Origin of the sequence: Dorea sp. 210702-DFI.3.17, assembly GCF_020560825.1 — a bacterium.
Classification (GTDB): domain Bacteria; phylum Bacillota; class Clostridia; order Lachnospirales; family Lachnospiraceae; genus Dorea; species Dorea formicigenerans.
The window spans coordinates 1-57,671 of sequence record NZ_JAJCNB010000014.1; the positions used below are offsets into that span (position 1 = coordinate 1).

At 38.5% G+C, this 57,671-nt stretch carries 55 protein-coding genes and 1 pseudogene (1 of these 56 running past the window's edge); 25 read left to right on the forward strand and 31 right to left on the reverse strand.

The window, feature by feature from the left end:
* From LI149_RS08470 to dnaA, 18 genes are all read right to left on the reverse strand, one after another.
* Positions 1-1,598: hypothetical protein (locus LI149_RS08470; protein WP_227143207.1), on the reverse strand; the 1,598-nt coding region annotated here is incomplete at its 3' end.
* A 92-nt stretch (positions 1,599-1,690) separates the two neighbouring features.
* On the reverse strand, positions 1,691-5,602 hold the full coding sequence (locus tag LI149_RS08475; RefSeq protein ID WP_227143208.1) for a DUF11 domain-containing protein: 3,912 nt from the start codon (positions 5,600-5,602) through the stop codon (positions 1,691-1,693).
* Between the two features lie 17 nt (positions 5,603-5,619).
* Positions 5,620-6,210 (reverse strand): signal peptidase I, encoded by a 591-nt coding sequence (lepB, locus tag LI149_RS08480; RefSeq protein ID WP_227143209.1) that lies wholly within the window; start codon positions 6,208-6,210, stop codon positions 5,620-5,622.
* A gap of 8 nt (positions 6,211-6,218) precedes the next feature.
* Positions 6,219-6,659, reverse strand: coding sequence for a hypothetical protein (locus LI149_RS08485; RefSeq protein ID WP_227143210.1), 441 nt, complete (start codon positions 6,657-6,659; stop codon positions 6,219-6,221).
* Positions 6,660-6,775: 116 nt separating this feature from the next.
* A complete protein-coding gene (locus LI149_RS08490) occupies positions 6,776-9,628 on the reverse strand; it encodes a two-component regulator propeller domain-containing protein (protein WP_227143211.1) in 2,853 nt (950 codons plus the stop codon).
* Between the two features lie 3 nt (positions 9,629-9,631).
* On the reverse strand, positions 9,632-10,837 hold the full coding sequence (locus tag LI149_RS08495; protein ID WP_227143212.1) for an ATP-binding protein: 1,206 nt from the start codon (positions 10,835-10,837) through the stop codon (positions 9,632-9,634).
* Positions 10,838-10,896: 59 nt separating this feature from the next.
* The gene (locus LI149_RS08500) at positions 10,897-11,601 is read right to left on the reverse strand and encodes a LytTR family DNA-binding domain-containing protein (protein WP_227143213.1); all 705 of its coding nucleotides are present in this window, start codon (positions 11,599-11,601) and stop codon (positions 10,897-10,899) included.
* A 39-nt stretch (positions 11,602-11,640) separates the two neighbouring features.
* Positions 11,641-12,504: a sensor domain-containing diguanylate cyclase gene (locus LI149_RS08505; protein WP_227143214.1), complete on the reverse strand. Its 864-nt coding sequence runs from the start codon at positions 12,502-12,504 to the stop codon at positions 11,641-11,643.
* The gene (locus LI149_RS08510) at positions 12,495-13,364 is read right to left on the reverse strand and encodes a sensor domain-containing diguanylate cyclase (protein WP_227143215.1); all 870 of its coding nucleotides are present in this window, start codon (positions 13,362-13,364) and stop codon (positions 12,495-12,497) included. Before LI149_RS08510 ends, LI149_RS08505 begins: the two co-directional genes overlap by 10 nt.
* A gap of 352 nt (positions 13,365-13,716) precedes the next feature.
* Positions 13,717-14,430, reverse strand: coding sequence for a 1-acyl-sn-glycerol-3-phosphate acyltransferase (locus LI149_RS08515; protein WP_227143216.1), 714 nt, complete (start codon positions 14,428-14,430; stop codon positions 13,717-13,719).
* Entirely contained in the window at positions 14,427-14,978 is a 552-nt protein-coding gene (locus LI149_RS08520) for a Fe-S-containing hydro-lyase (protein WP_005334669.1), read from the reverse strand. The genes LI149_RS08515 and LI149_RS08520 overlap by 4 nt, the downstream gene beginning before the upstream one ends.
* A gap of 2 nt (positions 14,979-14,980) precedes the next feature.
* Complete coding sequence (locus LI149_RS08525) at positions 14,981-15,823, reverse strand: fumarate hydratase (RefSeq protein ID WP_147567886.1); 843 nt, start codon at positions 15,821-15,823, stop codon at positions 14,981-14,983.
* Between the two features lie 149 nt (positions 15,824-15,972).
* Positions 15,973-18,513 (reverse strand): DNA gyrase subunit A, encoded by a 2,541-nt coding sequence (gyrA, locus tag LI149_RS08530; RefSeq protein WP_005334671.1) that lies wholly within the window; start codon positions 18,511-18,513, stop codon positions 15,973-15,975.
* Between the two features lie 57 nt (positions 18,514-18,570).
* Entirely contained in the window at positions 18,571-20,502 is a 1,932-nt protein-coding gene (gene gyrB / locus LI149_RS08535; protein ID WP_227143217.1) for a DNA topoisomerase (ATP-hydrolyzing) subunit B, read from the reverse strand.
* Between the two features lie 10 nt (positions 20,503-20,512).
* Positions 20,513-21,598 carry a DNA replication/repair protein RecF gene (gene recF, locus LI149_RS08540; RefSeq protein WP_227143218.1) on the reverse strand — a complete coding sequence of 362 codons (1,086 nt, stop codon included), beginning with the start codon at positions 21,596-21,598 and terminating at the stop codon, positions 20,513-20,515.
* Positions 21,588-21,797 carry an RNA-binding S4 domain-containing protein gene (locus tag LI149_RS08545; protein WP_005334675.1) on the reverse strand — a complete coding sequence of 70 codons (210 nt, stop codon included), beginning with the start codon at positions 21,795-21,797 and terminating at the stop codon, positions 21,588-21,590. The genes recF and LI149_RS08545 overlap by 11 nt, the downstream gene beginning before the upstream one ends.
* Before the next feature lie 94 nt (positions 21,798-21,891).
* Positions 21,892-23,001, reverse strand: coding sequence for a DNA polymerase III subunit beta (gene dnaN, locus LI149_RS08550; RefSeq protein ID WP_022278627.1), 1,110 nt, complete (start codon positions 22,999-23,001; stop codon positions 21,892-21,894).
* Positions 23,002-23,341: 340 nt separating this feature from the next.
* Complete coding sequence (dnaA, locus tag LI149_RS08555) at positions 23,342-24,730, reverse strand: chromosomal replication initiator protein DnaA (protein ID WP_005334678.1); 1,389 nt, start codon at positions 24,728-24,730, stop codon at positions 23,342-23,344.
* Positions 24,731-24,922: 192 nt separating this feature from the next.
* Here dnaA and rpmH point away from each other — a divergent pair, with 192 nt between their 5' ends.
* From rpmH to LI149_RS08620, 13 genes are all read left to right on the forward strand, one after another.
* Positions 24,923-25,057: a 50S ribosomal protein L34 gene (gene rpmH, locus LI149_RS08560; RefSeq protein WP_005334681.1), complete on the forward strand. Its 135-nt coding sequence runs from the start codon at positions 24,923-24,925 to the stop codon at positions 25,055-25,057.
* 49 nt (positions 25,058-25,106) lie between these two features.
* Positions 25,107-25,445, forward strand: a complete 339-nt coding sequence (rnpA, locus tag LI149_RS08565) for a ribonuclease P protein component (RefSeq protein WP_227143219.1) — start codon at positions 25,107-25,109, stop codon at positions 25,443-25,445.
* 7 nt (positions 25,446-25,452) lie between these two features.
* Positions 25,453-25,665 carry a membrane protein insertion efficiency factor YidD gene (gene yidD / locus LI149_RS08570; protein ID WP_029731685.1) on the forward strand — a complete coding sequence of 71 codons (213 nt, stop codon included), beginning with the start codon at positions 25,453-25,455 and terminating at the stop codon, positions 25,663-25,665.
* Positions 25,666-25,698: 33 nt separating this feature from the next.
* Entirely contained in the window at positions 25,699-26,760 is a 1,062-nt protein-coding gene (locus tag LI149_RS08575; protein ID WP_227087068.1) for a YidC/Oxa1 family membrane protein insertase, read from the forward strand.
* Between the two features lie 14 nt (positions 26,761-26,774).
* On the forward strand, positions 26,775-27,656 hold the full coding sequence (jag, locus tag LI149_RS08580; protein WP_227143220.1) for an RNA-binding cell elongation regulator Jag/EloR: 882 nt from the start codon (positions 26,775-26,777) through the stop codon (positions 27,654-27,656).
* A gap of 317 nt (positions 27,657-27,973) precedes the next feature.
* A complete protein-coding gene (gene mnmE / locus LI149_RS08585; protein ID WP_117606958.1) occupies positions 27,974-29,386 on the forward strand; it encodes a tRNA uridine-5-carboxymethylaminomethyl(34) synthesis GTPase MnmE in 1,413 nt (470 codons plus the stop codon).
* The gene (gene mnmG / locus LI149_RS08590; RefSeq protein ID WP_227143221.1) at positions 29,352-31,274 is read left to right on the forward strand and encodes a tRNA uridine-5-carboxymethylaminomethyl(34) synthesis enzyme MnmG; all 1,923 of its coding nucleotides are present in this window, start codon (positions 29,352-29,354) and stop codon (positions 31,272-31,274) included. Before mnmE ends, mnmG begins: the two co-directional genes overlap by 35 nt.
* Positions 31,275-31,409: 135 nt before the next feature.
* On the forward strand, positions 31,410-32,129 hold the full coding sequence (rsmG, locus tag LI149_RS08595) for a 16S rRNA (guanine(527)-N(7))-methyltransferase RsmG (protein WP_227143222.1): 720 nt from the start codon (positions 31,410-31,412) through the stop codon (positions 32,127-32,129).
* A 937-nt stretch (positions 32,130-33,066) separates the two neighbouring features.
* Positions 33,067-33,831 carry a ParA family protein gene (locus LI149_RS08600; RefSeq protein ID WP_005334704.1) on the forward strand — a complete coding sequence of 255 codons (765 nt, stop codon included), beginning with the start codon at positions 33,067-33,069 and terminating at the stop codon, positions 33,829-33,831.
* A 17-nt stretch (positions 33,832-33,848) separates the two neighbouring features.
* Positions 33,849-34,757, forward strand: a complete 909-nt coding sequence (locus LI149_RS08605; RefSeq protein ID WP_029731690.1) for a ParB/RepB/Spo0J family partition protein — start codon at positions 33,849-33,851, stop codon at positions 34,755-34,757.
* Position 34,758: 1 nt separating this feature from the next.
* Entirely contained in the window at positions 34,759-35,298 is a 540-nt protein-coding gene (locus LI149_RS08610; RefSeq protein WP_005334708.1) for a DUF4446 family protein, read from the forward strand.
* A gap of 14 nt (positions 35,299-35,312) precedes the next feature.
* Complete coding sequence (serS, locus tag LI149_RS08615; RefSeq protein ID WP_005334710.1) at positions 35,313-36,599, forward strand: serine--tRNA ligase; 1,287 nt, start codon at positions 35,313-35,315, stop codon at positions 36,597-36,599.
* Between the two features lie 2 nt (positions 36,600-36,601).
* Positions 36,602-37,477 carry a DUF3881 family protein gene (locus tag LI149_RS08620; RefSeq protein WP_227143223.1) on the forward strand — a complete coding sequence of 292 codons (876 nt, stop codon included), beginning with the start codon at positions 36,602-36,604 and terminating at the stop codon, positions 37,475-37,477.
* A 1,325-nt stretch (positions 37,478-38,802) separates the two neighbouring features.
* Here LI149_RS08620 and LI149_RS08625 read toward each other — a convergent pair.
* Both LI149_RS08625 and LI149_RS08630 read right to left on the reverse strand, forming a co-directional pair.
* Positions 38,803-39,792, reverse strand: coding sequence for a serine/threonine-protein kinase (locus LI149_RS08625; RefSeq protein ID WP_227143224.1), 990 nt, complete (start codon positions 39,790-39,792; stop codon positions 38,803-38,805).
* Between the two features lie 249 nt (positions 39,793-40,041).
* On the reverse strand, positions 40,042-40,251 hold the full coding sequence (locus LI149_RS08630) for a hypothetical protein (protein WP_227143225.1): 210 nt from the start codon (positions 40,249-40,251) through the stop codon (positions 40,042-40,044).
* Between the two features lie 201 nt (positions 40,252-40,452).
* On the opposite strand from LI149_RS08630, the gene LI149_RS08635 reads away from it, so the two are divergent.
* From LI149_RS08635 to LI149_RS08660, 6 genes and pseudogenes are all read left to right on the forward strand, one after another.
* The gene (locus LI149_RS08635) at positions 40,453-41,451 is read left to right on the forward strand and encodes a serine/threonine-protein kinase (protein WP_227143226.1); all 999 of its coding nucleotides are present in this window, start codon (positions 40,453-40,455) and stop codon (positions 41,449-41,451) included.
* On the forward strand, positions 41,444-42,676 hold the full coding sequence (locus tag LI149_RS08640) for a hypothetical protein (protein ID WP_117606952.1): 1,233 nt from the start codon (positions 41,444-41,446) through the stop codon (positions 42,674-42,676). The genes LI149_RS08635 and LI149_RS08640 overlap by 8 nt, the downstream gene beginning before the upstream one ends.
* Positions 42,663-43,601: a PP2C family serine/threonine-protein phosphatase gene (locus LI149_RS08645; RefSeq protein ID WP_118427395.1), complete on the forward strand. Its 939-nt coding sequence runs from the start codon at positions 42,663-42,665 to the stop codon at positions 43,599-43,601. The genes LI149_RS08640 and LI149_RS08645 overlap by 14 nt, the downstream gene beginning before the upstream one ends.
* Before the next feature lie 145 nt (positions 43,602-43,746).
* On the forward strand, positions 43,747-44,025 hold the full coding sequence (locus LI149_RS08650) for a hypothetical protein (protein WP_227143227.1): 279 nt from the start codon (positions 43,747-43,749) through the stop codon (positions 44,023-44,025).
* A 190-nt stretch (positions 44,026-44,215) separates the two neighbouring features.
* Positions 44,216-44,545 (forward strand): annotated as a pseudogene (locus tag LI149_RS08655) (conjugal transfer protein); the annotation flags it as partial.
* Positions 44,523-45,233, forward strand: a complete 711-nt coding sequence (locus LI149_RS08660) for a DUF6040 family protein (protein ID WP_008369915.1) — start codon at positions 44,523-44,525, stop codon at positions 45,231-45,233. The pseudogene LI149_RS08655 and the gene LI149_RS08660, both read left to right, overlap by 23 nt.
* Positions 45,234-45,452: 219 nt before the next feature.
* Here the strand turns inward: LI149_RS08660 and LI149_RS08670 are convergent, their stop codons facing one another.
* The 8 genes from LI149_RS08670 to LI149_RS08705 form a co-directional block, all read right to left on the reverse strand.
* Positions 45,453-46,184 carry a hypothetical protein gene (locus tag LI149_RS08670; RefSeq protein WP_005334769.1) on the reverse strand — a complete coding sequence of 244 codons (732 nt, stop codon included), beginning with the start codon at positions 46,182-46,184 and terminating at the stop codon, positions 45,453-45,455.
* Positions 46,185-46,281: 97 nt separating this feature from the next.
* Positions 46,282-46,563, reverse strand: coding sequence for a hypothetical protein (locus LI149_RS08675; protein WP_055057068.1), 282 nt, complete (start codon positions 46,561-46,563; stop codon positions 46,282-46,284).
* A gap of 19 nt (positions 46,564-46,582) precedes the next feature.
* The gene (locus tag LI149_RS08680; protein WP_005334773.1) at positions 46,583-46,780 is read right to left on the reverse strand and encodes a hypothetical protein; all 198 of its coding nucleotides are present in this window, start codon (positions 46,778-46,780) and stop codon (positions 46,583-46,585) included.
* Positions 46,781-46,813: 33 nt separating this feature from the next.
* Positions 46,814-48,016: a hypothetical protein gene (locus LI149_RS08685; protein WP_227143228.1), complete on the reverse strand. Its 1,203-nt coding sequence runs from the start codon at positions 48,014-48,016 to the stop codon at positions 46,814-46,816.
* Positions 48,017-48,047: 31 nt separating this feature from the next.
* Entirely contained in the window at positions 48,048-48,296 is a 249-nt protein-coding gene (locus LI149_RS08690) for a hypothetical protein (protein ID WP_005334776.1), read from the reverse strand.
* Positions 48,297-48,411: 115 nt separating this feature from the next.
* Complete coding sequence (locus LI149_RS08695; protein WP_005334777.1) at positions 48,412-48,825, reverse strand: hypothetical protein; 414 nt, start codon at positions 48,823-48,825, stop codon at positions 48,412-48,414.
* 642 nt (positions 48,826-49,467) lie between these two features.
* On the reverse strand, positions 49,468-50,223 hold the full coding sequence (locus LI149_RS08700; protein ID WP_040015611.1) for a hypothetical protein: 756 nt from the start codon (positions 50,221-50,223) through the stop codon (positions 49,468-49,470).
* Between the two features lie 880 nt (positions 50,224-51,103).
* Positions 51,104-51,286 (reverse strand): DUF6061 family protein, encoded by a 183-nt coding sequence (locus tag LI149_RS08705; RefSeq protein WP_052302926.1) that lies wholly within the window; start codon positions 51,284-51,286, stop codon positions 51,104-51,106.
* A gap of 351 nt (positions 51,287-51,637) precedes the next feature.
* Between LI149_RS08705 and mobC the strand changes: the two genes are divergently transcribed.
* From mobC to LI149_RS08735, 6 genes are read left to right on the forward strand one after another with little or no spacing between them, the layout of a single operon-like run.
* Positions 51,638-52,024, forward strand: coding sequence for a plasmid mobilization relaxosome protein MobC (mobC, locus tag LI149_RS08710; RefSeq protein WP_029471621.1), 387 nt, complete (start codon positions 51,638-51,640; stop codon positions 52,022-52,024).
* Positions 52,002-53,555: a relaxase/mobilization nuclease domain-containing protein gene (locus tag LI149_RS08715; protein ID WP_227143229.1), complete on the forward strand. Its 1,554-nt coding sequence runs from the start codon at positions 52,002-52,004 to the stop codon at positions 53,553-53,555. Before mobC ends, LI149_RS08715 begins: the two co-directional genes overlap by 23 nt.
* A 29-nt stretch (positions 53,556-53,584) precedes the next feature.
* Positions 53,585-53,911, forward strand: coding sequence for a hypothetical protein (locus LI149_RS08720; protein ID WP_029471619.1), 327 nt, complete (start codon positions 53,585-53,587; stop codon positions 53,909-53,911).
* The gene (locus tag LI149_RS08725) at positions 53,898-54,677 is read left to right on the forward strand and encodes an FAD-dependent thymidylate synthase (RefSeq protein WP_101872518.1); all 780 of its coding nucleotides are present in this window, start codon (positions 53,898-53,900) and stop codon (positions 54,675-54,677) included. The genes LI149_RS08720 and LI149_RS08725 overlap by 14 nt, the downstream gene beginning before the upstream one ends.
* Positions 54,667-55,080 (forward strand): dUTP diphosphatase, encoded by a 414-nt coding sequence (locus tag LI149_RS08730; RefSeq protein WP_040015613.1) that lies wholly within the window; start codon positions 54,667-54,669, stop codon positions 55,078-55,080. Before LI149_RS08725 ends, LI149_RS08730 begins: the two co-directional genes overlap by 11 nt.
* A 4-nt stretch (positions 55,081-55,084) precedes the next feature.
* A complete protein-coding gene (locus tag LI149_RS08735; RefSeq protein WP_005334794.1) occupies positions 55,085-55,363 on the forward strand; it encodes a helix-turn-helix domain-containing protein in 279 nt (92 codons plus the stop codon).
* A 130-nt stretch (positions 55,364-55,493) separates the two neighbouring features.
* Here the strand turns inward: LI149_RS08735 and LI149_RS08740 are convergent, their stop codons facing one another.
* The 3 genes from LI149_RS08740 to LI149_RS08750 form a co-directional block, all read right to left on the reverse strand.
* The gene (locus tag LI149_RS08740) at positions 55,494-55,922 is read right to left on the reverse strand and encodes a hypothetical protein (protein WP_005334795.1); all 429 of its coding nucleotides are present in this window, start codon (positions 55,920-55,922) and stop codon (positions 55,494-55,496) included.
* Positions 55,923-56,037: 115 nt separating this feature from the next.
* Positions 56,038-56,352, reverse strand: coding sequence for a helix-turn-helix domain-containing protein (locus LI149_RS08745; RefSeq protein ID WP_005334796.1), 315 nt, complete (start codon positions 56,350-56,352; stop codon positions 56,038-56,040).
* A gap of 469 nt (positions 56,353-56,821) precedes the next feature.
* A protein-coding gene (locus tag LI149_RS08750; RefSeq protein ID WP_227143230.1) for an IS110 family transposase crosses the window boundary here: on the reverse strand, positions 56,822-57,671 show its 3' portion. 443 nt of this gene lie beyond the right edge of the window; 850 of the gene's 1,293 nt are visible here — the last part of the coding sequence; its start codon lies off the right edge, out of view; the stop codon is at positions 56,822-56,824.

Here is a 57,671-nt window from a genome sequence, read left to right on the forward strand (position 1 = left end):
AGTCTCAATACTGCTTTTTCGTTTGCACCACCTTCGATTCTTTCCTTAACGATTTCTTTGAGCAAATCGTTGCCATTCGTGCTGTCACCTGTATAAATGCTGACTTTGTACTTTTTGCTTGTATCAGCTTCAAGTCTGTTGCCATCATTATCTACAACAATTTTTTCAATGGTTGATTCTGGTTTTATCTTTGATCCTACTTTTGGCGGTTCAGGCATCAGATTTTTAGTATTTCCGTTGCTATCCTTCGCACTGTAACGATAACCAAAACTGTTCCATGCAATAGCGCCAGGATTTGCGTCTCCTTCAATCTGACCTTCATATTCAATTACAAGTGTGTGACCACTAGGAAGTACATAATCTTCACTCATCAATATTCTGAATGACCGGTCTCCCTCCTGCCACTCGGTATGCCAGTCATTGGATTCTCTGTTTACAAAATCTTCCTGCTCATTAAAGCTTGTCTTGGAAGAGAACTGAATCACATATTTATCCGATGTAAGTTCAACCTTCTCAGATGTCTGGTCTGTAACATCATAAAGCTTTAATCCACCTGCATAAGAAACGGTATACTGACTGTCTCTTTGCTGAGACTGGTTAATCACTCCTGTATCACCTACATGCGGCATAAGATCAACGACTGCTATGTTTTGGAAACTACCTGTACTTGTATTATCAATATTGTTTGTGTAAATGACTCGTTTTCCACTGCTATCTACTGTAATATAGTTCTGACCTTCCGAAGCCTTATATCCATATCCTGCATTATCTGGATTATCCTTTTCCTGTATGGTCTTCCAAGAATAAGAACCAAAGCTTCCCATAGCATACACGCTATCTTCTGCCTTGACACCACTCTTTCCATCGCTGTCTGTTATCAACTCACCATGTTTTACTTGGTTTGCATCAAAAGAATCATTTGGAACAAATGTAGCTGAATTCTTGTATATACTGTTTACAAATTCATTATTCTTTGTATAAATGATTACATCTGCATATCCGCCCGCCGGAATCTCACAGGTACCACTTGGAATAGATATTTCGAATGAATTGCTCTTTTTTGTTGTCTCAATATTATTCCAGATATCTTCGCTTATATTTTTTGATGTTGTTCCATCCCATTTTTGAGGATATACTTCCAAAGTAAATGGATTGGATTTTCCAATTGCGTTTGCTTCCTCTTGTGTGATGATATGGAAAGATTTCTCCACGGTATCACTGATCGTATATCCACTGATAGGTACTGTTCCGTCATTGTACAGGCGAACTCTCCATTTCACAGTAACATTCGGCTGGATATTATCTTTATCTTTAATCGGTACCTCCGTTGTTTCACCGGCCGGGATATAGGAGATTGCCTCTTTTGTAATTCCCGGAACAATGATATTCTGAGGTTTCACCGTTACGGATGATGATAAAATTCTGTTATTTCCTTCTTCTTTATCGGTTGTAGTTCCGAGATTTTGCTGCGTATCGTCCTTTGTCCCTTTCATCTTGATATCTTTGTATTTCTGATATTGGACATTTTTATCTACTGTCAAATCTGCTGTATTGGTAAGTGGCACATCCAGTTGTGCATCTTTATCTACCTTACACATGACAAAGAATGAAATTGCTTTTCCGGCTTCTAAGTTGTATCCTGTATCTCCTCCAATCTGATATTGAACATTTTTATTATCTCCACTAACTTTTACTTTTTTTTTTTTACTTGATTTTGTAATATCGAGCCAGACAAATCAACCCAACCTGGTACATTACTATTCGTTGTATATATTTCCTGATTATTTTTCCAGTTGTTTTCTATTACCGATTTATACAAACCATACGTTGTTTCTTTAAATCCATAATATGTCAGACCGTCTGTCATATAATCTGTCAGATCTTTGATATTAACTGTCGTGTCTCCTGTATTGATAACGCTGATATTATAAACAACATATAATCCATCCTTTTGTGCATCGCTTTGCTGGAAGATTGATTTACTGTTAAGGAAGTCCTGATTATTTGATCCGTCATAAATCGTCCATACGCTCTTCTTCAAATCAACTTTCGCTGATTTTGAATCATCCTTTCCGTAGATTGTTACTTCCTTGGTTCTACCATCCACGGAAACTTTATTGGTGTATCCCCCTTCAATCACTTTATCAAGTAATTTGACTTTATAGTTCTTTTCTACGGACTGTCCAGCCGGGATACTTCCAATGTTCCAGGTCAATGTAAATGTGTTGTATGCTTTTCCTCCATTATGTTGTCTCGTAACCTGAACGACATCTTCACCGATTTTGATATATCCAACGCCCTCATATCCTTCACCGATTCCACTTCCTGAATTGCCCCATGTTGTTGCAAGCTCTTCAAATGTTTTTCCTAACTCCTGGGTACAGTTTGCATCCTTATACAATGTATAGGACGGAACCATTCCTGCCGGAAGTGTATCTGTTATTTTTAAGTCGGTCTTGTTGCTGGCAGCACTTCCACTGGCATTTGTTACTTTGACCGAATACTCTATGTCCTCTCCTATGTTGTATGTACCATTTCCGTCTGTCCACTTATCGCCATCTTTGACTTTTTTATCAACATCTATCGGATAATCTACCTTAACATCTGAGGAAGGACTGCTCTTGTCTCCGTTACTTGCTATATTGGATAACTTTGTCAGAGAACCGTCAGCATTATCTGTATTTACCTTACATACATACGTTAAAGTAACTTTTTCATGCGCTTTCAACTTTCCTAAATTCCAGGTGAGTGTCTGTCCATTGACCGACCAGTTGGAAACGTCATGACTACCATTTTCATTTGTTGATTTTACCTGATAACTATTATTAGCTGTTACCTCTTTTCCATCCTTATCCAAAACTTTCTCAAATACTAATCCTGCCGGTAACTGGTCTGTAATAATCTGTTCAATTGATTCTGTATCTTCTTTGTTTTCAATCGTAACTGTATATGTAATCTCGTCACCATTCTTAACTGTTCCATTAGTATCATTGCTCTTTTCGATTTCAATATTCGGAGCTTTGTATTTGATAGTATTTGACGCATCCTTGTCGTAATAGTGTGCCGTGTTCGTTATACTTGATACCCCTTTCAGGCTCTCAGCATCCTTGGCTTTCACTTCTACATTTAAAGTCTGTTCTTCCCCTGCTTTTAATGCTCCCGGTTTCCAGGTAATGGTTCTTGTCGACTCGTCATAAGTCGGATTACCATTCCATTTTTCAAGCTGTTCCTTTGTAATCTCTACGTATGGTGGTAATATATCTGTCACAACATTTTTAGGATCATCTGCTTTAACATTGATGCTTCCGGTATTCTTTACATTGATTTTGTATGTGAATTTTTCTCCGGCTTTTATCTCTGATATCTCGTTACCCTTCTCATCAACTGCCGTTTTTGTTATATCTGTTTTCTGTTCAGCTGATGGAGTAATTACTTTTTCTGCTTCTGATTTTGAGTGGTTATAATCCTTACATGGTATTGATTCAAAATCAACATGATTAGTAATTTTATCATTTTCGAATGTTGTTGCACCAGAAGCTGCATAATTATCCGCAAGTACTAGTTGGGATACATCTAATTTGGCTTTTACATAAAGACTATCCTGTTCTCCAGTCAACACACCATCTTTTTTATTTTTATTTGGAACTACTACTTCACAATCTACGGAATTACTTGTTAAATTCGTGAATTTTACCGTTCCGCCTTGTGAATCTGTAAATTCAAAAATAGTTTTCCCGTTATATACTACTTTCGTTCCATCATCACTTATCTTTGCACCCTCAGGAAATTTGATTCCATTCGGCAATGTCAGCTTATCATTTAACTTGACTTCCTCTGTCCATATCTTTCCTGTAGAATCTCTATTCAGAGGTTCTGCCTGAATTGTATAAGTAACATCTCCAATTAGAGTATTGCTATTCTCATCAACTGCAACCTTGTCCCTATCAGCATTCTTTCTTACATCCGTCCATCCATGTTCTCCTTTCCATTTTATATCTATCGGATCACTTTCCTGATCATTCTCACTTTTATTCACAATTGATGGTGTGATGGTCACTGTATTTTCCTTACTCATAGTTCCATTCTTCGAATTGAACTGAATGTCAAAGTTGGAAGTTGCACCATGTGGTAGATTCAATTCTATATAATATTTCTTTGTCTTCTCGTTATAAGTTAAGGTTGCTTCTCTGGTGGCGCCTTTATTGTCCTTCGTTGTTATCTGAACAGACATTTTTCCGTTTTCAAATCCGGCAATTGTCACACCTTCCGGTAATTCACTGATTTCCAATTTGACCTGTGCATCGCCTTGTTCATTTGGACTTGAATCTGTGACCTGGACTGTTACATACTGTATTTCACCATTCCTTGCAGGTTGATCGACTTTCGGTGCAACACTTACAGTTGTGCCCTGATCAATGCTTTTACTTTCTGCACCATTCACATCATCATTGTAGAATACGGCCTGCGTATTTTCTGCATTCTCAGCACTCTGTACCTGTGCTTCCTGCTGTGTGTCTGCATCCGCTGTTGCTGTATCTTCGCTCGCATTTTCATCATCCTGGGTCATCTGTGCAGCTTTGTATTTCATCTGTGCTTTGCAGATAAGACCGTATCCGAGAATGTTCTCATCATCGGATGTGTATTCATTTTTCTTGACTTGGTTCTCACAGTTTCCTTCGATGACGCTGATGTATGTCTTACCGTTCTTTTCTTCGACTTTTTCGATAATTCCAATCTGCTTTTCAGTCTCCTGATTTTTCTTCTGGAAGAAAATCAGATCACCGGCCTGATAATCTTCAGAATTTTTATCGACATACAGGTCATTGTCCTGAAGAGATTTAATCCACTGGTCAATATCAGCATTCATCGGGAATGCGGTATCCGGAATCTGTGCGTAGTGGATACAGAATTCTGCGAATGTGGTGTCCCAGTTGCCATAAATGTTGGTACCGCCGGCCCAGTTGCCGTAACGGGTGTAACCTTTATGCTCATTGTTCTCTACAACATTGTAGTTCTTCTCGCTTTCGTGATATCCGACCTGGGTCTTTGCGATTGCTGCTACATTATCGCCCCAGTCATCGCCAAGTTTTACATTTGCAAAGGTACGCTTCCATGTATCTTCGTACTCTACATCTGCTGTCGGGTCACTGTAACATGCATCGGTATGTGTATGTTCTTCTTTTCCACATGTCAGCTGTTTTGTGTAGCAGGCACTGCTGTGATGGTGTGCTGCCTTTTCCTGCTGGCCGCATACAAGTACTTTCTGTTCTGTATAGCAGGCGTCTGTATGCTGATGTGTCGCGCTTTCTTCCTGGCCGCAACTTAAAACGCGCTCGGTCTTATAACAGGCATCGGTATGCTGATGTCCGCCAGTCTCTTCTTTACCACATGTCAGCTGATTTGTATAACAGGCATCGGTATGTGTATGTTCTTCTTTTCCGCAATGTGGCGTATTCTGCATTGCGATACCCGGAAGTATCATCTGCCACATCACGACTCCGGCAACTGCCAGAGCACCGATTGCCGTCACAGCTTTTACGGTCCTTCTCCTCTTCTTTTTATTTATTTTTTCTTCCTCGTAATTCTTAAATATATCTCGCATAATTCTCCCTCTTTTCACTACTTAAGGAATCCTATACTTTTTAACGGCCAAAGTCGGAATACGACTCTGCCGACTACTTGCTCATCTGATACGCAGCCAACTAATTTGCTTCGGCTGTCAATGGATTTTGAACGATGATCCCCCATGACAAATATCTTGCCATCCGGAACCTGATATGGAAGATTGATATCACATTCTCCCAGTGCCTGATCTTTCAGATAAGGCTCGTCCAGCTTTTCATCATTGACATAGACATTCCCGTCTGCATCAATGTCTATATAATCTCCGGCCTGTCCGATGACTCTCTTTAACAGAATCTTATTCTGATAATAGAATCCGATCAGATCTCCGGTTTTAAACTTTCCTGATTTTTCAAGTACAATGACCTGTCCGTCCTCAAGCGTCGGCTCCATACTGACTCCCGATACCCGAAGGATTGGAAAGAACACAGTTGCCAGTAATACAGATACTGCCGCAGCCACAAGAAGTACTCCGAGGACATGCTTGATTGTCCGGCGATATTCTTTTTGGTATTTTAACTTTTCCCTTTCCCGCTTTACCTGCTCGAGAGATGGAATTGCAACTTCTTTGTGCTGTCCGATTGACATGGTACCTGTTATTCTCCTTCTGTCTTCACTTCCGCATCTTCCTGTGCGGTCTCTTCTATCTTAACTTCTGCCTTTGCTTCTTCTGTAATCTTAGCTGCCTCAGCTTTCGCCTCTTCTGTAATCTTAGCTGCTTCGGCTTTCGCCTCTTCTGTAATCTTGGCCGCCTCGGCTTTTGCTTCTTCTGTAATCTTGGCTGCCTCGGCTTTCGCTTCTGCTTTTGCCTCCTCCGCACTGTTCTTTACAGATTCCACATACTGATCTGCGGTCTGTTGTGCGGTCTCCATCAGTTGATTGACTGCCACTGCGGCATCTGCAATAGATCCCGCAGCTGCTATCTTAATGTTTCTGTCTTCTAATTGCTTTTTTGTCTCTTCTAATTCAGTCTGAAGCTGATAGATAATCTCAATTAAATCTGCTCTTTTTAATCTCTTAAATTCCCGATCTGTCATAATGATCACCTTTTATCATTCTTTTCATTTATTACGACGGTATGATACACCAAAAAGGCTCACTTTTTTCCAAAAATATTCTAAAAATGGTCATGTTTTTAATAAAATACAATTTTTTACAACATTTTCACCTTTCCTTCGATGAATTTCGCCTCCGCATTCTTCTCATCCAGCAGACGCATCTTGCCGCATCGGTCAATCAGCTCGTCGATATTCTCTTTTCCAATTGTGTTATTGTAAATTGCACCGATGGAAAATGAAAACGGCATGCCTTCTTCTTCACCTTTTTTCTGGAACGACTCTTTCATCTCCTGTATGTAAGTTTCCAGTTGTACCGGTTTCTTAATCCAGTAATAAAAGATATTTTCCGATACACGGAAGATTTTTATATCTTCTTTTGTGCACTGCTGCATAACTTCTACACCCTTTCGGAAAATGTTTTCTGTAAAGAAGATTCCATATTTGCTTTTAAAATAGACCATATGATTGATGCTGACAGACAAAACAGCGTAAACTTCTGTCACATCTAATTTTTCTTTTTCCATCTCAAAGAAATTGCGGTTATAAACTCCCGTTACAAGATCCCTGTATGCAAGCTTCGAAATCTCATCTTCTTTTTCTTTCAGATATTTGATCTGATAATGTCTGTCCATTCGTTTTTCTCTCAGACCAAGCAGCAGTATAAATAATAATACAAATACACCAAAGCCCAGCAGATATCCAAGTGCCCTTGCTCTTGGTTCCTCCCAGAATCTGTAATTTTTTCGAATCGGTACCGATAATTTCACAAGACATTTATCCGTCTCACCGTCATAAACTTTATAATGATAAGTATAATGTCCGCCTTCCAGATTCGTGTAACTGATATCGGTCATATCCTCATTCTTCTGAAATGTCTCTTCTTTATCCATACCTTTCAGAAAATATCCGGCGTACACATTCTGATGGACAAAATTAATCATTTTCACATCAATATTGACTCTGTGGGCACCTGATGATAACACAACTTCGTTTCCGTTACAGGAAATGTCCTTTCCATCTTCAACGACTCCGTTAATATATAATTTTATCGGTTTTTCCGTATGTTCCTCATTCAGATTAATGCTGACAGCTCCTGTTGTACCACACATGTAGAGAATTCCATTCTGAATTGTGTTTCTTGCATTTGCAGTAAAATCTACCGGCAGGCCATCTTTTTTATCATAGTGGATATAAGAAATGTTTTCTTTTTTCAGTAAATCTTTTTCATTCAGCTGAAAATATCCGTTTCCTGCCAGAATCACTGCTGTGCCGTCATCATTCAAAAGCATATCCAGACTGTTCGCAACAGGAATGCCTGTTACTTTCTGTACCTTTTCATTTTCATCTATGAAACAGATTCCTTCTCCTGTAACTGCCCAGATTCCATTTCGTTTTTCTGATGGAACAAGCTTCATTACGACATTGGATAACAGACCGTCCTGCTTTGAATATACTTTTTTTACATTGCCATCTTCTATCTCATAGATTCCATATCCATCTGTTGCAACATAAATTTTTCCGGCATTGTCTTCTTTGATCGCAAGAATACGTTTTGTACTTAAAATGTTGTCATCTGTAAGCAGTTTTATCTGATGATCACGGTCTATGATATAGGCTCCGTCTTCTGTTCCTACCAGAAATTCCTGATTACTGTTTTCCCAGATGCATCGGATCTTGTCTGTTCCAAGTCCGCTGTTCTCTGTATTGTAACTGACTATTTTGCCATCTTGTGTCATCTCTTTGATGCCATCTTCAAACGTGGAGACCCAGAGATTATTTTCCCGGTCCAGATAAATCTGACGGATTCTTGCCCCGCCGCATGCTTCTACCAGATTGTCAGTCACCTGATTTTTTCCTTCATAGCAAAACAATCCTTCATCATATCCCACATAGATTTTATCTCCATATGGCTGGATGGAATTAGCGGTACGCCTTTTTCCGCCCCAGTAGGATTCCAGATCAGAAAAATGATTCTCATATAACTGTAAAATTCCTTCTCTAGAAGATACGAACCAGTAATTTCCCTGATAATCTTCGCAGCTTTCCTCTACGGAATCGTCGAATGGAAAATCCATCTTTTCAATCTTGTCATCTTTTAAAATTCCGATTCCGTTATCACTGCATACCCATTTCTGATTCTCATCTAATTGCCGGATTTCATTGAATGATGAAAGTCCGTTTCCATCTATTTTTTCTAATACTTCCCCCGTATTTGACATCTTCAATATCAGATTTCTGGTTGTTCCAATGTAAAATGTATCTCCGTTATCTGTACTGCAGCATCTTGGTATTCCTTCTCCTTCCAGCCCGGAGATGGAAATCTCACGGACATTTTCATCATCTATACAAAAAACACGTCCTGTTTTTTCCAGGACAATGGTATCTCCTGTACCAATTTCGCTGATATCCTGAATCAGCATTTCTGAAAATTCATCATATTTTTTTACTGTCTTTTCTTCTGTTCGCGTATCAATGGAAAATAACCCTGCTTTTGTTCCGATCCAGACAATTCCTTCGGAATCTTTATATAATTTGTTGATTACAGAAGAACCACGTTCATCATGATCCAGCTTATATTCTTTAAAGTTTTCGCCGTCAAAGCTGTAAATACCTTCGCCATTCGTTCCAATCCAGAGAGTTCCATTCTCATCCTGTACAATATCATTAACAGGAATGGCTCTGTCATCCATCAGATATTTTTTGAATTCTGTCCCGTCATATCTGTAAAGTCCGGTATAGCCGCCCAGCCACAAAAATCCATCCTTAGCCGGGCAGATGCAGTTGGCAGTCGTTCCTTCCAGCCCATTTTCTGAATTATAGACTTTGGACAGGTAATCTCTTTCATAATTCTGATTTGTATTCGTCTCGGCGAAAACATTCACATCGTTTACGTGAATGAAAAAAAACATCGTCGAAAGCACAAATAATATTTTTATGTACTTTCTCATTCTTTACTCCTTACCAAATAATATTGCCAGTTGGAATGTTGAATCTTCTTCAATGATAGAGACATAACCATGATATTTTTCTGCACATTCCTGTATGCTTGTTAATCCTATTCCATGTAACTTTTTGTTTTTCTTATTGGTACTAAGAGAACCTTTTTTTCTCTCCTGACAGGCTGTATTCTTAAAATAAATCAATGTATCTTCTGCATTTTTTCCAGCCTTAATTTTAATCTCTTTCGGTCCGTCTGTAATCTTTTCACAAGCCTCTATGGCATTGATGATTGCATTACTGAAAATTACGTTGACATCTGTCTCATCCATAAAGGAAAGGCATCCTTCAGAAATAACCGCTTCAAAGTTAATATTTCTTGCCTCCGACTTTGTCTTCCCGTCAAACAGCAGAATGTCCAGTGACGGGATTCCGGTATGATAAAATTTATTTAGTTCATCCAGCTTTTTCTGCATTGCCTTTTCATGATTTAATTCTGTTTTCTCACCTTTTTCTTCCATGATCATGAGCTGATTCTTCATCTCGTGATACATTTTCCGGATCTGACGGTGTTCCTCCTCCATGTTCAGATAATATTCATAAGTGTTGACATTAATATCTGCACGTTTCTCTCTTACCGTGTGTTCATCAATCTTAAGAACCATAATCAGCAGAGCACAATAATTAATCAATATCTCCGCAATGAATAGAAAAGGTATCATGACATGGCTGTTCTTGAATTCGGCACTTGCAATACAGATGTACAGCCAGACAATATCTGTCACCGCTTTTAGCTCCAGTGTAAATACTAATCCCTTTCGGAATCCTGAACTTATCCTAAGAATTTCTCTTCCAATAAAGACCAGATACTGGATCATTGCCATTCCAAGATAGCAGGCAATCTGTATCTCATGATTAATTCTTCCGGTCCTCTGGATATTTTCAATATCTTTGTGATAATAAAGATAGATAATTGTAAGTTCTACAACAATCATCAGTATAATACTTATAATTCCCCGGATTCCTGCCTGCAGATGACTTTTTTTCTTCACCCCATACCAGGTCAGCACACAAAAATATTCAAAGATCAGGAAGTAGATTAGATAAACTCCCAGACGCACAATGCATTCTGTTGTCGCAATAATTGCCAGTACCGAAAATATCTTTGCCTTGTTATTCATATGACCGAGAATATCTGTGACTTTCTCAGTATTGCTCATTACAAAAAGCAAACTGTATACATTAAATGTGCATGTAATAAACACCAATATGTCAAAGATCATAGTATCTTACTCCAGTATTTTATATATTCTTCTTTGAAATCATCCAACCGGTATTTACTGATTGGAACTTTATAACCAGATTCCATTACAACGGTCTGTGAATTATACTTTTGAATTTTGTTCATGTTGATGATATAGCTTCTGTGGACCTGGAAAAATCCTTTTTCCTGCAGCATCTCATTCAGACTCTTCAAGGTTCCCCGCCATCGGTAGGTCGTATCTTTGCAGTAGATCCAGATTTTATCCCGCATTCCCTCAATGTAGATAATATCGGAGTAACGGATGCTGTACCTCTCGTTCTGGAACTGAAAGCTCAGATTTTCTTCCGGTGCACATAGCTTTTCCCGGATAGCATCCAGTGTCTCTGTCAGTTCCTGGTTCGGAACCGGTTTCACAAGATAGCGGAACGCATCGACCTTAAAACTCTCAAATACGAACTCGCTGTAAGCAGTCAGGAATATGATGAGCATATCCCGGTTCAGCTTTCTGATTTCCTTGGCAGTTTCAAGTTCGTCAATTCCGGGCATGTCCACGTCCAGAAATAATACATCAAATGTCTGAAAATCATCCTTTAACAATTCTTCGCCATTTTCAAATGTCTGAAGATTTAGTTCTATATTGTTCGTAAAACAATATCTGCTTATTTTGTCCTTTAGTAACTCCCGTATCTGTGTCTCATCGTCACAAATAGCAATCCTCATAGTTTCTTACCCTCACGCTGTGTTTTTCCCGACAAAGTCTTACGAAATTTTATTAAAGCTTTTCTTTTGCAAGGCTTTATCAGCATACATTCTCTCATCTGCCAGTTTTAAGATTTCAGTCTCGGACTGTTGTTGTGATGTTCTGACTGCTCCCCCCACTGCAAGACCAATATAAGGATTATTTCCCATATATTTTTCCTGAGTTCTTCTGATTGCATCTATCAGTTTCCGATGTGCGATTTCACTGCATCCCGGGGTAACAACTACAAATTCATCTCCGCCCCAGCGAATCACGACCGAATTCTCATAGGCGGCCTCTTTTAACATGCTGGCAACCTTGCACAGATGCTGGTCTCCTGCTGTATGTCCGAACTGGTCATTGATCATCTTAAGTCCATTGCAGTCACAGACGATGTAGCTGCACGGCATACTTGTCTCATTTTCAAAATTAAATTTCACAATATAATTTCTGTTATACAGTCCGGTCAGTGAATCATACAGACTCAGCTGTTCATATTTTTCCCGCATGATCACGAGTTCTGTCACATCATTACAGATACCGATAATTCCAATAATATCCTTGTCATCATTGTAGATCGGATTCTTCATGACTTCGATGTAGTGTTTCTCGCCCTGCACATCAACCATGTCAATCGTGTGCGTGGAAATTCCTGTCTTTAGGATTTCCTGGTCTTCCTCTTCGTAGCGTTTACCAAGTGTCTTATCGTACTGAATGTCGCTGTCCTTTTTCCCGATCAGCGTTCCGTCCGGTCCCCCATTAACAAGTTCACATATTTTACTTGCAAATGCGTACTTTCCTTCCGCGTCCTTCAGAAAGAATGTCTGTGGCAATGCCTGGAAAATATCTTTCATATATGGCATATATTCTTTTTTTACTTCCACTCCATCGCCTTCTTTCTCTTTTTATCTTCGTACATGTTCTGATCGGCAGCTTTGATGACTTCATCTTCGTCCTGATGCAGCGACTTTCGTACCTGACAGCCAATTGCAATCTCCATATAAGGAATTTCTTTTCTCTTTATCTTCTGCTGTTCTTCCATCTCTTCTACCAGCTTTTTACAGGCATCTTCATCACAGTCCGGCAGGATCAGCAGAAATTCATCTCCGCCCCATCTTACACAGATTCCATTTTCCGGCAGAACATTTTTTATCATCTCAGCAGTCGCTTTGATATATGTATCACCGGCACTGTGTCCAAGATGATCATTTACACCTTTCAGGTCATTGCAGTCACACATAATATAACTGCACGGCAGACAGCTTAGTTTATTAAAATCATATTTTAGAAAATAATTTCTGTTGTACATCCCTGTCAAAGTATCAAAAAAAGTTAATGATTCGAATTTCTTCTTCAGACTCATTAACTCTGTTACATCACTGACAACTCCACATACTCCTATCAGTTCTCCATTACTGTAAACAGGGTTCTTCGCTATCTCTCTATATACTTTTTTTCCATTGTCATTGAACTCACAATAACAGTAAAGTGTTTTCCCGGTCCGCATGATTTCCCGGTCCTGTTCAAAAAAGGTCTTGCCAAGCTCCGGATCCTGCTGGATCTGCATATCTGTCTTTCCTATGATTGAGTTTTCTTCTCCTCCGTCAATTACATTTTCTATCTCAGATGTGTACACATAACGGCATTCTGTATCTTTCGCAAATAAAATTTCCGGTATCTGGTTATGCTTGTACGCAAACTGAAGTAATTCTTCGGCAGAATATTCTTTTTTTTCGTGTCCCATTGTTTTCATCCTCTCATTCAGGAATGCTTCGGCATTTCTGCCGGAGGCAATATCAGATTTATCTAATAGTAAGACTCACTTAGAGCGCACATCAGATGGGAGAATGACCCATCTGATAAATTAATGCATATTATCAATATTTATTAAATTTATAATAACAAACAATTCCTGCCCACGCTAAAAAGCAAGCTAAATGGACATCCTGACAAGCTAAATAGAAAAATTTGTAATAAAAAAGCTACTACACCTATACCCCCCCCCCCGAAAAATATCGTTACGAGTATAAGAATGCAATAGCTATATATCCAAAAGATGTCATATTTAGGGAAAAGCGGATCTTAATCAGCTTTCTTTATTCTGTTGCAGCCTTTATCGTCTCCTGAATCTGACTTCTTACAAGTTCCGCGATATCATTCGTCTTCATGTCTTTATAATCATCATAGTACAGCGGTTTTAAAAAATGTACCTGCACTGTGACTGGTGCGATGCTGTTAGTGTCAAATGGCTTGAAAGAATCGATCAGTGCAACCGGCACGATCGGACATTTTGCTTTCGTTGCTGCTTTAAAGCTTCCGCCTTTAAACTCCAGCATCTCATTTCCCATCTTAGATCTTGTTCCTTCCGGGAAAATGAGATAATTTCTTCCGTTCTTTACCTCATTTGTCACATTTACAATGACCTGCAGTGACTGACGGATATCATTACGATCCATCATATATGCTTTCATACATTTGAAAACTTGTTTTAAAAATGGCACATTTTCCACTTCTTTTTTTGCAACTACGGAAAATGGCTTCGGGCAGACATCTACAAGTGCCAGTACATCGTAAAGTCCCTGATGATTTGGGAAGAACATAAAGCCGTTTTCTTCTGGGATATTCTCAAGCCCGTGGGCATCTATGGTCACATTTCCACCTTTATTAGCGCGGTGTGTGATGAACCGGAGCATCCGGTAATGTTCTTCTTCTGTGTATTTGTCTACGTGAGATGCATGATAACATAATTTTGCCCACATCCACGGAACAAGTAAAATGTTCCGAAGAACCATCATTATGATTCGTTTCATATCTTCTTGTACTCCTTTATGGCACTTTCGTACAGATAACCGCCCTCGCAATCAGCGACTACGATTACCGGGAAATCTTCCACGTAAAGCTTGCGGATAGCTTCCGTTCCAAGATCATCATAAGCTACGACCTCAGAAGTCTTAATACATTTTGAAAGAAGCGCTCCTGCTCCTCCCACTGCCGCAAAGTAAACACTTCCGTTTCTTTTGACAGCGTCCAGTACTTCCTTACTTCTCTTACCTTTTCCAATCATGGCTGTGAGACCAAGATCCAGAAGCTTCGGCGCATAACGGTCCATACGGCTCGCAGTTGTCGGACCTGCAGAACCAATCGGACGCCCTTCTCTCGCCGGAGATGGTCCCATATAATAAATCGTCTGTCCAACCATATCTACCGGAAGATTTTCTCCATTTTTAAGAGCATCATCCATTCTCTTGTGAGCGGCATCTCTCGCCGTGTAGATAGTTCCTGTAATGTATACATAATCTCCTGCTCTAAGCTTACGGGATACTTCTTTACTGATTGGTGCTTTTATATGCTTCTCCATGACTATACCTCCCTCACAATGTGTCTGTTGACGTGACAGCAAATATTGATTCCTACTGGAAGTCCCGCAATGTGAGTCGGGTATGTATTAACATTTACCGCAAGAGCTGTTGTTGTTCCTCCAAGACCTCCAGGTCCGATACCAAGCTTGTTGATCGTCTCAAGCATCTCCTCTTCCAGATCCTTGACCCACTGGATGTCTGAGTGTGTGCCAACTTCACGTGTCAGGGCATCCTTTGCCATAAGAGCACATTTTTCAAAGGTACCACCAATTCCGACACCGACTACCATCGGCGGACAGGCATTCGGTCCCGCATCCTGAACAGCTGTCAGAATTGCATTCTTCACACCTTCAATCCCATCGGCAGGCTTCAGCATAAAGACACGGCTCATATTCTCGCTTCCAAATCCCTTCGGAGCAACTTTAATCTTTACTTTATCCCCCGGCACAATGTTATAGTGAATAACTGCCGGCGTGTTATCTTTCGTATTCTCACGGATGATCGGGTCACCTACAACAGACTTTCTAAGATATCCTTCCACATATCCCTGGCGCACACCCTCATTGATGGCATCCGTAAGACTTCCACCTTCAAAGTGTACCTCCTGACCAACTTCTATGAACACGACCGCCATACCAGTATCCTGACAGATTGGGATCATATCCTCTCCTGCAATCTTTAAATTCTCCTGAAGCTGTGTCAGAATCTGCTTTCCAAGCGGTGCTTTCTCCGTCTCCACCGCATTTTTCATTGCTATATCCATATCCTCAGACAGAAAATGATTCGCCTGAATACACATTTCTTTAATATTTCTCGTAACTATACTTACATCGACTGAACGCATAATGATCTCCTTTCATCTCTTTTTTCATTTTACCCTGTCCCTTAGTGATATACAAGACAAAAAAATCTGCAGCCTCGTATTTTCATGTCCTGCAGCTGCAGATTTTTTTATAGTCTTATTAAATTTTCTTTTCTCAGATAGAATTATTTTTATTCTTCGTCACTTTCTAACGCCAGTGATTCTACATCAATCTGGTCTACTTCAACCCCATCTTCGCCGAAGATTTCTTTCTTTTTGGCTTCTTCTTTTTCTTCGTCTCTGACTTTTGCGATACTTGCTACGGTCTCTTTATCTTTCAGGTTGATAAGTTTGACTCCGGATGTGATTCTTCCGAGTACGGAGATTCCTGAACACAGCATACGGATGATGATTCCGTCTGTGTTTATGATCATAATCTCATCGTCTTCGTCAACTGCCTTGATTCCGATGACATTTCCTGTCTTTTCAGTGATCTTGTAACACTTCACTCCTTTGCCGCCACGGTTCTGTGCTGTAAATTCATGGATGTCTGTACGTTTACCCATACCTTTTTCAGATACAATCAAAAGGTCATGTCCCTGGGTCACAAGCTGCATTCCAATCACTTCGTCTCGGTCTGCAAGGTTGATTCCGCGTACTCCCATGGAGTTACGTCCTGTTGCTCTTACGTCGGTCTCATTAAAGCGGATACACTGACCATACTTCGTTGCAAGAATGATTTCCTGATTGTTGTCTGTGAATTTTACTTCGATCAGTTCATCCTCATCACGCAGTGTAATTGCGGCAAGTCCTGTCTTTCTTACATTCATGTACTCGCGAAGGGAAGTCTTCTTCACAAGACCTTTCTTCGTTGCCATGATCAGATAATCCTGATCGCGGTAGTAATCAATCGGGATTACTGCGGTAATCTTCTCGCCCGGCATTAACTGGAGCAGGTTGATGATCGCAGTTCCTCTTGATGTGCGGCTTGCCTCCGGAATCTCGTAACCTTTCAGTCTGTAGACACGTCCGGTGTTCGTAAAGAACATAATGTAGTGGTGCGTATTCGTCATGAATAGCTCTTCCACATAGTCTTCATCCAGAGTCTGCATACCTTTAATTCCCTTACCGCCACGATTCTGTGCCTTAAATGTATCATCAGACATACGCTTGATGTAACCAAGTTTTGTCATGGTAATTACAATATTCTCCTTCGGAATCAGATCCTCCATGGAAATGTCATACTCGTCAAATCCGATGGATGTTCTTCTGTCATCACCATATTTATCCTTAATGACAAGGATTTCTTCACGAATCACTCCAAGAAGTAATTTTTCGTCTGCCAGAATTGCCTCCAGTCTCTCAATCTGAGCCATAAGTTCTGCATATTCTTTCTCAAGCTTCTCTCTTTCCAATCCTGTCAGAGCACGCAGACGCATATCTACGATAGCCTGAGCCTGAACATCATCCAGTTCGAATTTCTCCATGAGTTCTGCTTTTGCAGCCTGTACCGTACTGGAACCACGGATGATCCGGATAACTTCGTCAATATTATCAAGCGCGATCAATAATCCTTTTAAGATATGCGCTCTTTCTTTTGCTTTGTTCAGTTCGTACTTTGTACGACGTGTCACAACATCTTCCTGATGCTTCAGGTAATATCCAAGAAGCTCTAAAATATTCATGACTTTTGGCTGTTTGCCGACCAGTGCCAGCATAATCACGCCAAATGTATCCTGAAGCTGTGTATGTTTGTAAAGCTGGTTCAGCAATACATTTGCATTGACATCTTTACGAAGTTCAATGACAATACGCATACCTTCACGGCTGGACTGATCACTTAAGTCTGTGATTCCATCCACCTTCTTGTCACGTACCAGCTCTGCGATTTTCTCGATCAGACGTGCCTTATTGACCATGTACGGAAGCTCTGTAACAATGATGCGGCTCTTTCCATTCGGCATCGTCTCAATGTTCGTTACGGCACGTACACGAATCTTACCACGTCCTGTTCGATATGCTTCCTCGATTCCTCTTGTACCAAGAATCTCTCCACCGGTCGGGAAGTCTGGTCCCTTGATGATCTCAAGGATTTCTTCCATTGTTGTCTCGTCTTTATCTGCAATCTTGTTATCGATAATTCTGACTACTGCGTCAATGACCTCACGAAGATTGTGCGGCGGGATATTCGTTGCCATACCTACGGCGATACCGGATGTACCGTTCACCAGAAGGTTCGGGAATCTTGCCGGAAGTACAACCGGTTCTTTCTCCGTCTCATCGAAGTTTGGCATGAAGTCTACCGTATCTTTGTTGATATCAGCAGTCAGTTCCATGGAAATCTTACTCAATCTTGCCTCTGTGTAACGCATAGCCGCTGCTCCGTCACCGTCCACAGAACCGAAGTTTCCATGCCCGTCAACGAGCGGATATCTGGTAGACCATTCCTGAGCCATATTAACCAATGCTCCGTAAATGGAACTGTCACCGTGCGGATGATATTTACCCATTGTATCACCGACGATACGGGCTGATTTTCTGTGCGGTTTATCCGGTCCATTGTTCAGCTCGATCATGGAGTAAAGAATTCTTCTCTGTACAGGTTTCAATCCGTCTCTTACATCTGGAAGCGCACGGGAAGCAATAACACTCATGGCATAATCGATATAGGAGGTCTCCATCGTTTTCTTTAGGTCGACCTCATGGACTTTATCAAAAATATTGTCTTCCATTTATCTATTTTCCTTTCTGCAAAGCGAAAACATTTCGCTGATATTTAAATGTCAGGTTTAAATGTCAAGATTCTGTACATACTGTGCATTTTCTTCGATGAACTCACGTCTTGGCTCTACCTTATCTCCCATCAGTGTTGTAAATGTGAGATCCAGCTCGCTTGCTGTCTCATCATCCATTGTGACACGAAGGAGTACGCGGTGCTCCGGATCCATAGTGGTATCCCAAAGCTGCTCTGCATCCATCTCTCCAAGACCTTTGTAACGCTGAATTTTATTATTGTTATCACGCCCAACTTCCTGCAAAATGCTGTCAAGTTCTTCGTCGCTGTATGCATACCAAACTTTTTTATTTCTTTCGAGCTTATAAAGTGGCGGCTGTGCCAGATACACGTATCCTTCTTTGATCAGATCTGGCATAAATCTGTACATAAATGTCAGAAGCAGTGTACTGATATGTGCTCCATCCACGTCGGCATCGGTCATGATGATGATCTTGTGATAACGTAATTTGCTGATATCAAAGTCTTCATGGATTCCGGTTCCAAATGCCGTGATCATGGCTTTGATCTCCGCATTTCCATAAATTCGATCTAGTCTTGCCTTCTCAACATTGAGGATCTTACCACGAAGTGGAAGGATGGCCTGTGTTGCACGGTCTCTGGCTGTCTTTGCGGAACCACCGGCGGAGTCTCCCTCTACGATGTAGATTTCGCATTTTTCCGGATTCTTGTCAGAACAGTCTGCAAGCTTACCAGGAAGTGACATACCATCAAGGGCTGATTTCCTTCTTGTCAGATCTCTCGCTTTTCTTGCAGCCTCTCTCGCACGCTGTGCCATCACAGACTTCTCAACTGTTACTTTAGCGACCTGAGGATTCTGTTCCAGGAAAATCTGAAGCTGTTCACTGACAACATTATCAACTGCTCCTCTTGCCTCACTGTTTCCAAGTTTCTGCTTTGTCTGACCTTCGAATTGAGGATCCTCGATCTTGACACTGATAATTGCAGTCAGTCCCTCACGGATATCCTCACCTGTCAGGTTCGGCTCATTATCTTTTAAAAGTTTATTCTTTCTTGCGTAATCATTAAATGTCTTTGTTAACGCATTTCTAAATCCGACAATATGAGTTCCGCCTTCCGGAGTCGTAATATTATTTACAAATCCGTAGCTGTTCTCATTGTAGGAATCATTGTGCTGCATTGCAACTTCAACAGATACATTGTTGACGATTCCCTCACAGTAAATGATCTGCTCGTAAAGCGGAGTCGTACTGCGGTTCAGATACTCAACAAATTCTTTGATTCCACCTTCGTAGTGGAAAGTCTTCTCAATCGGCTCTTGTGGTCTGTCATCGCGAAGTACGATCTTCAGTCCTTTTGTCAGGAATGCCATCTCACGGAATCTCTGCTGTAAAATATTATATTCAAATACCGTTGTCTCAAAAATCTCTCCATCCGGAAGGAATGTAACTTTTGTTCCGGTCTTGCCCGGCTCACAGTCTCCGATCACTTCCAGTTTCTGAACAACTTTGCCTCGCTCATAACGTTGTTTGTATACTTTTCCTTCGTGGCAGATCTCAACTTCCAGCCATACAGAAAGTGCATTTACAACAGATGCACCTACTCCGTGAAGTCCTCCGGATACTTTGTATCCTCCACCACCGAATTTACCACCGGCATGAAGCACCGTAAATACGACTTCTACTGCAGGAAGTCCGGATTTATGGTTGATTCCGACCGGAATTCCACGTCCATTATCTGTGACAGTTACGGAATTATCCGGATTGATCGTTACGTGAATGGTATCACAGAATCCTGCCAACGCCTCATCAACCGCATTATCAACAATCTCATATACCAGATGATGAAGACCTCTTGATGAGGTACTTCCAATATACATTCCCGGACGCTTTCTTACAGCTTCCAGTCCTTCCAGTATCTGAATTTCGTCTGCGCCATATTCGTGCTGTACCTTTTCTGTAGCCATGCTAATCCTCCTAGTTTTCCTTTATCACTTGTCCGTTCTGGACATGAAATACTTTATTGACTTCAAATCTATGATTTACAAATTCATCCACTCCTGTACAGGTAATGAGTGTCTGTATATCATGAATACTGTCTAATAAATAGTTTTGCCTGTGTTTGTCAAGTTCAGACAACACATCGTCAAGTAACAGAACCGGTGTGTCTCCGATCACTCTTTTCACCAGCTCGATTTCTGCCAGTTTCAATGACAATGCTGCGGTCCTTTGCTGTCCCTGGGATCCGAATCTCCGGATGTCCAGATTCCCGACCATAAAACAGACGTCGTCTCGATGAGGCCCTACCGAAGTACTCTTCATCCTGATATCTCGCTGTCTGTTCATCTCAAGAGCCTGCTCAAGAGACATGTTTTTCGTACTCGGTTCGTAAATCAGACGGATTTCTTCCTTACCGCCAGTCAGTTTCTTATGTATTCCGGAAACAATTTTGTTCATTTCGTCAACAAATTGTTTCCTCCTCGCAATGATCGCATTGCCATACTGAACAAGCTGGAGATCCCAGATGTCCAGAGTCTCCATTGCATCTTGCCGGTATGCACTGTCTTTTAGTAAATGATTTCTCTGATTTACGATCCGACTGTAATTGGATAAATGATTAAAATATACTTTATCAAGCTGTGACAGCTCTAAATCTATGAACTTTCTTCTTCCCGCCGGACCATTTTTTATAATGTTCAGATCTTCCGGTGAAAAAAATACGAGATTTACAATGCCAAATAATTCTCCGGCTTTGCGTATCGGAATCTTATTAATAGCAACACCTTTCGGCCGGTTCTTCTTCAGATGCATGTCAATCTGATCCTGAATCCCGCGTTTTTCAACAATTACTTCAATGTGTGATTCCTCTGCCCCGAACCGGATCATATCCCGGTCTTTGCTCCCTCTGTGGGACTTCGTCGTCCCGGACAGATAGACAGCCTCCAGAATATTCGTCTTTCCCTGGGCATTATCCCCGTAGAAAATGTTGGTGCTGCCATCAAATTCCAGATTCAAAAGTTCGTAGTTTCTAAAATTTTTCAGTTTCAAAGATTTAATCTTCAATTTTGATTTCTTCTCCGCCAAATGATACAACATCCCCGCCGTATAATTTTCTTCCACGGCGAGTATCAATTTCTCCATTTACAGACACCTGTCCGTCCTGGATGACTTCTTTTGCCTCAACGCCCGATTCAACAAGACCGGCTGCTTTTAATGCCTGCCCAAGCTTTATAAATTCATCACGCAATTTGATTGTTTCCATAGTCGCTCCTTTATATTTTAAAAAATGAATAAATGTATAATTATCCATGCATTTTTATGAATAATATTAGTATTTTCGTATAATTATGCACTCGTTATACATTTGCATTAAAGTTTACAGGAAGGATAAGATAAATATAGCTTTCTGTCTCATCCTTGATGAAGCAAGGTGCTTTTGCATTCATCAGATAAAGTGTAACCTCTTCATCATCAATAACACGCAGTGCATCAATCAGGAATTTCGGATTGAATCCGATCAGAAGATCTTTTCCATCCTTGGAAATCATAATCTCTTCATTCATGGATCCAATCTGAGATTTGATTTTTAACTCCATCATTTCATCCTGGATGTCAATGATGATCGGTTTTTTATCTCCTTCTTTGATGAGAAGTGTTGCGCGGTCGATACAATTTAAGAATTCTTTTTTGTTAATTCTTACTTTTGTATCGTAATCACTGGACAGCATCTGATCAATTTTAAAATAATCGCCTTCAATAAGTCTGGAAACAACGATTGTATTGTCAAATTCAAACACAATATGGTTATTTGTATAAGAAATTTCAACCATACTCTCAGCTTCTCCGGATAAAATTTTGCTAATTTCAATTAAAGTTTTACCAGGTACAACCATCTTATAATCACTTACTGGATTTTTCAATTCAATTTTACGGATAGAAATTCGATGTCCATCCAAAGATGCAACTCTTAAAACATTATCTTTTATTTCAAATAATTCTCCGGTCATTAATTTGTTGCTTTCTGTATCAGCAATAGAAAAGATAGTCTGGCGAATTACTTCTTTCAAAGTAAACTGTGAAATTGCTATAGAATCATCTTTCTCAATAATTGGAAGATAAGCAAATTCATTGCCAGGTTTTCCGGAAATATCAAATTTTGCTTTTTCACACACAATAGTTGTCTGAAGTCTGTCATCAGTTTCTATAGAAACTTCATTATCCGGAAGTTTTCTAACAATTTCAGAAAAAATCTTTGCGTCAATGGCAATCATACCACGATCAATGATCTCACCTGCAATTTCTGTCTGGATGCCAAGTTCCATATCGTTGGCAGTCAACTTAATAATGTCAGTAGTTGCATCAATTAAGATACATTCCAATATTGGCATTGTTGTTTTTCCAGGAACAGCTTTAGAAACAATATTAACTCCTTTTACAAGGTCTGATTTGTTACATACGATTTTCATATGTGTAAAACTCCTTTCCCACGTTACGCATATATAGAAATAAATAAATTTTTTCCGCCTTATTCGCCTTAGGGGCTGTGGATAAGAGGAAAACCCCTGCGCGCCCAGTAAACTCAGGCGTTTCGCGCTTTGATAAGTCTGTGAAATTAAACTGGAAAATGTGTGGAACTGCTTTGGAAAACATTTTTGTTGCTTTTTGGAAAAATAGACAAAAAATCACTTCTCCACACCATATCCAAATAAATCGGAGGATTTTCCACGCACTGTCCACATAATATCCACACAAGTATCCAAAAATGTGGATAATGTGGATAAATTGTGGGTAACTATATGGAAAATCCTAAGCCGGGTTGATTTTCTTCTTTATTATATTGATTGTATTCGCCATCATCTCATCTGATTCGATATCCTTGGCGATCTTTTCTACTCCATATTTGACAGTAGAGTGGTCTTTACCTCCAAGAACTGCACCAATTCCTTTCAGGGCAGTATCAGTCATAGTACGCATCAGATACATACAGATCTGACGTGGAACGGCAATCTCCGAATCACGTTTTTTGCTTTTAAGGTCAGCAACGGTGATACCAAAATGATCCGCAACGATATCAAGTATCAGTTCCGGAGTAACTTCTCTTCTATTATCAGAAGAAATAATATCTTTTAATGCTTCTGCTGCAAGAGCAATATCAATCGGATTATTATTGTTGTTGAGCTTATAGAGGGCAATGAGTTTATTCAGAGAACCTTCCAGCTCACGGATGTTAGATTTGACGTTGGCTGCAATATAGTCCAGTACATCATTCTTAATGTTATATTTTTCCAGATGATCCAGTTCAATCTTCTTCTGGAGAATTGCCATACGTGTCTCATAATCCGGAGATGAGATATCAGCAATGAGACCCCACTCAAAACGTGTGCGGAGTCTGGATTCCAGTGTCTCGATATCTTTCGGAGGTTTATCACTGGAGATTATGATCTGTTTTCCAAGTGTATGAAGGTGATTGAAAGTATGGAAGAACTCTTCCTGAGTACTTTCTTTACCTATTATAAACTGGATATCGTCAATCAACAGAACATCAATGTTCCTGTATTTATCACGGAAGTTCAGCATGGCAGATTCATTACCGGCTGTTTTACCATTCCTCAGGGCATCAATCAGTTCGTTGGTGAACGTCTCACTGGTTACATATAATACTTTTTTCTTCGGATTCTTGTCCAAAATGAAGTGTGCAATGGAATGCATCAAATGGGTTTTTCCAAGTCCAACACCTCCATATAAAAAGAGAGGGTTGTACACTTCACCGGGAGATTCGGCAACGGCCAGTGAAGCTGCATGAGCGAAGTTGTTATTTCCGCCTACAACAAAAGTATCAAAAGTATATTTTGGATTCAGCCCTGCTTTCTCTGCTAAGGACTTCGTCTTTTTCTTTTGACCGTTATCAATAGATGCATTATGAATTTCATTCAGTTTATCGTCATCTTCCGATACAAACTGTATCTCGTACTCTTTGCCTGTAATCTCAGCAATACATACCATGAGTGGGAGACGGTACTTCTTATCGATGTATTCAACACTGGAATCCTTGTTCACAAGAATATAAGCAGTGTCATCAATGACATCGTAAACTTTCAGCGGCTTTATCCACGTATTAAAGGATACATTCAGCAGCTCGTGTTCCACTCGTAAATGTTCGATGATCTCAGGCCATTTTTCTTTCACTTCGTTCATTTTAAACAAACTCCTACTTCCCAAGTCTACTCTTTATCTATTTTACATCAAAATATGTATTTAAGCAATTAAAAAGTAAAGAAAATCATCGGTAATGCTTGACGTATCAAGATTTTTTTTATATAATCAAAGCTGATGTCTTAAGAAAAAATATGGGGCAACCCTTGGAAAAATATAAGGAGGTGGATATCTATGAAAATGACATTCCAGCCAAAAAAGAGACAAAGATCTAAAGTACATGGTTTCAGATCAAGAATGAGTACTGCAGGCGGAAGAAAAGTACTTGCAGCAAGAAGAGCAAAAGGAAGAAAAAAATTATCAGCGTAGGCCGCATATATGTGGCCTTTTCTTCTTTCAAAAAATAGGAGATTAAAGCATGAAATATTCCGAATCATTGAAAAAACATAAGGATTTTCAACATGTATATAAAAAAGGAAGTTCTTATGCGAACAAGTATCTTGTCATGTATGTACTGGAGAATCAGACGGAAGGTAATCGATTGGGAATATCTGTAAGTAAAAAAGTGGGAAACAGTATCGTAAGACACCGATTAACTAGGTTGATCCGAGAGAGTTACCGGCTACAAGAAGACATGTTCAGCAGTGGGCGCGATATCATAGTTATCGCAAGAGGTGCAGCTAAGGGTAAGAATTACCGCGACATAGAGAGCGCACTGATCCACCTGGCACGTCTTCATAATATATATAAGGGGTAATTGCGTGATGAAAAAGATTCTGCTTGGTATCATCAGATTCTATCAAAAGTATTTATCAGGAGCAAAGGGATATTCTTCCTGTAAGTATTATCCGACCTGTTCCAGATATGCGATAGAAGCAATTGAAAAGTACGGGGCCTTTAAGGGAGGTCTTCTTGCTGCCTGGAGAATCTTGCGTTGCAATCCTTTTTCAAAAGGAGGATATGACCCTGTTCCTTAAAAAGAATTACAAAATCCGATGGAGGAAAAAGAGATGGTAGGAAGTTTACTAAGTGCAGCAAATTGGCCGATTGTCGGACAGATCTGCTGGGTATTAGGTAAAGTCATGAATTTTATCTATACGATGTTAGATAGCGCACTTCCAAGTGACACCGGTCTGGTTGGTATATCTATTATCCTGTATACGATTCTTGTATATACCCTGATGCTGCCGATGACAATTAATCAGCAGAGATCATCTAAGATGCAGGCCGTTGTACAGCCGGAAGTCATGGCTATCCAGAAGAAGTACAAGAACAAAAAAGATCAGGCTTCAATGCTGAAACAGCAGGAAGAGATACAGCAGGTGTATGACAAGTATGGCGTATCCATGATGGGAGGATGCCTTCCGTTACTGATCCAGATGCCGTTTTTGTTCGCATTGTATCCGGTCATTTACAGAATTTCTGATTACGTACCAAATATTACAGCTCAGGCAAATAAGTTTCTCACAATTCCGGATATGACAATCACTCCGGGTAACATGCTTAGCATGGCAAAAAGCGGAGAGACAATGGGATATTCAGCGGCAGCGCTGGTTATCACAGCAATTTTACTTCCGGTATTATCTGCATTTACACAGTATCTGAATATGAAACTGTCTATGGCAGTAAATGGTTCTAACAGACCGGCAGATAAAGATGACCCGACAGCAGCAACAATGAGAACTATGAATATGACAATGCCTCTGTTCTCACTGGTTATGGTATTTACATTACCGACTGGTATCGGTATCTACTGGATCGTCAGTGCAATCGTACGTATGGTTCAGCAGGTATTTATCAACAAACATCTCAGTAAGATATCAGTGGATGACATGATCGAGAAGAATAAAGAAAAAGCGCAGAAGAAGAAAGAAAAACGTGGCGAAAAAGCAGAGAAGATCAACGCTATGGCTCAGACAAATACAAAGAGCATCAAATCTTCTGCAACAAAGAGTTCTTCTATGTCTGATATAGAAAGAGAAGAAAAGCTCGAAAAAGCAAGAGCAAATGCGAAACCGGGAAGTCTTGCTTCAAAAGCCAACATGGTTAAGAATTTTAATGAGAATAAGTAAGGGGGCATATATTCATGGATTACATTACTGTAACAGCAAAGAATCTTGATGATGCGATTACAGAAGCGTTAGTTCAGTTAGAAGTAACAAGTGATCGTCTTGATTATGAAGTTATCGAAAAAGGAAGCGATGGTTTCCTTGGATTCGGTAGAAAACAGGCCGTTATCAAAGCCCGCAGAAAAGAAGAGCCTGTAGTCGAAGTAAAAGCTGAGAAAAAAGAAGAGAAACCTGTAGAGGTCGAGAAGGCAGCAAAAGTTGAGAAGACAGAGCATGCAGAGAAAAAAGAACCAGTAAAAACTGAGACTAAGAATGAATTTAAGAAAGAGCATAAGAAAGAGAAAGATTTCAAAAAAGCTCCGAAAAAAGAAGTAAGAGAAGAGACAGAACTTGCAAAAGTTGAGCCGGCTACAATTGAAGCTTGTGAGAAATTTGTAGAAGATGTTCTGAATGCCATGAATATGGAAGAGGTAAAGGTTACTTCTACAGTTGATGAGGAAGGTGCACTGAGCATCACTATGGAAGGTAAGAACATGGGTATCCTGATCGGTAAGAGAGGACAGACACTGGATTCTCTTCAGTATCTTACCAATCGTGTAGCTAACAAGATGCAGGATGGATACGTTCGTGTAAAACTTGACACAGAGGATTATAGAAGAAGAAGAAAAGAGACTCTTGAGAATCTTGCAAAGAACATTGCAAGCAAGGTAAAGAGAACAAGAAGAACAGTTGCACTTGAGCCAATGAATCCATATGAGAGAAGAATCATTCACTCAGCACTGCAGTCTGATCCGGCTGTATCTACACACAGTGAAGGTGAAGAGCCATACAGAAAAGTCGTTGTAACACTGGCAAGAAGATCCGGTGGCTCTCATAATTACGAGAAATACGACAAATAGAAGATAAAATTACAAAGCAGGGGTTTAAAAAACCTCTGCTTTTTTGTACAATAAAATAATGATGCCAGGATAATTCTACGATATAGCCTCCGGCAGGGCGCACATTGTCCGGTGGACAATGGTTTTGCGCCGACCGAAACGGAGTGTAGACTTGCAGAGGTGCGCAGTAGAAGTATGTCATGCAATTGCATGAAGCACACCTCGCAGCAAGAATGCCGAGGCATTCTTTAATGAGGTAAAGAAGTGCGAGAGTGCACAGCACGAAGCAGTTCGTAAGGCATCATGTGTACAGGTGAAAATAACAGGGAGGATATAGAATGAGAAATGAGTCTGGCACAATCGCAGCCATATCTACCGCCATGAGTAATTCCGGAATTGGAATTGTCAGAATGAGTGGAGAAGAAGCTGTCGAGATTGCAGAGCGCATATATAAAGGGAAAAATGAAAAAAAGCTGTCAAAACAGCCTACGCATACCATTCACTACGGGTATATTGTAGACGGAGAAGATACGATTGATGAAGTGCTTGTGATGCTGATGCGTGGACCGCACAGCTATACAGGAGAAGATACTGTGGAAATCAATTGCCATGGTGGTGTGTATGTTGTGCGAAGAATTTTGGAGACGGTGATAAAATATGGCGCAAGACCTGCAGATCCAGGCGAATTTACAAAGCGCGCATTTTTAAATGGAAAGATGGATCTGTCCCAGGCAGAGGCGGTAGGAGATCTCATTTCTTCAAAAAATGAGTATGCACTTCGAAGTTCCGTCAGCCAGTTGAAGGGGAATATTAAAAAAGAGATCCAAAAAATACGTGAAGAAATTCTGTATCATACAGCATTTATCGAGACAGCACTAGACGATCCGGAACACATCAGTGTGGACGGTTATGGCGAGAAGCTTGAAGTTGTCGTGGAAGATCATATGAAGAGCTTGAAACATTTATTATCCACTTGTGATGATGGAAGAATGATCAAAGAAGGAATTAAGACAGTCATCGTAGGAAAGCCAAATGCCGGAAAATCTTCCCTGTTAAATGTGTTATTAGGTGAAGAGCGTGCAATTGTAACTGAGATTGCCGGAACAACGAGAGATGTACTGGAAGAGCATATGAATCTGCAGGGAATCTCATTAAATATCGTAGACACAGCAGGAATCCGTGATACCGAGGATGTGGTAGAGAAGATTGGTGTAGACCGTGCAAAGGAAAATGCAAAGGATGCCGACCTTATCATGTATGTCATTGATGCTTCAGCGCCACTGGATGAGAATGACGATGATATTATGCGTATGATCTATGGCAGAAAAGCTATTATTCTGTTAAATAAAGCGGATCTTAATACAATTCTTGGAAAAGACGAGATAAAGAAGAAATATTCCGAGATTAATCAGTTAGAAAGTTGTGATATTTTTCCTGCAATTATAGAGATATCTGCGAAAAACGGGCAGGGAATCGGTGAATTGGAACAGACATTGAAAGAGATGTTTTTTGAAGGAAAAATATCTTTTAACGATGAAATTTATATTACAAATGTGCGACATAAAACAGCATTGAACAATGCTTATGAGGCATTAAAAAAGGTAAAAGAAAGCATAGATATGGGTATGCCGGAAGATTTTTATTCTATTGATCTGATGGATGCCTACGAAGAACTTGGAAGTATAACCGGAGAGACGATAGGAGAAGATTTGGTCAATGAAATATTCAGCAAATTCTGTATGGGAAAATAAAGACGAATATGATATTGCAGTAATTGGAGCAGGACATGCAGGCTGTGAGGCAGCTCTGGCGGCTGCAAGAATGGGATTTAAGACAGTAGTATTTACCGTCAGCGTGGAGAGTATTGCCATGATGCCTTGTAATCCGAATATTGGAGGAAGTTCAAAAGGACATCTTGTCAAAGAAGTTGACGCTCTTGGCGGTGAGATGGGCAAGGTCATTGATAAGACATTTATTCAGTCAAAGATGTTGAATCAATCAAAAGGACCGGCAGTACATTCACTGCGTGCCCAGGCAGATAAGGAACAGTACAGCAGAACAATGAGGAGAGTGCTGGAAAACCAGGAAAATCTGGATGTCAGACAGACGGAAGTGGTAAATATCCTGACTGAAGAAGTCTGTGAAAGTGGGAAGAAAAAAGTAATTGGTGTTCAGATACTCTCTGGGGGTATATATCGAGTAAAAGCAGTCGTATTGTGTACCGGAACATATCTCCGTGCGAGATGTGTATATGGTGAGGTCAGTAATGCAACCGGTCCGAATGGTTTGCAGGCTGCAAATCATCTGACAGAATGTTTGAAGAATCTTGGAATTAACATGTACCGTTTTAAGACGGGAACTCCGGCAAGAATCGATAAAAGATCTATAGATTTCAGTAAAATGGAAGCGCAGTATGGTGATGAAAGAATCACACCATTTTCATTTACCACTAATCCGGATGATATTCAGATTGACCAGGTGCCATGCTGGTTAACCTACACTAACGAAAAGACACATGAGATTATCCGTAATAATCTGGATCGTTCTCCATTATATTCCGGAATGATAGAAGGAACAGGACCGAGATATTGTCCATCTATTGAGGATAAAGTAGTAAGATTTGCGGACAAGAACAGACATCAGGTATTTATAGAGCCTGAGGGAATTGATACAAATGAAATGTACATCGGAGGGATGTCCAGTTCTTTACCGGAGGATGTCCAGTATGATATGTATAGATCTGTTGCAGGTCTGGAACATGCCAAGATTGTAAGAAATGCATATGCAATTGAGTACGATTGTATAGATGCAAGACAGTTAAAGCCATCACTGGAATTCAGAGAGATTGAAGGGTTATTTAGCGGAGGACAGTTCAATGGAAGTTCCGGTTATGAAGAAGCTGCATGCCAGGGATTGATTGCAGGTATCAATGCAGCAAGAAAGCTTCAGAAAAAAGAAGCAGTTGTACTGGATCGATCTCAGGCATATATTGGCGTTTTGATTGATGATCTGGTGACAAAAGAAAGTCATGAACCATATCGTATGATGACATCCAGAGCAGAATACCGGTTACTTCTAAGACAAGATAATGCAGATCAAAGACTGACGGAGATAGGATACGAGATCGGATTAATTTCACAGGATAGATATGACCGGTTAAAATTAAAAGAAAAACTGATTGAAGAAGAAGTATCACGTGTGGAGCATGTGCATGTAGGAACAAGTGAAAAGGTTCAGAATTTACTTGCGCAGTACCAAAGCACACCGTTAAATTCCGGAATTTCACTGGCAGAACTTATCAGAAGACCGGAATTAACTTATCAGGTACTTGCTACAATCGATGAGGCAAGACCGGAATTTCCAAAAGATTTGTCAGAAGAAGTCTCTGAGCAGGTAAATATATCAATTAAATATGATGGATATATTAAACGCCAGAAAAAACAGGTAGAACAGTTCAAAAAACTTGAAAATAAGAAAATACCAGAAAATATAGATTATGATCAGGTGAAGAGTCTTAGAATCGAAGCAGTTCAAAAATTAAAAGAATTCCGTCCGGTTTCTATTGGACAAGCTTCTAGAATTTCCGGAGTATCACCTGCAGATATATCTGTATTACTTGTATATCTAGGCGGCAGGTAAAATAATTCGAGATCAGTATATTGTGCGTATTTTGCAAAAAGAATGCCGAGAATATTTTTAAATTAATATATGAAGAACTGAATTAATATGGATAAATAGAAGAATATAGAAGAATGAAAATAGTTAGGAACAGATATGAAAAATAAAGAACAGAGATTAATCGAAAATATGAAAATGATATCTGTAGAACTTACAAATAAACAGGTATCTCAGTTCATCAAATTCTATGAAATGCTTGTAGAATGGAATAAGGTTATGAACCTCACAGGAATTACAGAATATGATGAGGTAGTTATGAAACATTTTGTGGATAGCTTGTCTATTGTGAAAGTAAATGGATTTGATAATGTAACGTCTATTATTGACGTAGGAACTGGAGCAGGATTTCCTGGTATTCCACTAAAAATAGTATTTCCAGAGATAAAAATCACATTATTAGATTCATTGAACAAGCGAATTAAGTTCTTAAATGCTGTTATAGATGAACTTGAGCTGGAAAATATAGAAACAATACACGGAAGAGCAGAGGACTTTTCGAAGAAAGATGATTACCGTGAACAATATGATCTGTGTGTTTCCCGTGCAGTAGCAAATCTGGCGACTTTATCAGAATATTGTCTTCCTTATGTAAAAGTAGGTGGATGTTTTATACCTTATAAATCCGGAGAAATTGATGAAGAGTTAAACAACTCAAAAAAAGCAGTACAGATATTAGGCGGAAAAATCGAAGAAGTGGTAAAATTCCAGTTGCCAGATACAGATATCGGAAGATCATTTGTAAAAATAAAGAAGAACAAGAATACTGCAAAGAAATATCCACGAAAAGCAGGCTTGCCGGCGAAAGAACCATTATAAGATTGAGATGTTTCACGTGAAACATTATATAAAAGTATAATAGTAATAGTAAATAGAAAAAGGACTTTCTCAAACAGGTCATTTCAATTCATTGCTGCGTCGTATATTATTATATCAAAAATTAAACTCGTCTCAAAGAGACTCAGACAATAATTTTTGATATAAAACTATACTCGCAATGAATTGAAAAACAACCTATGTTTGAAAAAGTCCTTTTTCTCTTATATATTGTAGTCACTACTTATATATAAGAATGTTTCACGTGAAACATGAAAAGAAGTGAAGATAAGAACGTCCATCTTAATTCATTAGTGCGTTGTATAAATTATATCAAAATTAAATTCGTCTCAAAGAGACTCAGACGATAATTTTTGATATAACACTATACTTGTATTGGATTAAAAAAACAACATATGTTTGAGAACTCTTTTTTTATTTCATATCCAGAACTTTTTTTATATAAATATGTTTCACGTGAAACATTGAAAAGAAGTGAAGATAAGCATATTCACTTCTTTTCAGTGTTAAGTCGTATATGATTATATCAAAAACAAACTCGTCTCTACGAGACTCAGACAGTAATTTTTGATATAACACTATACTCACAATGAAATGAAAAACAACCTATGTTTGAAAAAGTCCTTTTTCTATTATATATCAGCCACTGCTCTTACATATATAATATGTTTCACGTGAAACATTAAAAAGAGTAAAGCACAGATTCATTACTCTCGATACGAGAATAAAAGTAATGGGAGCATAGTAGAAGTATGTCATGCAATTGCATGACGCGCGCCTCGCAACAAGAATGCCGAGGCATTCTTGAATCTTATATCCTTATTTTCACAAATTCAGACAAAAAACTATGTTTCACGTGAAACATTTGTGGTATACTATAACTTGTAACGAAATGTAGAATGAAAGGTGAATTAATAATATGGGGAGAATTATTGCCGTAGCTAATCAGAAAGGCGGAGTTGGTAAGACTACCACATCTATCAACCTTGCAGCTTGCCTTGCTGAAAAAGGGAAAAAGGTTCTTGCTGTTGATATGGATCCACAGGGAAATCTCACCAGTGGCCTGGGTGTAGATAAAGATTCTGTGGAGAAGTCTATTTATGAACTGATTATTGGAGAAGTTGATATCAAAGAAGTAATTAATAAAGAAGTTCTTGAAAATCTTGATATTATTCCGACCAGTATTGATTTGTCAGCAGCAGAAATTGAATTGATTGGTGTAGATGATAAAGAATATATTCTTAGAAATGCAATTGATCAGGTAAAAGATCAGTATGATTTTGTAATTATAGACTGTCCACCATCTTTGAGTATGCTGACGATTAATGCTATGACTACGGCAGACTCTGTTATTGTACCGATTCAGTGTGAGTACTATGCATTGGAAGGACTCAGCCAGTTAATACATACAGTTGAATTAGTAAAAGACAGATTGAATTCAAAATTGGAAATAGAAGGTGTCGTATTTACGATGTATGATGCCAGAACGAATCTGTCTCTTCAGGTAGTTGAGAATGTAAAAGACAATCTGCAACAAAATATATATAAAACTATAATTCCTAGAAATATTCGACTGGCAGAGGCACCAAGTTACGGATTGCCAATTAATAAGTATGATCCAAAATCAACAGGAGCAGAAAGCTATATGAGATTGGCTGATGAGGTTATCGAAAGAGAAGAATAAAAAATAAGGAGGTTCCCATGGCTGTTAAGAAAAAAGGATTGGGAAAAGGACTTGATAGTCTGATTCCTGAGAAATCAAATAAGCCATTAGCAAAAGAGCCGGCTGAAGAAAAGAGGGAGTCTGAGTCAGGTTCGGGCATTCAAATGATGAAAATCAATATGGTTGAGCCGAATCGAGATCAACCGCGTAAAAAGTTTGATGAAGATGCAATTCTTGAACTGGCAGATTCAATCAAACAATTCGGAGTACTGCAACCGCTTCTTGTAAGAAAGAATAAAGATTATTATGAGATTATTGCAGGAGAGAGACGTTGGAGAGCTGCCAAACAGGCTGGAGTCAAAGAAGTCCCTGTTATTGTAAAAGAGTATACAGAACAGGAAATAGTAGAAATCGGTTTAATTGAAAATATCCAGAGAGAAAACTTAAATCCAATTGAAGAAGCAATGGCATTTAAGAGATTGTTGGAAGAATTTAATCTGAAACAGGATGAAGTGGCCGAGCGTGTATCAAAAAGCAGAACTGCAGTCACAAACTCTATGCGACTTCTGAAATTGGACGAGCGTGTTCAGCAAATGATTATTGATGACATGATCTCGACCGGACATGCAAGAGCATTACTTGCAATTGACGATAAGGACGAACAGTATAATCTGGCAAACCGGATATTTGATGAAAAATTAAGTGTACGTGATACAGAAAAGCTTGTAAAAGAAATCAAAAATCCGAAAAAGCCAAAAGAAAAAGTAAAGACCGTAAATGATTTCATTTATAAAGACCTTGCGAATAAAATGAAAGAAGTTATGGGTACAAAAGTTAGTATAGCATCTAAAGGAAATGGAAAAGGTAAAATAGAGATAGAATACTATTCTGATGAGGAATTAGAACGAATGTTCGATATGATTATGAGCATTGGAAAGGAAGAATAATATGGAAAGCAAGATACTGAATGCACTGGGGATAGATCCAGCATTTATTTTCCTGTTTATGCTGATTCTATTCGTAGTTTTGTTTATACTATATGTAAATGTAACTATGAAATACAATCGTTTGAAAAACAGCTATGCAACATTTATGAAAGGGAAAGATGGAAAATCCCTTGAGCAGAGTCTGAAAGATAAATTCGAGGAAGCAGAGGCGGTTCTTAAGTTTACAAAGCAGAACAGAACAGAAATCCGTGAGTTAAACCGTAAATTAGAGACAAATTACCAGAAAGTCGGAATTGTAAAATACGATGCATTTAACGAGATGGGTGGAAAACTGAGTTTTGCACTTGCTATGCTGGATGGAAATGACAGCGGCTGGATCATCAATGCAATGCACAGTCGTGAAGGATGTTACACTTATGTGAAAGAAATCGTAAAAGGTGAAAGCTATGTAGAGCTTGCTGAGGAAGAGGCAGAGGCACTGGATAAAGCCATCTTCCATGATATAGAAAAGATTGAAAAAAGCGAGATTATTGAAAAATAAGGAGGATATGAGAGATGTTAGATATCAAATTTGTCAGAAATAACCCGGAGGTCGTAAAACAGAATATCAAAAATAAATTCCAGGATGATAAGCTGCCACTGGTTGATGAAGTTATCGAATTAGATCAGAGAAACCGTGAGATTAAACAGGAAGTAGAGGCTCTTCGTGCTGATAAGAATCAGATTTCCAAACAGATTGGTGCATGTATGGCACAGGGAAAGAAAGAAGAAGCAGAAGAGTTAAAGAAAAAAGTTCAGGAAAATGCAGAACGAGTAGAGGCTTTATCTAAAGAAGAAAAAGAAGTAGAAGCTAAAATCAAACAGAATATGATGATTATTCCAAATATTATCGATCCTTCTGTACCAATTGGAAAAGACGACAGCGAGAACGTTGAAATTGAAAAATTCGGTGAGCCGGTCGTACCTGATTACGAAATTCCATATCATACAGATATTATGGAAAGCTTTAATGGAATCGACCTTGAAAGTGCCGGAAAAGTAGCCGGAAATGGATTCTATTACCTTATGGGAGATATTGCAAGACTTCATTCTGCAGTTATTTCTTATGCAAGAGATTTCATGATCGACAGAGGATTTACTTACTGCATTCCTCCATTTATGATCAGAAGTAATGTAGTAACAGGAGTTATGAGCTTTGCAGAGATGGATGCCATGATGTACAAAATAGAGGGTGAAGACCTGTATCTGATTGGTACAAGTGAGCATTCCATGATTGGTAAATTCATCGATACAATGCTGACAGAGGATCAGCTTCCACAGACACTTACAAGTTATTCTCCATGTTTCCGTAAAGAAAAAGGAGCACATGGTATCGAGGAAAGAGGAGTATACCGTATCCACCAGTTTGAGAAACAGGAAATGATCGTTGTATGTAAACCGGAAGAGAGCAAGATGTGGTATGACAAATTATGGCAGAACACAGTAGATCTGTTCCGTTCTATGGATATCCCGGTCCGTACACTTGAGTGCTGCTCTGGAGATCTGGCAGATCTGAAAGTAAAATCCTGTGACGTTGAGGCATGGTCACCAAGACAGAAGAAATACTTCGAGGTCGGAAGCTGCTCTAACCTTGGAGATGCTCAGGCAAGAAGACTTGGAATCCGTGTAAAAGACGCTGATGGAAACAAATATTTTGCAAACACACTGAATAATACTGTAGTAGCACCACCAAGAATGCTGATTGCATTTCTGGAGAACAATCTTCAGGCAGATGGTTCTGTAAGAATTCCAGAGGTACTTCGTCCATATATGGGTGGTATGACTGAAATCAAAAGGAAATAAAAATGCATCAATATCTGAATGCCATAGGATTTGGCAGCATGAAGTCAAAAAAAGAATTATATGAGATACTGGATAAAGTAGAACAGCAATATACGTGTCATGAGCTTGTATATCAGGACGAAGAATTAGATTTTTGTGAATATCAGAAGGAATTCGGACCTGGAATGGGGATATGTCTGTGCGGAGACATGGATTCTGTGGATAACTTTACGAAAAGATATTATTATCCATATTTTCTTGGAACAGGAATCACGTCCTATGCAGATATCACGATTGAGCGCAGAATGGACAGAGAGGCCTATGTAGGAATCTGTGAAGATGCAAAAATCGGAATTACGATTATATTTTATCTGCAAAATGTGCCACAGTATTTGAAGGAAAAGCAATTGAGCGGTAACAAGATGAACTATACATCTGTAACACTTGCAGGATTATGCGAGTCAGGGACTATATTGCTGCCGGTAAAGAAAGATCATTCACAAAAAGAACGACAGAGAGAAGAGGTGTATAACCGCATGCAGCTTCTCTCTGCTGCAAAATCCGGAGATCTCAATGCAATCGAGACGCTCACACTGGAAGACATTGATACTTACTCAAAGGTGTCAAGGCGACTGGTGACGGAAGACGTATTCAGCATTGTGGATACATACATTATGCCGTATAGTGTGGAGTGTGACCGATATTCCATATTAGGTGAGATCCAGGAACTCCATGAAATCGTGAATGAGTATACAGGGGAAAATGTTTACGTGATGAAATTAGACGTAAATGGCCTCGTATTTGACGTTTGCGTGCCGAGACAGGGACTTCTTGGGGAACCGGCAGTAGGACGTAGATTTAAGGCGAATATGTGGCTTCAGGGCTATATTAATTATTAGTATCTGACTATAAGATGATTATAAGACTGAAAATGTAAGATAACAAGAGAGCAGGGGATTACCTGCTCTCTTGTGTATTAGACGGTTATGTATCACACACTAAAATCATGAAACGTCATCAGAAAACAACTTGATAAAATATAAATATACAGAATATTCTATGAAAATAATACAATTATAAATTAATTAAAATAAATATCATAAATAGTATTGACAAAACAAAACCTAGATGGTATTATATAGTCAATCCAAAGGAAAACAAAATATCAAATCAAAAAAGATTTAATATAAGATATGATCAAAAAAATTAAATGATAAAGAAGAACCAAAAAAGTTCAGTAAAAAAATTTCATGAAAAGATTAAATCGAAAATTAAATCAACAAATTTTAGATTAAGATAGAATAACCTAAAATAACCCAAAAGGTTAAATCGAAATTCGTATAAGAAGATTTGATAGAATAATTCCTTAGGAATCATCGATAGAAGTCCTGACGAGAAAGGGACGAACGAAATAGAAAGGAAGGAGGCTTAAACCGTTGGACAATTCAGAATCTATAAATAGTCAATATGTTGGTGGTATGGCAAATGGAAGTTCCCACAGAATAAGCCTTAACCATAGATTATAAAAATCCGGTAAGAAGATTGAATAAAAAAGATAAATCGGAGAAGAAAAGATAACCGGTATAAAAGAGAAAACATTTGCAGAACATATTGAGGATAAAGATACCGCAGTAATTCAAGGAATTAGAAGATGTGTAAAGAAACATCGAACTAATCGAGATTTATATAAAAAATGAGTTCTATAAAGAAGAGATGCTATAGACGGAATAGCTGGATGGTCGTAGAGTATATTGAAGAATCTCATGGAAGAGAATGATAGCGATAACTACTATGAGAAAGTTATAGATAGGGAATAGTAAGGAACTTCAATATAGAAGATGAGGGTTATATAAATCAAATCAATGAAGCGTAAATCGGCGACTTTGAATTACATGTTATAGTTCTAAAAGAAAGGAAAACAGGCAGGGAACAAGATCAACAGAAACCTCCGATAATAAAAAATATGAATATAATGAAATTTAATATAAAGTAGCCATTATAATTAAGGATAATTATAATGGCTACTTTAATGTGGAAAAAGGGCAGAAAATGTATTTGTCATCAAAAGTGGTAAATGCTGTGAAAAAAATTATGAAATTAATTGAGTGGGATAACTCTTGATGATAATGTGGAAAAATACATGAATCAGAGACTATAACGTGGAAAACTAACGGGAGAGAAGAAAAGGAAGAACCAAGGCAATCAAAGTCCAAGGTTCTTCTTTTTATTTCTTCTTCGCAGCTTCCCAGTTATCATCCCTTTTTTCTAATGTACAGATTTTATCCATGCATATCATTAAATCCCGTTTCATTGCCGTCGCTGACTGATATCGAGCTTTCGGGTCATTAGCACAGGCGGTCATTACAGTATCATAGAGGATTTCTTCAGACATTTTTTGTTTGATATTTGTTGCAATTCCCCAGCTTGACAGCTTTTGCCTCCAGTCCCATTCGGTATCTCCGTTCATACGCCGGTTTATCCGGTCTATGGAACTTTGAATTTCAGAAAAAGGCAGTTTGAAATCATTTGCCAGGTAATATAAAACCATACCAAGGGAATAAATGTCTGCGGTCTGGTCATAAGGCATTCCTTTGTAAACTTCCGGTGCCATAAAATCATAAGAGCCAATCACGGTCATAGTTCCTGAAATCTGCTGTCTGGCAACACCAAAATCTCCCAGTTTAAAGTAACCTTTTGGGGAGACCATAATATTTGCCGGCTTGATATCACGATGAATGATATTTTTTGCATGACATACTTCTAAGGCATTGCAAATATCAATTCCCAACTTCACAATTTGTTTTCTTGTAAGTCCATTACATTCGTCTGCAAAATCCATCAGATCTTTCAGATATTCCATCTGGATATAAAGCTTCCAGTAATTTAACTCCGGCATTTTTTCCGTACAGCTTCCTTTCAACTGCACAATCGTCTTCATTCCCACAAATGATTCTAATAGATTCACTTCTTGTGTCATCTGGTCGAATCGCTGCGCGTAGCTTTTTCTGGCTTCGTCCCAATCCTTGGTAAATTCATACCGTACCGTATTGTTATCCAATGTCCAGTTTATAATTTTCAGGGCCGAAACCTCTTCATTTTCCGTTCCTTTATCTTTTACTAGTTTATAAACAGAACCGTAAGAACCATGACCTAATTCTTCTGTAATCTCATAGCCGTTCTCGCTCCACTGTATTGGTAATTTTGGAAATGTCATCTTTTTTTGTTCCTTTTATTTTAGAATTGCGATTTTAATTAAAAAGCTGATACTTTTTCATTATATTCTGGATGATTGAAAATTACTAGATTAGATACCAAAATGAACTTTAAACTTTAAATATAAAGATAGGTCTGGACGCATGGAAGTTATTTCTCAATGCGCCTAAACCTATCAAGTGGTTTTTGGAGGGCAATGAATATGCTGTGGGCTACTTTACTGGCTGTCATATAGAAAGCCTGCTGTAAATCATATTAAAATTTGAAATAATATACAGGCAATGATGAAAGCAATAATACTCTTTGCAACTGTCCACAGATCCCGTTTGATGGCTCTGTCCCTTTCAGGACTGTCGTAATTACCTTTGATTGCGGTGATGATATCTCCAAGTGTAGCTAAAAACAAAAATTTGAGAAATTCATAAATACTGTAAATAAATAAACCATATACAATGATCATCGTAAACTCCTTTCCAATCCTTTGGATTGCTGCATTTGTAATCTGATGACGTTATTGTAAAGGATTCGAATAGTGATTTTGTAATGACAACGGAATCCATAAATTTTCCGCCACAGGAGGAAGTGTGTTGAAAGGTTGTCAGAGGACTGATACAATGTCATATATAATATATTGTGAATACATTGTGGAGGAAAGATTTTGATGAGAAATCTACAATTTCCGGAGCTGCCAAGACAGTGGAGTTCTCATGGATATGAAATTGATGAACTACTGGGGCAAGGCTCTTATGGAGCTGTTTACCGCATGGTGAGAAATAAAGGAACGGATCAGGAAGAATATTGGGCTTTAAAAGTTATCGAGAAAAATCTTACAAAAAAAAGAATCAGATTCCAATATCGTAATGACATAGCGACCGCGAGAAGAGATTTTGGTAAGGAATTTAACAAGCTTGCAAGGGAAGTTAATATATTGGAATCATTTATGGATGAGAAGCATATTGTCCAAATTAAAGGCAGTTGTCTGGAAAAAATGCCGGAGGAAAATTACTGGCGTGCCTACATACAGATGGAATATCTTACGGAGCTGATGGACTATGCTTATCCGGAGGAAGAGGATTTAGAGAGTAGTAATTTGGAAAGCAGCGATTCACAAAATCAGGATTTCAAATTTACAGAGGAACGCATGAATCAGGAGGAAATCATCCGGCTTGGAATTGAAATCTGTCAGGCGCTGGAGGTCTGCCATAAGGAAAATGTATTGCATCGGGATATTAAACCGGAGAATATTATGGTTGCGAAAGACGGAACTTTTAAACTTGGCGATTTTGGTCTTGCGAGAGAGTGGGATGATGGATCGATGACAGTAATTGGTACGAGAAATTATATGGCACCGGAAGTATATAATACATTTTATGATAAAAGTGCAGATATTTATTCGCTGGGAATGGTACTATATTATTTTGCAAATGATATGAGGCTGCCATTTTGGGACCTCCATGATTCAGTTGCTCAGATGAATGCTCGTTGTAAGGGAGAATTGCCGGAGCCCAAGACAGCATTTGAACCGCTGAGAAGAATTATTTTAAAAGCATGTGCCTTTGAACCGAAAGACCGTTATCAGTCTGCGGCAGATATGAGAGCAGATCTGGAAAATGCAAAAAGTATCGGAAATAAGGAAAAGGAGATAAGAAAATATGTCTAAGGAAAATATGTCCAAGAAAAATATACTGGATTACGATGAGGAGAAAACAATCCGTCCACAGAACTTCACGCTTACAGCTATGAAGGAATTTTATGATACGATTGAGTCAGATCAGTTCCAGGGAGCGAGTGAAGATACGATCTATAAGTATCTGACGAACATCATGGAGATTGTATCATTTAAAGACTTTTTGAGAAGATATATTTATGAATATGCAGGGATTAAAGAAAACTTTAATCAGGTCACAAATTATCCTGAGCTGCTGTTGGAAATCTTTGCGAGAAACGATTGCTATGATCCGAACGATGTAGAAGAAAAAAAGAAATTAAAGAAAAAAGCGAACCGCTGGCTGACATCAGAGAGTGTAAAGCGTGAGAATATGTTTTATATCGGATTTGGACTGGATATGAATGATAAACAGATTTCTGAATTCCTGACACTGGTATTAAAGGAGCCGGATTTTGATTTTACGAGTCCTTCGGAAACGATTTACTGGCACTGCAGATATAATGGAAAGTCTTGGATGGAGGCGCAGAAGCTTCTTGAAGCTTATGAGAATCAGGCAGAAGATCCGTCCATTCGGGAGAATCATATGTGGCAGGCAATGCAGAATGACCCGAAAATGTATGTGAGCAGCGAGGAAGGTCTGGAGAAATATTTACATTATCTGAAACAGCTTGGCGTTGCAAAAAAACGTGAGACACAGGCGCGGGAAGTGTTTATGAGACTGTACGAGAGAGCGCAGAAGCTGTGTGCAAAGCATTTGAACCGTTATCCGGATTTGATTGAAAAAGATGGAAAACAGGCGGAACTGAAAGTGGAAGATATCAATCCGTCCAGAATGGAGAGCATATTGTATAGTGGAGTGGCTGTAACAGATAATGGTAATCTGATGTCCTTTGCAAAGCTGAAAGAACAGTTCAAGAGCAAACGCCTGAGCCGTGCCAGAATCAATGGAATTTTAGGTGGTAAGCCGATTGAGCGATTTGATCTGATTACACTGATTTTCCTGATTTATGCATTGGACGAAGAAAAACTGACGAAAAGTGCACCGGCACGTTTTAATGAATTTGTAGATGAGACCAATGATTTGTTAATAGAAGCGGGAATGATCGAGTTATATCCGGTCAACCCGTATGAGGCATTTGTCATGATGTGTGTCGTATCAGAAGATCTGTTAGATACATTTGCAGGAGTATGGGAGAAGTCATATGACGAAGAATAAGGAAAAGTTGGTGAAAGTGGAAGCGGTATGTACCAGCATGACCGGCGAGTTCCGGGACACGAACGAAGACAATTTTTATTTTAACGGGCAATACATGGATTCGGACGGGGGAATTGCGCTGCGTCTGACGTCAGGAGAGCCGGAAGAAGTGGAACCGGAGGAAGAAGAACTGTCTGAAGAAATGTTGCAGATTATTGAAGAGAGTTATAGAGAAGCGGAAGAGAATGGGGAGATTCCGGATTTCGATGATTTCGATGTGGCAGAATTACTGGAAGATAATCCTATAGGTGAAATCCTTCATGCGCCAGAGGCTGATGTGTCAGGTAAATGGGTTGCTGTGTTCGACGGAATCGGCGGCCTGCCGTGCGGCGAGATGGCTTCGTATATTGCGGCAGTGACACTTGCGAAGGCAGAATGCCCATGGAGATCGAGAGAAGAGGCTGACTATGAAGCATGTATGTGGAAAATTGCAAAAGCAATGGAAGCCAATCTTATAAAATGGAAGAAAATGCAGAAGGTAAGACAAACGGGGACGACCATGGCGGCGTTAAAGTTCGGTCGGAATTACATTTTCGGAATGTCTCTTGGAGATTCGAGGATTTACCGGCTGCGTGAAGGGAAGCTTGCGCAGTTATCCACCGATCATACTTATCGCCATCCGGGGCATATACGAAGTGCGCTGGTCGGTTATATCGGAACGGAGTATGCAGATGATTTTAAAAAGATGGATTTCTACAAGCTTGAATATCAGAAAGGTGATAAGTATCTGCTTTGTACAGACGGTGTAACGGATATGGTGAGAGATGAAGTCCTGGAAGAAATCTTGCAGATGCCGGTAGCGGAAGCGCGTGGAAAAATGGTCGATGAAGTCAATCGCATGGGCGCGGAAGATAATGCAACATTTATTATTGCGGAGATTATATAGAAGATGAGAAGGTACCCTTCCCGGTTACAGATGTGAAAATGTGATGTAGTAAGATAGAGACATAAACAAAGAAACACATGAAAACAAACACATTTGAACATATATTTTCAATCGAAAATGAAAACAAACCTGGGAGGGTACATTTATGTTAAGAGAAAAAGCTTTTGATTTCTGGAAAACTTATATTGGACTTATGACAAAGGGCGGAGTTGACGTCTCGATGACAAATCCGGCAGTAACCTTTACAGCTGATGCAAAGGCCGGAGAGTATGATGACATAAGCGATGAAGAATACTATGAACTTCTGGACTTTACAGAAGAACTTGCAAGCTTCTGGAAGAAAAACCGGGAAGCGACAGCCGGGGCGGTTCTCCTTGAAGCACTGGTCAATACAGATTTAAGTCTCAGCGAAACAGATACTTAGAGTAATGTATGCCGGACGGGACATAGACAATCAGTTAAATCTCCACACAAAGCAATAAAGGATATGATTTAAAGCAGCCTTTCATTTATGATCGACTGCTTTTTTCATATTCAAAATTAAAAAGAAAGGGCTGAATTACGATGGAAGAATGTAGCGTATTGATTGAAACGACCAAATCAGCAGAGGATAACACCGAATTGCTGAACTGGAACAGCAGATAGAGAAAGGACGTGATATAGATGAACGAATCCAGAGAATTAAAGAACGCCGAACAGTTGGAAGAGTTTCTGCTCCTGACCGAGGAGATACAAGAAGAACTGGAACAGAAAGACCAGCTTATCGTGGAACTGAAGACGCAGCTCAACGAATCTCTGATCTTGAACGAGAAATTAAACAAAGAGAACAGAGCCGGGAATATTCAAGCATTAAAGAACGACTTGAAGCTGGCAGACAGAGCATTGCGGAACGAGAAAGAGAAGCTGCGAAGCGCAAACGTCATGATCGGGGAATATCAAAATAAAATACGCTGTTTAACACAACAACGGGATTATGCCCGGACACATCAGAAAATCGTAGAGATACCGGTAGAAAAGCCGGTACTCTATGAAAAATGTGAATCCTGTGACCGGACAGCCTATCAGAATGAAAAAGCGAAATACGGAACACAAAAAGAGCGACTTGCCGGACAGTATAAAGCAAAAACGGTAATGTTCCAAACAACCTTGTTCCTTCTTGCATGGTATTCGCTGACAACCACTCTTTTTCAGGCAGTACAGTCCGATGTGTTCCTTTCCGATTGTAAATCATTCTTCCATGATGCAGCGTCATTCCTACAAACTTTTATCGGTTGGACAATTGATGCCGGGCAATCTGTGGCACAGATTAGCACAAAAATTCCAAATCCTTTTATAGCCGGAATGGTATATTGGTTATTTCTGATATTGGTTGTCGGAATATGTGTGGCAGGGACAGGGATACTGGCGATACTGATAGAAATAAAGGTTATAGAATTATATAAGAAAAACTGTTGGGATGTTATTACTCTACTGATGATACTGACAAGTACTGCTGTCATCATTTATTTTGGAGAAGCAATTAAAAAAGCACTTTCCGTAAATCTTCTATTGCTTTTCGTACTTTCTCAGGGAGTATATCTTGGAATCAGATGTTATTTGAAAAATCGGTTAGGTACCAAGCAATATTGGTGAAAACATGCTAAAAAACGTATAATAGCAGGGGATAAAACATCGTCCCCTACTATTATATAAACAGCGAAGTTTTACCCATCTCTCTCTTTTGAAAGATTCGCTACTTGTGGAACCGAGATATAAGGTTTCGCCTGTGTTCTTTGGTGTATCACTACCACATTTCTCTGTACCGATGTAATCTTTCTGCATACGGAAGCAAGAGATACAATATTCCTTATTTTAAAACATAATTACAATTCCTGTTTGACAAGAACGATCATCATAGAAGGATTGTATTTGTCCCCACTCATAATAATATTCGACGCCTGTCATACTCTTTTTACTGGGAGTACCTAAGCATTTCCTTAAAAACCTATTATTTTCTTCTTGCAACTTTTCTAAGACTGTACCATTCATTGTCTCATATTTCGTAGAATACTTTTTGTCTGCTCGAACCAATTCAATCTTTTTTACTTTTCCATGTCTTCCATAGATTGTAACATAAAACTTCTTATAAAGCCATTTTAAAGGTTTCTTAGAAATCAATATTGTATAAGAATACTCTGTTTGAGCAATCTTAAAATCAATTTCTTTAAATAGGGAAATACTTCCTTTGGGAGTAATTTTATATCCCCCTATTTTTAACATATCTTCCTTTAGCTCATCCTTTATTTGGATAATCTCCATACTTACTATAAAAACAACATAGCCTTCACACACTACAACGGTAACTATTTTTGCCCATAGCACATCTGGAACAAACATGTTCCAAGCTATAACAGGAAGCAAAGCTACTCCTACCGCAGTCACCAGTAGAAGCACCCTCCAAATATAATTTTTCTTTCTTTTTCCTTCATTAGTTAAATTTTCATCATAATAAAGATGACCTGGGGCTTCGAATGAGTTTAATAGAAATTCCTTTAAAAATGACACCAGAACCGCTCCCCAAGAAGATTTCTTTTGTTCCTTCATATTACCCAATCTCCTCTGCTATATGATTATTTTTCATTCTATTTTTTACTTAACTTATACATTAGCAAGATTTTTAGTTATTCTTCTAACAATATTTTTATCCCCGCTTTTTCTGCTTTATGCGAAAAGTCAACAGCAAATCCCCATCCCATCTCTGCAAATTGCCATTTCTTCGTTTTTTTGTAATTTTATAGCTTTCAACTGTAGACACTTTATTTAATTCAGGATATAACTTCTTAAGTGTAAGTATTTGTTTATTTCTGCTTATTTTTTCATTCCATATAATTGTTAATTTAACCTGTTTTCTTTCAAAAAAACCCACCTTACATAAATCTGCATAGCAGGCTTCTGGTATTGATATATCATTGTTTTTTAACATTTTTCTCCTTTATTTAATTTTATAAAAAACTTCTAAGCCCTATTAAAAGAAATATGAAGCCTATTAGAGGAACAGGTATCATACAAATGAGAAACACATTAAATTTTTTCCTTGCTTCATCAGTATTTTCTTCTTTTGTTACTTTTGCTTTTTTCATAACTATAAAAGGGAATATCAGTAATAATAATCCTCCAACTACTGCTAACAATATTTTCATCTTATATATTCCTTCCTTATCTTTAAATAAATATTAATCATGTATCGTACTATATTCCAATCCTAATGCACTTTTTCTTCTACAAATTCTTTTACTATCGCCTATTGATGTATTTTCATATTCACTGTTTGAAACAGTATATATTTCTCTTTTACCATTACAACTTACATATAACTCTCTATCTCTAGTTTTACCACTGCTAATCTTTTTGTCTGTTACAATTGCAATTTCATGAGTTGCCCCATCAAATGTAAATAAAAAATTTATTGGGAAGCTAATTGTATATGCGATTATAAAAGCAGCAAATACAACTGAAAGTTTACGTCCAAATTTCTGTGGTACATCTGTTTTTAAAGATTTAATAATAAATGGCAGTGCAAGTAAAGCAGTAATAATTGCCGTAATCTTCATATAGTTTCCAAATTCATAATTAAAGAGTTTACTCGTATTCAGGGATAAAAGCATTGCTATTGCTGCACCCATAAATGGTAATTGATACGCCAGTTCTTGTCCTTTTTTTGTGGTGACTTCTATAAATATATATGGATAATATTTTATATACACTGCATATGTAATCATCAAAACCATTATAAATATAACTAACATTGTTTTGCCACCAATAAAAAATGCTACCGCATCAGCAATTATTAGAATCCAACCTAAAGCTTTTAAAAATTGCTTTGTTTTTTTACGCTTTTCTTTTTCTATTGTTTTTGACATATTTTTGATAGTTGTATTCTCATTACATATAGATTTATAGAAATTCTTTTCTATCCAGTTTAAAGCAGGTACATACTTTGATACATCTTTGTTCTGTTCAACTAACTCACCAAAATCCACAAGATCTATTTCATGTTTTATAAGTGTATCATATAAAATATCATAATTTACATACACTTGCTCCAGAGTAACAAGTCTATTGTACATCTTATCAATTAATATGACATCTGTTCTACCATTTAATGGAATCATTAAAATACAACGAATATCATTATATTTTATATGCTGAGTTTTCTTAACCAGATAGCTAAATACAATTTCATCTTCATTTACTACAATTATTTGTTTCTTGTATGCCAAAATTAAAGCAATACCTAAAAATACAAAAGGCATAAAACATATCGCAACCCCCATATTTCCTGTAACAAATGTTACCAGTACGATTATTAAAAAAAGAACTGTTGTTACTATTCCTAAATTTTTTACAAATTTACTTAATCTAATGACATTATCCATAAACTCAATCTCCCTATATGATTCACATTTTTCATTTTTTACGTTCTAATTTCTTCTTATCCTTTTTTATTTCTGCAATCTTTACTTGCAGCCAGTCCACATTTCTATTTCGGGCAGAAATTTTAGCGATTTTTTTCTGATTTTTATATAAAATAAGAGCTTCTCCAAATAAATTCTTTTTTCTTTTCATCTGGGTAATATCCGTTAATCTTATTTTACAGTTCTTCCTTAAAAATCCATTTCTATATAGCCATCCATCCTTGACAATTGTTTTGTCCATTAAAACATAAAATAAATTTCTAATTATCTTTTCATAAGTTCTTATAACACCGATATATCCCTATTTTACAGGCTTTATCGGTGTTTTCTTTTTGGCAGATACTTCTTATAACCACTCATAAATCTGCATTCTTACTAAGTCCGTTTTCTTTTGGAAATATTTTTTCAATGTCACGAAAGCGGTTTGCACAGAATATATGTGGTAAAATATTCCAAGCGTGAATGGAATGGTCGCAACCGCTGTTTGTTATTGTGAGTTGTCCCCATGTTACTGCCGAATTGAACGCATTATTTAAATAGCTCATATCCTTTTCTTGTAATGCTAAGTAACTTCCTAAATAAACAATCTTTTTTCCGAAATTTTCATGCAATAATTTCAGCCATATAATAATCTGTTCTTCTGGCTTTTTACTTTGACAGTATTTCGTATACTTCTTTAATCGCTCATCAATATATGCGTTCATGTTGGCATATCCAAACATTTTATCCACATTTTGTAAATATAGTTTGATAAGTTCCTTTTTTTCCATAGAGTACCTCGTTTCACTTATAAAATTTTGCTATTTGCTACATAAATGCTTTCAATCCCATTAGAATAAGTATAATAGCAATATATACACCCCACTTATCCCAATTATAAGTGTCATAATAAAATTGAAAACAATACAAACTTTCTTCTGATTTAAAGAAAAATGTTCAAATTTTTCAAGGTTGTATTGACGAATATAACTTTTAGTAATTATGGAATAAATTGAATAACCAATAGCAATGATACTTGAAATAATAGCAATAATATCAGTCATTTTACAATCCATATCTTCCCTCCTAAAAAGTTTGCATATCATTACCACAAAAATTAAAATATTATAATGTTTAAATTTATTGTTTTTCTTTTGTGAAATAGATACTTTTTATATCACATCTTATAAAATGCGGTTTTGCCTTGTAAATACAGCGTTTTCCGCCTGTTAGTGTATAGTGTCTTTTGTTTTTTGTGCCCCCCTTGTTAGATAACGGGGGCTTAATCTTCGCTCGCCACAGGCTCGCTCACAGACGAAGTAAACCAGCCACTTGCAAGACATGGCAGAAAAATCTGAAAGATTTTCCTGCCACCGTGTCTGGATCACTCCGTCTGCCTAACTAATAATATAGTATTATGTAAAAATGTCATTTTATTTAGGTACATCTACCGAATAGCTTAAACAGTCACCTCTTTTGTTACTTTGTAAGTCATTGTAATACCATAGATACATGACTCTGTCATATACATTGATTTCAATTACACCGTCCGGTTTTTGTCCTTCTACTTCCAATGAATAGATTTCTTTATCATGTGCATAGCCGTAAACAAAACGCTTGCTTGGATAATCGGGGTTTAAGTCTTGTTGGAAATCACTTAATTTCAAAGAAGAGTGAATAAGCTCTGTAATATCATCTAACAAAATTCTATCTCGTTTCGTTGTAACCGGTGTAGCATTTATAAATGCGTATTGTGTATGCCCATTCTGTATCTGCTTTTTACAACGAGCCATTACTAAGCCTTGAATATCATCGTTATCATTTCCAGCCCGATAGAAAATCGTATCATATTTTTTGCCTTGCCATATATGCAAGGTTTCATCAACATGATTAAGAAAATCAGCAGGAACCGAAAGTTCCTCATTTTCAGCATTCAAAGTGGAAAGTTGAATAGCTTCTTCAATCGTGTCATAATATACAAGCTTGGCATTATTTTTATCATAATCATTTATCGTAAATTCCACGTATTCATTATCTTTATTTTCTTCTTCCGGAACATAAGTATAACGACCATTTTCAATATGGTCATCATATTCAACATCAACAAATAACCCAATCCCTATCAGAGCTACAAAAATCAAAGAAATCGCTCCAATTATGATTAACATTATTTTCAAAAATTTTTTCATGGCATACACTTCCTTAATCACTTCAAGTTTATCTATTATTATTTATCATATTATATCATTAGAAAATTGAGTAGTCATCACTTTTCTAGTATCTGTCAGAATATTTTTTATTCCATAAATTATCAAGAGTGTAAACATTGCTACGCAACAAGCTCTTGACAATTCATGTCCTAAAAAATGATTAATAATCAAGCAGAAAAAGAATAGTTATACTGTATTACAGCAACAAAAAAGACATCTCATATTCTGTATGAAATGCCAATTTTGCCTTTATTTATGCTGTTTTCTCTGTCGTATCAAGGTTCTTTCATTCGTAGTAAATTAGTGGTAAAATTCTTTTATTTTTTGTTTCATATTGCTTAAAATCCCTGTGTTTATGCGGATAATTCGATTTTTACTCTTTTTGGGATAAAAACTGCATCACAATATCGAACCAAAATATAAAAATCAATTTTATCTCTTTATCATAATTATATACATCAACTAACCACATTGTAAAGCAAAAAGCAAGCCATTTTCAGACTTGCTTTCCACCAGATTACTGCACCTTATTGCCAAATCATCTCCTTATTCAAAATTCCCTTTTCACACTCTTGTATAGTATTTATTTGCTACCCATTCCATCTGTTTATCTGCCTTCAACTCTTCCTTAATCCCCTGTGTCTATTTCATTTGCTCTACAATTGACTATTATTCCAGCGATTATATAAAAACCATAACCAATACAAAATATGGAAACGGTGCTTCTAACTATACCGCTAAAGCCTTTCGCCATTATCCCGAAAATAGTACTCCAGCAGAGAAATAGCGCCAGCAGACATAAAAAACTCGAACCCCTTGTAAAATGGGCATCAGAAGTTTTCTACCCGTTATTCTTGTTCTATAATTCAAGTGAATCTTCTGAATCTATCCACATCTGTAAATTGCCATCGAGATATAATCTTGCATATTCTAAAGGCTCATCCACAGCCAATGAAGTAAGCGCACATTCTGATCCATATGTGGTTTTTAAATCTTTTTCAGCTCCCCAGCAATCAATGCGAAGCATATATCCAACACTTATGCTTTTCTCTTTTTTTCATTCTATCACAAGCTCACCATTAATCATCATTTTTTTGATATTTTTTCTTTTCCCCCACTGTAAAACAGGCTCTCAGCGTTTCGTTATATAGAGGGGTACACATACAGAGCAAGATCCACCCGTGTTTAACAGTATTGCCACTTGGCATCCTGTTCTCCTATGGGTTTTATCTTGATGGGGATCTCCCCATACCCTCTTCATAACAGACGTTTCACTTGTCTGTTGGTTTCACCTAAAGGTGTTCACAGCACTATTTCTAATATCGGAAGGGACAGCCGATATTGAAATACGTGGACTCCCAGTGGGCGGAATAGTAGCAACGGAAGGAGGAGTATGAGAACAAAAAACAAAGATAAAGAACTAAATCACAGACATTTTGTTGCAGTACGACTGACAGATGTCGAACTCAATTTGCTGGATCAAGGAGCTACTTGTTTTTCAATCTCACGATCTGAATATCTGAGAAAACTTCTGCTTGAGAAGCAAATCAATCATCAGATTAAAGTTGTTGCAGACATGAACGATCTCAGAAAACTGGTCAGTGAATATGGAAAGATTGGATCGAATCTCAATCAGATTGCCAAGCATTTTAACAGTGGTGGCAGTCAGTCACGTGCTATAGAAAATGAGATTCATCAGTGCATCACGGACTTATTCCTATTAAGAAAAGAGGTACTGAAACTGGCAGGTGGTATGAATGGCAATCGTAAAACACATTAAAAGCAGAAATGCAAATTACTCGGCTGCTATCAATTATCTTCTGTTTGAACATGATGAAAAAACCGGGAAAAAGATTGTAGATGAATCCGGACGAAGCATCCTGCGAAAAGAGTTTTATATGGATGGACTGAACTGTGATCCGATGTCTTTTGACAAGGAATGCGAACTGACAAATGCTCATTTTCACAAAAATAAGAAACGTGAAGATATCAAAAGTCACCACTACATTATCAGCTACGATCCAGCCGATGTTACAGAAAATGGACTTACCGGCGAGAGAGCACAGGCAATCAGTTTGGACCTTGCAAAGCAGATGTTTCCTGGATATCAGGCACTGGTAGTTACTCACACCGATGGCCACAATGAATCCGGAAATATCCATACTCACATCGTCATCAACAGTGTGAGGAAGACTGCAGTGGAAAGGCAGCCTTATATGGATAAACCACATGAAGAAGTTGCCGGATACAAGCATCGTTCCACGGATAAATTCATGAACACTTTTAAGAAAACTGTCATGGATCGTTGCCTACAGGAAGGACTTCACCAGATAGATCTTCTTGCTCCGGCTGAAAGAAAAATCACTCAGAAAGAGTATATGGCACAGAAACACGGCCAGCAAACAATAGATGAGATCAATCGGAAAATTATCGAAGATGGTCTCAAACCAACATCCACCGTATTCCTTACGCAGAAAGAATATTTGCGACAAGCGATTGATGAATGTGCTGCCACTTCCAATAGTTTTGATGAATTCCAATCTAAACTTCTGGAACAATTTCAGATCTCTGTGATTGATCATCGGGGCAGATACAGCTATCTTCATCCTGATCGACAGAAGCGGATTACTGAACGTGCACTGGGAACACGATATGGAAAAAAACACCTGGAACAGACCTTCTTACGCAAGGATCCATTGACCATTCTCTACGTCAGATCTCACCTGCGCCTGGTTGTAAATCTCCAGACAAATGTGAAAGCAATGCAGAGCCCAGCTTATGCTCATCGGGTAAAACTTTCTAACCTGCAGCAAATGGCAAATACCATTATCTATGTGCAGGAACATGGATTTGATACGCAGTCAGATTTGAAAAACACACTGCTTGCCTCAAAGCAGGAACTAAAAGAAGTGCAGACACAGGTTGCTCAGCATCGTTCCGATCTAAGGATCCTCAATGATCAGATTCGTTATACCGGACAGTATTATGCAAACAAGGAAATTTATTCCCAATTTTCAAATGCAAAGTACAAAGGAAAGTACCGAAAAGAACATGCTAAGGAAATTCAGAAATATGAAGAAGCCAGAGATTGGCTGAGATCCTTTTATCAGGATGGAAAGATGACAAGCCTAAAAACTCTGACTTTACAAAAAGAAAAACTGCAACAGCAGATAGCTTCCGAAGAAGAAGCAATAAGCAGCTTGAAAGAAAAATTAAAAGATCTGGATACTGCCGATCAGAATGTTGATGCCATTCTTCAGATGCAGATTCCGGAACCAGTGAGATCAAAAACCAAAGATCTCGAACGATAATTATCACATAACAAAGGAGGAACTATCACATGACACAAGAAGAATTTAATGTTGTATTTGAACTTCAGATGAGAAAGTGTGCCGATATTCTGGCACATAAAAAGAAAGAATATACCGGTGACAATATTGACCGCCTCAGCGCATTCAAGATTGCTGCCGCATTACAGAACTGCGATCCAAAAGCAGCACTGGCCGGTATGATGTCGAAACATGTCGTATCCCTTTACGATATGTGTTATTCCACTCTGTTACATTTTGACATGGAACAGTGGGATGAAAAGATTACAGACTGCATCAACTATCTGATTCTTTTAAAAGCTCTGGTAAAGGAGGAACAGGCCTATGGATCACATTGAAACAGCTATCTTAAACTGCTATGGGATCCGGGAAGCAGAACAAAATATGGTCTTTGCTGCCAGACTCACACAACACGGTCATACGATCCAGAACATGGCAGATCTGATGGAGCTTTACCATCAGTCCTACAGTCAGAACACCGTAGAAAACATTGCAGGACTTCCCCATCCGACAGTACAGAAATTCATGGTCATTACCGTGGCTGTTGTCGGTGCAAGCAGACGCTTCCTGGCACAGATCACAAGGCATCAGAACGAAGTAAAGTACATGAGTGCATCTCTGCAGTACAGTAATTATTCCGGTCACGCTGCATTTGCTATTCCATATGGAATCATGAAAGCAAATAAAGAAATCCAGGATATTTACAAGAAAAGCTGTCAGTCAGATCTGGATCGTTATGCAGAGCTTTGTGAATTAGGTATTGATCATGATTCAGCCGGATATGCTACACCTCAGGGACTTCGAAACGTATTGATCATCAGCGCGACACCTTACCAGTGGAAGCATATGATTGGCCAAAGAACCTGCCGAAGAAATACGGATGAAACAAGGATTGTGATGCTACAGATCTGGCAAAGATTGTACAAATTAAGCCCAATCCTTTTTGCACCGGATCTTACCGGTCCATTCTGTCAGAGAGGAAGCTGCATGGAAAAACAGATGTCCTGCCAGAATCCCATTTCAAAGCTTTGGATACCGTCAGATATCTTAAAAGCAGATTATCCATTGCTCATCAGGAAGGAGGTGAGCAACCATAAAGATTAAACTGATTGACTTTGGTCTGAAAGCAGATCATCATCCCTTCCGGCCACATGAAAATGATGCCGGTGCTGATGTATTCATGCCTTATGATTGCGTATTAAAACCAGGTGAGGTTGCAAGAATTCCACTTGGATTTGGTCTCATCATCCCCGATGGATTTGCCGGATATGTCTTTCCACGAAGCAGCATGGCAGCAAAAGGACTGGTATGCGAGCTTCCACCGATCGACTCCGGTTACCGTGGTGAGATCCATGCCATTATCAGCAACGTAAGCACATCTTCTCAGACCATTCATAAAGACACACGCGTCGGTCAGCTGGTGATTACACCGGTCGTGATCGCAGATTTTGTTCTGGACCTTGGTAATGAACGAGGAACCGGGGCTTTTGGAAGTACAGGAGAATAATACTATGATTACATTTGGAAGAAAATTAAAACACTTAAGACAGAAAAATCATCTCACCCAGAAAGAACTTGGCATAGCTGTTGGATTTCCCGACAGCTGTGCTGATGTCCGGATTGCTCAATATGAAGGCGATGTCCGAACACCAAAAGAGGATCTTATGAAACTCTTCGCATCAACACTCGGTGTTCCGGTTGAACTCTTTACCGTACCAGTACTCTCAGAACCTAGAGAGTATGAAGCGGCAGAATATTGGAGGTATGAGTTAGGGGCGGAACTAGATTAATTGTCATAATACTGAAATGAGGCAACGGATTTTCCGCTGCCTCGCTTTTATCATTTTGAGGGTAATTGAAAATATCCTCCTGTGTTGAGCAATCCTCTTTTTCTGCGCTTTATCTGCATATCTATATATTTCATTTTATTTCTGTTCCATCGATAAAAAGCACATATTTATCCGGATTATGAACAAGATCATAATCTTTTCCATATTCAATTGGTCTAAATTCTATCTGCATAATGGATTCGCCATTTTCGATATCTTCTTTCCAAGAATATACGGTCATATCAAGGCTGGTTGCATATCCATGATCTGTAGAAAATTTTATTGAATGAAATGAATTCTCTTTATACATTTTTAAAAGCAGTCTTGCAAATGCTTCTTTATCAGAAATATTTTTTCTGTTAGCAACTACTGTAAGATTTTCATCTCTATTCATAGAAAAACTGCCAACTACATCTGGATCACCTTCTTTATACTTTAATAAGCTTTTTCCAATTATCATTCCAACAATAATCGAAAAAACGATAGCAACAAATACAAGTGTTATATTATTTTTCTTCATTTTATCAAGTTCCTCAGAATTATATATAAGTCTTTAGAACTACTATATCATATTTTCACGTTAAACCAAATAAAAAAGAAGAGCAATAAGCCCTTCCATCTTCTTATTCACGTATTTATTCCACCAATGCTCTCACTGCATTGATAATTCTCTGTTGCTTTTCTTTAGGTAGTTTCTCTATCATTTCAGATAATTCATTCGTAACGCCGCTAACCGAATGTGTCACAACATCAATCAATAGTGTATCTGCTGAAACATCTAATGCATTTGCAATCGCAATAAAAGTATCAAGTTTTGTTACTTTCAGTCCTCTCTCTATAACACTTACATGAGTTGGACTCAAGTTTACCAGTCCTGCCAATTCTTCTTGTGTAAGATTCTTAGCTTCCCTTGCAGCTTTTATTCTCTGACCAACCGCCTTTAAATCCATTGTGACACCTCCTCATATAATCAAGTGTTTTTTATTGAAAATTCAAGGTTTTTCAACCTTTCATATCTCAGTGAATAAGCCACAGCTATGAGCATTTCGATGTATCAGGTACTGAAATAGCGGTTAAATGGTATACGAAATAAAACGTCATTGATTTTCGCTTTACTGGCCTTGTGTATACCCTTCCCTCTATGGCAGCTAACCTCCTATATCCACCAGGATCATCTCTGTCTCCAGAGGTCCTAACTTCCTTCGTCCTGCCTGCCCATAACCAGGGTGTCAGCTATGCTCCTTTACGGGGTCTTGCCCCATGGTGTCTATTTCTGCCGACTACTGGCTCATTCTTTGTATTGTTGATTACTGACTCGCTTCCTGTTCCAGCACTGTGACCAGTGGACGTTATCTGTTACATTCTGCTTGATTCAGTGACTGCCTAGATGACAGCCTCCATTATAGTTACTTGTCTTTCTTACGCAGCCTGTAGATAAACTGCCGGTCTCTTGATGTCACTGACCATTTTTTTCGGATCATAATCCACACCTTTCGTCAGCATCGCATAAAAGACTCGTATCAGCTTGGCTGCAATCGCCATAAATGACTGCATTTTCTTCAATGGATTCATTCTTCTGGTTGTGTAATAATTATGGAGCTCCCTGAACTCCGGGTTCTTCGCCACAAGCGACATTGCAACCTCAAAGAGCAGGTATCTGAGTCTCTTTCGGCCTCGTCTGCTTATTGTTGTCTCGCCCTTGTGCTTTCCCGAACTATTTTCAACCAATGCCAATCCTGCAAGCTTCTGCAGTTCCTTCGGATTGTTGAAGCGGCTGATATCACCTACTTCTGCAAGGAACCCTGACACTGTCCTGATTCCCACACCTTTGATCTCCAACAGCTTTTCAGCCATCGGAATCTTTCTTACCAATTCTTCAATTAGAACCATAACTTCCTGCAGACGTGTATTTCTGGATTCATAGTCCTCCAGAAGCATTCGGATTTCCATTCTTGCAGCTACTGCTCCTTCTTTACTTCCAACGCTGTGCTCAGCAGCTTTTATCAGGGTCTTCGCCCTCGCTTTTCCAACTGCTCTTAACTTTGCATCCCGCCAGATTTGATTCACTCCATCGATACCTAACGTCAGGATATCTTCAGGAAGTGGGGCGGCTTTAAGGATGAGCATTCCGCTCTTGGCATCCGGCTTTCCGTATACCGTCTTATATTCAGGAAAATATATATTGAACCAACGACTGATCCTGTTTTGAATTCTTGTAAGTTCCGCCTGTAACTGGAATCTTATGTTTGATGCTGTTCTAAGATCAGCG

What these genes read in the sequence shown, in the direction of transcription:
- LI149_RS08475 (WP_227143208.1), bottom strand. Translation starts at nt 5,602, where the DNA reads ATGCGAGATATATTTAAGAATTACGAGGAAGAAAAAATAAATAAAAAG.
- lepB (WP_227143209.1), bottom strand. Translation starts at nt 6,210, where the DNA reads ATGTCAATCGGACAGCACAAAGAAGTTGCAATTCCATCTCTCGAGCAG.
- LI149_RS08485 (WP_227143210.1), bottom strand. Translation starts at nt 6,659, where the DNA reads ATGACAGATCGGGAATTTAAGAGATTAAAAAGAGCAGATTTAATTGAG.
- LI149_RS08490 (WP_227143211.1), bottom strand. Translation starts at nt 9,628, where the DNA reads ATGAGAAAGTACATAAAAATATTATTTGTGCTTTCGACGATGTTTTTT.
- LI149_RS08495 (WP_227143212.1), bottom strand. Translation starts at nt 10,837, where the DNA reads ATGAGCAATACTGAGAAAGTCACAGATATTCTCGGTCATATGAATAAC.
- LI149_RS08500 (WP_227143213.1), bottom strand. Translation starts at nt 11,601, where the DNA reads ATGAGGATTGCTATTTGTGACGATGAGACACAGATACGGGAGTTACTA.
- LI149_RS08510 (WP_227143215.1), bottom strand. Translation starts at nt 13,364, where the DNA reads ATGGGACACGAAAAAAAAGAATATTCTGCCGAAGAATTACTTCAGTTT.
- LI149_RS08515 (WP_227143216.1), bottom strand. Translation starts at nt 14,430, where the DNA reads ATGAAACGAATCATAATGATGGTTCTTCGGAACATTTTACTTGTTCCG.
- LI149_RS08520 (WP_005334669.1), bottom strand. Translation starts at nt 14,978, where the DNA reads ATGGAGAAGCATATAAAAGCACCAATCAGTAAAGAAGTATCCCGTAAG.
- LI149_RS08525 (WP_147567886.1), bottom strand. Translation starts at nt 15,823, where the DNA reads ATGCGTTCAGTCGATGTAAGTATAGTTACGAGAAATATTAAAGAAATG.
- gyrA (WP_005334671.1), bottom strand. Translation starts at nt 18,513, where the DNA reads ATGGAAGACAATATTTTTGATAAAGTCCATGAGGTCGACCTAAAGAAA.
- gyrB (WP_227143217.1), bottom strand. Translation starts at nt 20,502, where the DNA reads ATGGCTACAGAAAAGGTACAGCACGAATATGGCGCAGACGAAATTCAG.
- LI149_RS08545 (WP_005334675.1), bottom strand. Translation starts at nt 21,797, where the DNA reads ATGGAAACAATCAAATTGCGTGATGAATTTATAAAGCTTGGGCAGGCA.
- dnaN (WP_022278627.1), bottom strand. Translation starts at nt 23,001, where the DNA reads ATGAAAATCGTATGTAACAAATCAGACCTTGTAAAAGGAGTTAATATT.
- dnaA (WP_005334678.1), bottom strand. Translation starts at nt 24,730, where the DNA reads ATGAACGAAGTGAAAGAAAAATGGCCTGAGATCATCGAACATTTACGA.
- rpmH (WP_005334681.1), top strand. Translation starts at nt 24,923, where the DNA reads ATGAAAATGACATTCCAGCCAAAAAAGAGACAAAGATCTAAAGTACAT.
- rnpA (WP_227143219.1), top strand. Translation starts at nt 25,107, where the DNA reads ATGAAATATTCCGAATCATTGAAAAAACATAAGGATTTTCAACATGTA.
- yidD (WP_029731685.1), top strand. Translation starts at nt 25,453, where the DNA reads ATGAAAAAGATTCTGCTTGGTATCATCAGATTCTATCAAAAGTATTTA.
- LI149_RS08575 (WP_227087068.1), top strand. Translation starts at nt 25,699, where the DNA reads ATGGTAGGAAGTTTACTAAGTGCAGCAAATTGGCCGATTGTCGGACAG.
- jag (WP_227143220.1), top strand. Translation starts at nt 26,775, where the DNA reads ATGGATTACATTACTGTAACAGCAAAGAATCTTGATGATGCGATTACA.
- mnmE (WP_117606958.1), top strand. Translation starts at nt 27,974, where the DNA reads ATGAGAAATGAGTCTGGCACAATCGCAGCCATATCTACCGCCATGAGT.
- mnmG (WP_227143221.1), top strand. Translation starts at nt 29,352, where the DNA reads ATGAAATATTCAGCAAATTCTGTATGGGAAAATAAAGACGAATATGAT.
- rsmG (WP_227143222.1), top strand. Translation starts at nt 31,410, where the DNA reads ATGAAAAATAAAGAACAGAGATTAATCGAAAATATGAAAATGATATCT.
- LI149_RS08600 (WP_005334704.1), top strand. Translation starts at nt 33,067, where the DNA reads ATGGGGAGAATTATTGCCGTAGCTAATCAGAAAGGCGGAGTTGGTAAG.
- LI149_RS08605 (WP_029731690.1), top strand. Translation starts at nt 33,849, where the DNA reads ATGGCTGTTAAGAAAAAAGGATTGGGAAAAGGACTTGATAGTCTGATT.
- LI149_RS08610 (WP_005334708.1), top strand. Translation starts at nt 34,759, where the DNA reads ATGGAAAGCAAGATACTGAATGCACTGGGGATAGATCCAGCATTTATT.
- serS (WP_005334710.1), top strand. Translation starts at nt 35,313, where the DNA reads ATGTTAGATATCAAATTTGTCAGAAATAACCCGGAGGTCGTAAAACAG.
- LI149_RS08620 (WP_227143223.1), top strand. Translation starts at nt 36,602, where the DNA reads ATGCATCAATATCTGAATGCCATAGGATTTGGCAGCATGAAGTCAAAA.
- LI149_RS08625 (WP_227143224.1), bottom strand. Translation starts at nt 39,792, where the DNA reads ATGACATTTCCAAAATTACCAATACAGTGGAGCGAGAACGGCTATGAG.
- LI149_RS08630 (WP_227143225.1), bottom strand. Translation starts at nt 40,251, where the DNA reads ATGATCATTGTATATGGTTTATTTATTTACAGTATTTATGAATTTCTC.
- LI149_RS08635 (WP_227143226.1), top strand. Translation starts at nt 40,453, where the DNA reads ATGAGAAATCTACAATTTCCGGAGCTGCCAAGACAGTGGAGTTCTCAT.
- LI149_RS08640 (WP_117606952.1), top strand. Translation starts at nt 41,444, where the DNA reads ATGTCTAAGGAAAATATGTCCAAGAAAAATATACTGGATTACGATGAG.
- LI149_RS08645 (WP_118427395.1), top strand. Translation starts at nt 42,663, where the DNA reads ATGACGAAGAATAAGGAAAAGTTGGTGAAAGTGGAAGCGGTATGTACC.
- LI149_RS08650 (WP_227143227.1), top strand. Translation starts at nt 43,747, where the DNA reads ATGTTAAGAGAAAAAGCTTTTGATTTCTGGAAAACTTATATTGGACTT.
- LI149_RS08660 (WP_008369915.1), top strand. Translation starts at nt 44,523, where the DNA reads ATGATCGGGGAATATCAAAATAAAATACGCTGTTTAACACAACAACGG.
- LI149_RS08670 (WP_005334769.1), bottom strand. Translation starts at nt 46,184, where the DNA reads ATGAAGGAACAAAAGAAATCTTCTTGGGGAGCGGTTCTGGTGTCATTT.
- LI149_RS08675 (WP_055057068.1), bottom strand. Translation starts at nt 46,563, where the DNA reads ATGTTAAAAAACAATGATATATCAATACCAGAAGCCTGCTATGCAGAT.
- LI149_RS08680 (WP_005334773.1), bottom strand. Translation starts at nt 46,780, where the DNA reads ATGAAAATATTGTTAGCAGTAGTTGGAGGATTATTATTACTGATATTC.
- LI149_RS08685 (WP_227143228.1), bottom strand. Translation starts at nt 48,016, where the DNA reads ATGGATAATGTCATTAGATTAAGTAAATTTGTAAAAAATTTAGGAATA.
- LI149_RS08690 (WP_005334776.1), bottom strand. Translation starts at nt 48,296, where the DNA reads ATGGACAAAACAATTGTCAAGGATGGATGGCTATATAGAAATGGATTT.
- LI149_RS08695 (WP_005334777.1), bottom strand. Translation starts at nt 48,825, where the DNA reads ATGGAAAAAAAGGAACTTATCAAACTATATTTACAAAATGTGGATAAA.
- LI149_RS08700 (WP_040015611.1), bottom strand. Translation starts at nt 50,223, where the DNA reads ATGAAAAAATTTTTGAAAATAATGTTAATCATAATTGGAGCGATTTCT.
- mobC (WP_029471621.1), top strand. Translation starts at nt 51,638, where the DNA reads ATGAGAACAAAAAACAAAGATAAAGAACTAAATCACAGACATTTTGTT.
- LI149_RS08715 (WP_227143229.1), top strand. Translation starts at nt 52,002, where the DNA reads ATGGCAATCGTAAAACACATTAAAAGCAGAAATGCAAATTACTCGGCT.
- LI149_RS08720 (WP_029471619.1), top strand. Translation starts at nt 53,585, where the DNA reads ATGACACAAGAAGAATTTAATGTTGTATTTGAACTTCAGATGAGAAAG.
- LI149_RS08725 (WP_101872518.1), top strand. Translation starts at nt 53,898, where the DNA reads ATGGATCACATTGAAACAGCTATCTTAAACTGCTATGGGATCCGGGAA.
- LI149_RS08735 (WP_005334794.1), top strand. Translation starts at nt 55,085, where the DNA reads ATGATTACATTTGGAAGAAAATTAAAACACTTAAGACAGAAAAATCAT.
- LI149_RS08740 (WP_005334795.1), bottom strand. Translation starts at nt 55,922, where the DNA reads ATGAAGAAAAATAATATAACACTTGTATTTGTTGCTATCGTTTTTTCG.
- LI149_RS08745 (WP_005334796.1), bottom strand. Translation starts at nt 56,352, where the DNA reads ATGGATTTAAAGGCGGTTGGTCAGAGAATAAAAGCTGCAAGGGAAGCT.